This is a genomic window from Streptomyces sp. NRRL WC-3626, from assembly GCF_000718785.1.
Classification (GTDB): domain Bacteria; phylum Actinomycetota; class Actinomycetes; order Streptomycetales; family Streptomycetaceae; genus Streptomyces; species Streptomyces edwardsiae.
Map to the genome: position 1 here is coordinate 1 of NZ_JOCA01000028.1, position 57,671 is coordinate 57,671.

Below are 57,671 nucleotides of genomic sequence, written 5' to 3' on the forward strand. Positions count from 1 at the left end.
CGCCCGGTTACATTCCGAACCCGGAAGCTAAGCCTTACAGCGCCGATGGTACTGCAGGGGGGACCCTGTGGGAGAGTAGGACGCCGCCGAACAATCATTCAAAAGGGTTGGACCCCGAACTTCGGTTCCGGGTCCAACCCTTTTTTGTTTGCCGTTACTTGACGTTCACGTCGCACGACGAACATCCACCCCATGGGTACTGCTGCGCTGCTCAGGGCCGCTGGAGTCGGTGTCGGTGACGAGGTCGTCGTGCCGGCCTTCGGGAACGTGGAAGTCGCGGAAGCCGTGGCGACGGCAGGTGCGCTGCCGGTGTTCGCCGACATAGATCCGCTGACGTACTGTCTGGAGCCGGCCGCCGTGGAAGCGGCCGTAACTCCCCGGACGGCGGCCGTCGTTGTCGTCCACCGCTTCGGCCGGCCAGCCGGTGTCGGGCAGTTGCACGCGCTCGGCCGACGGCACGGACTGCTGGTGCTGGAGCACGGAGAGTCCGAGGCGCCGTACGACGAGATGGCCCAGCGGCGGCAGCGGGCGGCGTTCCTCGACGCGAAGCTGCGGGGCGTGCGGATACCCGAGGGCGGCGTCGGACACACCTACCAGCAGTACGTCGTACGAGTGCCGGGCAACGGCAGGCCCGACCGGGACGCCTTCGCACGGGCCATACGGGGCAGGGGTGTTGAGTGCAGGGTGCCGGTGAAAACCCCCGTGCACCGGTTGCCCGAGTTCCGGCGGTGCGTGTCGCTGCCGGAGACCGAGCGGGCCGCCGACGAGACCCTCGCGCTTCCCGTCGACGCGACGCTGACCAAGCGGGACATGCAGCGGATCGCGGGAGCGTGCAACGCACTGGGCGGACTGCTCCAGCCGACAGGCTGAGCGGCGGTTGGGAGCACGGGTCTGTTCGGGGTATGATCTATTCCGTTGCCGCGCGGGAAACCCCGCACAAAGCAACAGGCCCCTATAGCTCAGTCGGTAGAGCGTCTCCATGGTAAGGAGAAGGTCAACGGTTCGATTCCGTTTGGGGGCTCCGACAGAAAGGCCCCGCCCATTCGGGCGGGGCCTTTCTCATGCCCTCCGGGAGGGCATCCCGGTTATTCCGTGTGCAGGCCCGGTACGCGCATGGCGAGAATCGCCATGTCGTCGGACGGCGGCTCGGAGGCGAAGCGTTCCACGGCACGCATGATGCGGGCCGCGACCGCCCCCGCCGTCAGACCCGTACAGGTCGTCAGAACGTCGGTGAGCCCGTCGTCGCCCAGCATCCGCGGGCCCTCCCGGCGTTCGGTCACGCCATCGGTGACACAGAGGAGGACATCACCGGGATCGAGGGTGACCGTCTGCTCGTACAGCTCCAGGTCCTCGATGACGCCGAGGAGGGGCTGCGGCTCCGCCGCCGGTTCGACCGTACCGTCCTGGCGCAGCCGGAGCGGCAGGGGATGTCCCGCGCAGACCACCTTCAGTTCCGCGCTGCCGTCCTCCTGCGGGCGCATCTCGCCGTAGAGGAGGGTCAGGAAGCGGCTGCGGGCGCCCTCGTCGAGGATCGCGGAGTTGAGGCGCTCCAGTACCGCCGGGCCGCTGAGACCCTCACGGGCGAGCAGGCGCAGCGCGTGCCGGGCCAGCCCCGTGACGGCCGCCGCGTTGGGGCCGGTGCCGCAGACGTCGCCGATGGCGAAACCGTAGGCGCCGTCGCTGATCGGGAAGAGGTCGTAGAAGTCGCCGCCGACCTCGTTGCCCTCGCCGGCCGCGCGGTAGATGACCTCGACCTCGACACCGTCCACCGCGGGCAGCTCGGGTGGCAGCAGGCTGCGCTGGAGGGACTGGCTGATGGCCGTGCGCTCCGAGTACAGGCGGGCGTTGTCCAGGGCCAGGGCGGCCCGTCGGGAGAGGTCCTCGGCGAGTTCCAGGATCTCCTGGCGGAAGTGTTCGTCGGTCGGCTTGCCCAGCGTCAGCATGCCGATGACCCGGTTGCGGGCGACCAGCGGAAGGACCACCGTCTCGCCGCCGACCGCGGAAGCCGTCGCGAGCGTCGGGCCGATGCCCGGGGTGACCTGATGCGTCGGGCTGCCGCTGAGACCCAGGCTGCGCATGGAGGTGCGCAGGGCCGCCTGGTGGGCGACCTCCGCGGGGGCCGTCCAGACACGGGCTCCGGGAGTGGGGACCGGGTCGGGCGGGGTGATCTTCGACAGCAGGGACTTGATGCCGTCGATCAGCTCCTCGTCCTCGTGCAGGACGTACGACAGATAGGGCTCGGACGCCTGGTCGGCGATCGTGTAGACGGCACACCAGGTGGAGAGGGTCGGCACGGTCATCTGGGCCATCAGGGCCAGCGTCTGGTCCCGGTCCAGAGTGCCGGCCAGCAGGTCGGAGGCCTCGACGAGGAAGCTGAGCGAGCCGCGGCGCAGCCGCTCCAACTCGCCCAGGCGGGCCGACTCGACGGCCAGGGCGATACGGTCCGCCGCGAACTGCAGGCGCAGCGCCTCCTCGTTGGAGTACCTGTTGGGCGCCTCGGCGGCGACGCCGAGGGAGCCGGTGAGGCGGCCCTCGACCTTGAGCGGGACGGTGACGACGGAGCGCATGCCGGTGCTGTTGAGGAGCGGGACCGCGCCGGGGACGGCGGTCAGGTCCTCGTGAACGGCCGGCATGCGGGCGGAGCCGTACCGTCCGGGGCCGGCCTCCACGGGGACGCGGGCGAAGCGCTGGCGGGCCGAGGGCAGGCCGGTGGAGGCGCGGACCTCCAGCTCCGTCTCGTCGTCGGTCGCGAGGAGGAGGAAGGCGGAGTCGCCGTCGAGCATGTCGCGGGCGCGTTCCACCGTCCGCTGGAGCAGTCCGTCGAGGTCGTCCGGGGCGGGGGAGCCGATGAAGACCTCGAACGGGTCGGTGCTCTGGCCCTCGGAGGTGCCGGACGTGTCGGTCGCGGGGCGGCGCAGCGGGGTCTGCAGCACCGCCCGTTCGTGGTCCCTCACGAGCAGGCAGACCGTTGACGGCTCCCCGTCGGTGTCACGGACCCGCAGGTGGGAGGCGTAGACGGGGATCACGCGGCCGTGCGCGCCCCGGATGCCGTAGCTGCCCTCCCAGCGGGAGAGCTGGAGCGCGTCGGCGATGCCGGTGCCCGTGCCCGGGGTGTGCGGCCAGGCGGCGAGGTCGGTGAGCGGTTTGCCGGTGACCTGTTCCGCGGAGTAGCCGAAGAGCTCCTCGGCGTCCTCGTTCCAGGCGGAGACGGAGCCGCCGCGGTCGATCTGGACGACGGCGACGCGGACCCGGGTGTCGGCGAGGGGCAGGAGATGCGCCGGCAGGGAGGGGCCGGCGGTGCGGGTGCCGACCGGGCGCGCGGGGAGGTCGAGCTGGAACCAGACGGTCTTGTGGGTGGGGGTGTAGTCGACGCCCCAGTGGCCGGACAGGGCCGCGCACAACTGGAGGCCGCGGCCACCCTCGCGGTCGGGGCTGCCCATGTTGACGGGCGAGCCCTGGAGGGGGATCTCCCGCTCCGGATACCGGTCGGCCACCTCGATTCGTACGCCTTCGTCGCTGCGCAGACAGAGGAGGTCGGCAGCCGTGCCGGCGTGGACCACGGCGTTGGTGACCAGCTCGCTGGTGAGGACCACGGCGTCGTCGACGATGTCGGCGAAGCCCCAGCCCTGGAGGGTGTCGCGGACGAAGGAGCGGGCGGTCGCGACCGATCGCCCGACGGGCTCGAAGCTGGCGGCCGCGCGCGCGGTGATCACAGAACTCCTCGACCGGTTCTCGACGGGCATGGCTCCCTGGCCGACCGGCTCGTGCCGTTGGTGCGGCAGGCCGTCAGCCGGCCGTGGGTCCGGGGGCTGCTCCCCCGGGATCAGTCCGGTGGTCATGTGTGCGGCCGCCCTCCGATGCCCGCTCGTCTCCTGCCACCGCCCAGGCCGGACGGACCGGCGTGGCTGGACAGCCGGATGCAAGGTTACTTACCTTCGCGGTCCGTGCGGATGCCGGTCCGCCGTGTTTCCGTCCGGAGGTGTCGGCGGTCCCGCGCGTGTGCGGACGATGTGCGAAGCTGCCGAACTGTTATGGCCTGGTTCGGTGGGGGTGAAACACTGGGCAGGCTTGTCGTGAAGGTCCACGCAGGCTGTGTGTCCTCCGCGCCGGGTGGGCAGCAGCCCCTTGGTGGTGCCCAGGAACGTCGGGCAGGACATCGCAGCAGTACGGGAACAGCACGGTGGTAGCGGGTACGTCCCTGGTGGCGGGCCCGGGTACAGCGGTAACGGTCGACCCCTGCGGGAGGGACACAGTGGAGTCTGGCGCAGCGACGCGGGGCACGAAGACGACGCGCGCGAAGGGCGGACAGTCCCTGAGTAGGCCTGGACGGGCCCGGGGTGGCACCACGACGGTGGACACCGCGGCCCTGAACCGGTTGATGACGGCGCTGGTGGCGATGCGGGACGGCAACTTCCGCAAGCGGCTCACGGTGTCCGGCGACGGCGTGATGGCGGAGATCGCGGCGGTCTTCAACGAGGTGGCCGACCGCAATCTGCATCTGACGGGTGAGCTGGCACGGGTGCGCCGCATGGTCGGGCGTGAGGGAAAGCTCACGGAGCGGCTGGAGACGGGGGCCTCCGAGGGGTCCTGGGCGACCGCGATCGACCACTCGAACGCGCTGGTCGACGACCTGGTGCGGCCGGTGTCCGAGGTCAGCCGGGTGCTGTCGGCGGTGGCGGAGGGTGATCTGTCGCCGCGTATGGAGCTGCGGACGCAGGCGCCGGACGGGTCGGGGCATCCGCTGCGGGGCGAGTTCCTCAAGGTCGCGCGGACCGTGAACAATCTGGTCGACCAGCTGTCGACGTTCACCGACGAGGTCACGCGTGTGGCCAGCGAGGTGGGGACCGAGGGCAAGCTGGGCGGGCAGGCCCAGGTGCGCGGCATGTCCGGATCGTGGAAGGGCCTGACGGACTCCGTCAACACGATGGCGGAGCGGCTGACGGCACAGGTGCGTGACATCGCGCTGGTGACGACGGCCGTCGCGCGGGGTGATCTGTCGCGCAAGGTCACCGTGCACGTCGAGGGCGAGATGCTCGAGCTGAAGAACACCGTCAACACGATGGTGGACCAGCTCTCCGCGTTCTCCTCGGAGGTGACACGCGTCGCGCGGGAGGTGGGCACCGAGGGTGCCCTGGGCGGTCAGGCGCAGGTGCCCGGGGTGGACGGTGTGTGGAAGGAGCTCACCGACTCCGTCAACACCATGGCGGGGAATCTCACCGCGCAGGTGCGCGGGATCGCCGAGGTGACCACCGCGGTCGCCAACGGCGACCTCTCGCGGAAGGTGACGGTGCCGGCACGCGGCGAGGTCGCGCAGCTCGCCGAGACGATCAACCAGATGACCGAGACGCTGCGGATCTTCGCGGACGAGGTCACGCGCGTGGCGAACGAGGTCGGCGCCGAGGGGCGGCTGGGCGGCCAGGCGAACGTGCCGGGCGCGGCGGGGACGTGGAAGGACCTGACGGACTCCGTCAACACGGTGTTCCGGAACCTGACCACTCAGGTGCGGGACATCGCCGCGGTGACGACGGCGGTCGCCAACGGCGACCTGTCGCAGAAGGTCACCGTGGACGTGGCCGGCGAGATGCTGGAGCTGAAGAACACCGTCAACACGATGGTGGACCAGCTGTCCTCCTTCGGTGCCGAGGTCACGCGTGTGGCGCGCGAGATCGGTGTCGAGGGCGAGCTGGGCGGCCAGGCGCAGGTGCCGGGGGCGGCGGGGACGTGGAAGGACCTCACCGACTCCGTCAACACGGCGTTCCGCAACCTCACCGGACAGGTGAGGAACATCGCCCAGGTGACGACGGCCGTCGCCAACGGTGACCTCTCGCAGAAGGTCACCGTGGACGTCTCCGGCGAGATGCTCCAGCTGAAGAACACCGTGAACACCATGGTGGACCAGCTGTCGAGCTTCGCCGACCAGGTCACGCGGATGGCCCGGGACGTGGGCACGGAGGGCCGCCTCGGCGGTCAGGCGCGCGTGGACGGCGTGTCCGGCACCTGGAAGGAGCTCACCGACTCGGTGAACTCCATGGCGTCGAATCTGACCGGCCAGGTGCGCAACATCGCCCAGGTGACGACGGCCGTCGCGCGGGGAGACCTGTCGCAGAAGATCGACGTCGACGCGCGCGGGGAGATCCTCGAGCTGAAGAACACCATCAACACGATGGTCGACCAGCTGTCGTCGTTCGCCGACCAGGTGACGCGGGTGGCCCGCGAGGTGGGCACCGAGGGGCGTCTCGGCGGTCAGGCGCAGGTGCCCGGCGTCGCCGGTGTGTGGCGGGACCTGACGGACTCCGTGAACGGCATGGCGTCCAATCTGACGGGCCAGGTGCGCAACATCGCCCAGGTGGCGACGGCGGTGGCGCGCGGTGACCTGTCGCAGAAGATCACCGTGGACGCGCGCGGGGAGATCCTGGAACTCAAGAACACGCTGAACACGATGGTGGACCAGCTGTCGTCGTTCGCCGAAGAGGTCACACGCGTGGCCCGCGAGGTGGGTACGGAGGGCATCCTCGGCGGTCAGGCCGAGGTGCAGGGTGTCTCCGGCACCTGGAAGGACCTCACGCAGTCGGTGAACGGCATGGCGAACAACCTGACGCTCCAGGTGCGCAACATCGCCGAGGTCACCACCGCGGTCGCCAAGGGCGACCTGTCGAAGAAGATCACCGTCGACGCCAAGGGCGAGATCCTCGAGCTGGTGACCACCGTCAACACGATGGTGGACCAGCTGTCGTCGTTCGCCGAGCAGGTGACGCGGGTGGCCCGCGAGGTGGGTACCGAGGGCATCCTCGGCGGTCAGGCGAACGTGCCGGGTGTCACGGGCATCTGGAAGGACCTGAGCGACAACGTCAACCTGATGGCCAAGAACCTGACCACGCAGGTGCGCAACATCTCCCAGGTCTCCGCCGCCGTCGCCAACGGCGACCTGACGCGGCAGGTCAGCATCGAGGCGCGCGGTGAGGTGGCGCAGCTCGCCGACACCATCAACACCATGGTGAAGACGCTGAGCGCGTTCGCCGAGCAGGTCACCAAGGTGGCCCGTGAGGTGGGCACGGACGGCATCCTGGGCGGGCAGGCCCAGGTGCCGGGTGTGGCGGGCACCTGGAAGGACCTCACCGAGTCGGTGAACGGCATGGCGTCCAATCTGACCGGTCAGGTCCGCAACATCGCCATGGTGACGACGGCCATCGCCAAGGGCGACCTGACGAAGAAGATCGACATCGACGCGCGGGGGGAGATCCTCGAGCTGAAGACCACCATCAACACGATGGTGGACCAGTTGTCCTCCTTCGCCGAGGAGGTCACGCGCGTGGCCCGCGAGGTGGGTACCGAGGGCCAGCTGGGCGGCCAGGCACGCGTGCGGGACGTCGACGGCACCTGGCGGGACCTGACCGAGTCCGTGAACGAGATGGCCGGGAATCTGACCCGGCAGGTGCGTGCCATCGCGCGGGTGGCGACCGCGGTGACCCGCGGTGACCTGAACCTGAAGATCGACGTGGACGCGTCCGGGGAGATCCAGGAACTCCAGGACTACATCAACAAGATGATCGCCAATCTGCGCGACACCACGATCGCCAACAAGGAGCAGGACTGGCTCAAGGGCAACCTCGCCCGTATCTCGGCGCTGATGCAGGGACGCCGCGATCTGGAGGACGTGGCCTCGCTGATCATGAGCGAGCTGACCCCGGTGGTGTCCGCGCAGCACGGCGCGTTCTTCCTGACGATGCCGCTGGTCGACGGCGAGGACCTGAGCGCCGCCGACGACGACCAGTTCGAACTGCGGATGCTCGGCTCGTACGGCTACTCCATGGGGTCCATGCCGACGTCGTTCAGGCCCGGTGAGGGGCTCATCGGCACGGCGGCCGTGGAGAAGCGCACGATCCTCGTGCAGGACGCGCCCAGCGGCTATCTGAAGATCTCCTCGGGGCTCGGGGAGGCGCCGCCGGCGCAGGTGATCGTGCTGCCGGTGCTGTTCGAGGGGCAGGTGCTCGGAGTCATCGAGCTGGCCTCGTTCACGCCGTTCACGCACATCCAGAAGGATTTCCTCAACCAGATCGCCGAGATGATCGCGACGAGCGTCAACACCATCTCGGTCAACACCAGGACCGAGCGGCTGCTCTCGCAGTCCCAGGAGCTGACCGAGCAACTGCGCGAGCGGTCGGCGGAGTTGGAGCAGCGGCAGAAGGCGCTCCAGGCGTCCAACGCCGAACTGGAGGAGAAGGCCGAGCTGCTGGCCCGGCAGAACCGCGACATCGAGGTGAAGAACACCGAGATCGAGGAGGCGCGGCAGGTCCTGGAGGAGCGTGCCGAGCAGCTCGCGGTCTCCATGCGCTACAAGAGCGAGTTCCTCGCCAACATGTCGCACGAGCTGCGTACGCCGCTCAACTCGCTGCTGATTCTCGCGAAGTTGCTCGCCGACAACGCGGAGGGGAACCTCTCGCCGAAGCAGGTCGAGTTCGCCGAGACCATCCACGGCGCCGGGTCCGACCTGCTGCAGCTCATCAACGACATCCTCGACCTGTCGAAGGTCGACGCGGGCAAGATGGACGTGTCCCCGACGCGTATCGCTCTGGTCCAGCTGGTGGACTACGTGGAGGCGACCTTCCGGCCGCTGACCGCGGAGAAGGGGCTCGACCTGTCCGTACGGGTGTCGCCGGAGCTGCCGGCCACGCTGCACACGGACGAGCAGCGGCTGCTCCAGGTGCTGCGCAACCTGCTGTCGAACGCGGTGAAGTTCACCGACTCCGGGTCGGTGGAACTGGTCATCCGGCCCGCCCGGGACGACGTCCCGCAGCGGATCAGGGAGCAGTTGCTGGAGACCGGCTCGCTGACCGACCCGGACGCGGACATGATCGCGTTCTCGGTGAGCGACACGGGCATCGGCATCGCGGCCAGCAAGATGCGGGTGATCTTCGAGGCGTTCAAGCAGGCCGACGGCACCACCAGCCGCAAGTACGGCGGTACGGGACTGGGGCTGTCGATCTCGCGGGAGATCGCGCAGCTGCTGGGCGGCGAGATCCACGCGCAGAGCGAGCCGGGCCGCGGCTCGACGTTCACGCTGTATCTGCCGCTGCACCAGAGCGAGCTGCCGCCGCACGGCTACCAGCAGACCATGCCCGCGCTGGAGGCAGGTGACCTGGTGGCGTCGGCCGAGCTGCCCCCGGCGGAGTCCGGTGCGCCGGCCGAGGTGACGTCGTACCGGGACACACACAGCGGTCCGGCCGCGTTGTTCCGGCGGCGCCGCAGGATCACCCTGGAGGCCCGGCCCGCCCCCGAGACCGAGCAGTGGGCCGGTGTGGAGCACCAGGAGCCGGCGCCGCGCCCGCACCGCGGGATCCGCTTCGGCGGGCAGAAGGTGCTGATCGTCGACGACGACATCCGCAACGTCTTCGCGCTCACCAGCGTCCTGGAGCAGCACGGTCTGTCCGTGCTGTACGCGGAGAACGGCCGCGAGGGCATCGAGGTGCTGGAGCAGCACGACGACGTGGCGGTCGTCCTGATGGACATCATGATGCCCGAGATGGACGGGTACGCCACGACCACGGCGATCCGCCGGATGCCGCAGTTCGCCGGGCTGCCGATCATCGCGCTCACCGCGAAGGCGATGAAGGGCGACCGGGAGAAGGCGATCGAGTCGGGCGCCTCCGACTACGTGACCAAGCCGGTCGACCCGGACCACCTGCTGTCCGTGATGGAGCAGTGGATGCGAGGGGAGTGAGACCGGCCTCGGGAGGGCGCGCGAAAGTGCCGGGCAGCTTCGGTGACCGCGCCCCCTCGCGGACGCGGTGCGCGGGAAGTCGTGTAGAAGTACGGGAAACGGGGAACCTTCTGGTCTTCCGCCGCGTTTCCGCTATGTGCACAGTGACATCCCGGTGACAGGGTGTGGTGACGGGCGGGGTGCGGCTACGATGACCGGCACAAGGACGGGCGGCGCAAGGGAGTCGCCCCCTGGCGCGGTACGCATCGGTACGGCGTCAGGTCCTGCGGACAGGGGAGGCCCCAAGCCGGGGCGAGGAGGGCGGGCCATGGTGCAGAAGGCCAAGATCCTCCTGGTCGATGACCGGCCGGAGAATCTGCTCGCGCTGGAGGCCATCCTCTCGGCGCTCGATCAGACGCTGGTGCGGGCATCGTCCGGGGAAGAAGCACTCAAGGCACTGCTCACGGACGATTTCGCGGTCATTCTGCTGGACGTCCAGATGCCGGGCATGGACGGTTTCGAGACCGCCGCGCACATCAAACGGCGGGAGCGGACCCGGGACATCCCGATCATCTTTCTCACCGCGATCAACCACGGCCCGCACCACACCTTCCGCGGGTACGCGGCGGGCGCGGTCGACTACATCTCCAAACCGTTCGACCCGTGGGTGCTGCGGGCGAAGGTGTCGGTCTTCGTCGAGCTGTACATGAAGAACTGTCAGCTGCGGGAGCAGGCGGCGCTGCTGCGGCTCCAGCTGGAGGGCGGCGAGAAGGACGCGGTCGAGTCCAAGGAGTCGGCGGGGCTGCTCGCCGAGCTGTCGGCGCGGCTCGCCGCCGTCGAGGAGCAGGCCGAGGCTCTCACCAAGCAGCTCAACGACGAGTCGACCGACGCGGCCGCGGTGGCCACGGCGGCCCATCTGGAGCGCAAGCTCACGGGGTTGCGGCGGGCGCTGGACGCCCTGGAGCCCGGTACGGGCAGCGCCTCGTCGGTGCCGTCGCAGAACTGAAGCCGTATGCGCGGCTGTTGACGGGGCATCCCATCCACCGTGGACATGAGGCCGCACCCACCGCGCGTCAACTCCGCGCCTCGGCAAGTGCGACACGAACGGGTGAAGCATCCGCCGCGCGTGTCACCTGCCGTCTCCACCGGTAACCTCACACCCATGGCCTCACGTCCCTCCGCAGCCAGGAAGCCGCCCGCGAAGAAGGCGGCCGCTCCGGCGAAGAAGGCCGCTGCCAAGAAGGCCCCGGCGAAGAAGGCTCCCGCCAAGAAGGCCCCGGCGAAGAAGCCCGCGCCCGCGCCGGCCCCGAATCCGACCAACGGTGTGTACCGGCTCGTCCGCGCCCTCTGGCTGGGCCTCGCGCACGCCGTGGGCGCCGTCTTCCGCGGCATAGGACAGGGCGCCAAGAACCTCGACCCCGCGCACCGCAAGGACGGTCTGGCGCTGCTGCTGCTCGCCGTCGCCCTGATCGTCGCCGCGGGCACCTGGGCCGACCTGAAGGGCCCCGTCGGCGACCTCGTGGAGATCCTGGTCGCCGGAGCCTTCGGCCGGCTCGACCTGCTGGTGCCGATCCTGGTCGCCGTCATCGCCGTACGGTTCATCCGGCACCCGGAGAAGCCGGAGGCCAACGGACGGATCGTCATCGGCCTGTCCGCGCTCGTCATCGGCGTCCTCGGGCAGATCCACATCGCCTGCGGCTCACCCGCGCGCAGCGACGGCATGCAGGCCATAAGGGACGCCGGCGGGCTCATCGGCTGGGGCGCGGCCACGCCGCTGTCGTCCACCATGACCGACGTCCTCGCCGTACCGCTGCTGGTGCTGCTCACGGTCTTCGGGCTGCTGGTCGTCACCGCCACCCCCGTCAACGCGATTCCGCAGCGTCTGCGGCAGCTCGGGGTGCGGCTCGGCATCGTCCACGACGCCGGCCCCGAGGAGTTCGGCGAGGACGACGAGCGCTACGAGCGGCAGTGGCGCGACTCGCTGCCCGCGAGCCGCGGCAGGGGCCGTCCGGCGCCCGAGCAGTACGACCCGGACGGCGCGGAGCCGGAGGTGCCGTCCCGGCGCCGGGGCCGCCCCCGCAGGTCCGCGGTGCCCCAGCCGGCCATGGACCGGCAGATGGACGCCGTGGACGTGGCAGCCGCCGCGGCCGCCGCGCTCGACGGCGCCGTACTGCACGGCATGCCGCCCTCGCCGATCGTCGCCGACCTGACCCAGGGCGTCAGCGTCGGCGACCGCGAGCCGACCACCCCCACGCCGGTACCGGCCGCCCGCCCGCGGCAGGAGGAGCCGAAGCGGGAGAAGCCGCCCGCGGGCGTCCTGGACATGACCAAGGCGCCGCCCCGGGAACCCCGCGACCTGCCGCCCCGCGCGGAGCAGCTCCAGCTCTCCGGCGACATCACCTACTCCCTGCCCTCCCTCGACCTGCTCACCCGCGGCGGACCCGGCAAGGCGCGCAGCGCCGCCAACGACCTCATCGTCGACGCGCTGCGGAAGGTCTTCACGGAGTTCAAGGTGGACGCCGCCGTCACCGGCTTCACCCGCGGTCCGACGGTCACCCGCTACGTGGTGGAACTCGGCCCCGCCGTGAAGGTCGAGCGGGTGACCGCTCTCACCAAGAACATCGCGTACGCCGTCGCCAGCCCGGACGTGCGGATCATCAGCCCGATCCCCGGCAAGTCCGCGGTCGGCATCGAGATCCCGAACACGGACCGGGAGATGGTCAACCTCGGTGACGTACTGCGGCTCGCGGAGTCCGCCGAGGACGACGACCCGATGCTGGTCGCCTTCGGCAAGGACGTCGAGGGCGGCTACGTCATGGACTCGCTGGCGAAGATGCCGCACATGCTGGTCGCCGGCGCAACAGGGTCCGGAAAGTCGTCCTGCATCAACTGCCTGATCACCTCGGTCATGATGCGGGCGACCCCGGAGGACGTCCGGATGATCCTGGTCGACCCCAAGCGCGTGGAGCTCACCGCGTACGAGGGCATCCCGCACCTGATCACGCCGATCATCACCAATCCCAAGCGGGCCGCCGAGGCGCTGCAGTGGGTCGTGCGCGAGATGGACCTGCGCTACGACGACCTGGCCGCCTACGGCTACCGGCACATCGACGACTTCAACCGCGCGGTGCGCGAGGGCAAGGCCAAGGCGCCCGAGGGCAGCGAGCGGGTGCTGCAGCCGTATCCGTACCTGCTGGTGATCGTCGACGAGCTGGCCGACCTCATGATGGTCGCCCCGCGCGACGTCGAGGACTCCATCGTGCGGATCACGCAGCTCGCGCGGGCGGCCGGCATCCATCTGGTGCTCGCCACGCAGCGGCCGTCGGTCGACGTGGTCACCGGTCTGATCAAGGCGAACGTGCCGTCCCGGCTGGCGTTCGCCACCTCCTCGCTCGCGGACTCACGCGTCATCCTCGACCAGGCCGGCGCCGAGAAGCTGATCGGCAAGGGCGACGGGCTGTTCCTGCCGATGGGCGCGAACAAGCCCACGCGCATGCAGGGCGCGTTCGTGACCGAGGAGGAGGTCTCGGCGGTCGTACGGCACTGCAAGGAGCAGATGGCGCCCGTCTTCCGGGACGACGTCACCGTCGGGAGCAAGCAGAAGAAGGAGATCGACGAGGACATCGGCGACGACCTGGACCTGCTGTGCCAGGCGGCCGAGCTGGTCGTCTCCACCCAGTTCGGGTCGACGTCCATGCTCCAGCGCAAGCTGCGCGTCGGCTTCGCCAAGGCCGGCCGGCTGATGGACCTCATGGAGTCCCGGAACATCGTCGGACCGAGCGAGGGTTCGAAGGCTCGTGACGTTCTTGTGAAGCCTGACGACCTGGATGGCGTGCTCGGGCTGATCCGGGGGGAGTCTGAAGGGTAGGCGAACCGGAGGCGGCCGTCGCCGCCGGGATCCCGGTCGGCCGATCGTGACCTCCTCGTAAGCGATCATTGAGCAACCGTTTCCCGTCGGCGTACGTCAAGTTGAGGGAAACTGCAAACCGCAGTCCCATCATCGGGATGTCGGGCCATTCCGATGGCGTACAAGTCCGACCGCCCGGTTGCCCCACCCTCTCGTACCCCTCCTAGACTGAACCTCCAGCACAGGCGGCTACACGCTCGAAAGGCGCCCCCGTGTCCATCGGCAACTCCCCTGAAGACGAGCGTCCCTTCGAAGACGTTTCCGAGGAAGCCCGCCCCTCCGTCGGCCGAGCACTGCAGCAGGCGCGCATCGCCGCGGGGCTCACCGTCGACGACGTCAGTACCGCCACCCGCGTCCGTATCGGCATCGTGCGTGCCATCGAGGCCGACGACTTCGCGCCCTGCGGCGGCGACGTCTACGCGCGCGGGCACATCCGGACCCTGGCCAAGGCCGTGCGCCTCGACCCCGCCCCGCTCATCGAACGGTTCGAGGCCGACCACGGCGGCGGCCGTCCGGCCCCGACCCCTGCCGCCCCGCTGTTCGAGGCGGAACGCATCCGTCCGGAGCGGCGCGGACCCAACTGGACCGCCGCCATGGTCGCCGCGATCGTCGTCGTGATCGGCTTCGTCGGATTCACGATGGTCAAGGGCGGTGACGACGACGGAGCCAAGGAGAACGTCGCCGAGGGCACCCAGCCCTCCAAGTCGGCCACCCCCACCCCCAAGTCCGAGAAGACCGCCGCACCCGAGCCGGAGCCGTCGGACAGCGCCATCGCCGCCGCCCCGCAGGACAAGGTGACGGTCAAGGTCAGCGCCGCCGACGGACGCAGCTGGATCTCCGCCAAGGAACACAGCGGCCGACTGCTGTTCGACGGACTGCTCAAGCAGGGCGATTCCAAGACCTTCCAGGACAGCACCAAGATCAATCTGGTCCTCGGTGACGCCGGCGCGATCGACCTGTTCGTGAACGGCAAGAAGATCGAGGACGACTGGCAGCCGGGCGCCGTCGAGCGCCTGACCTACACCAAGGGCGACCCGCAGGCCGGATGATCCGGCCCGAAGGGCGCGTCCGCGACGGGGTTGGCCATGATCGGCCAACCCCGTCGACGTGGGGTGTCAGCCAGACGAAGTAGTCTTGAGCCCATGCCTGAACGCCGTACCGTCGCACTCGTCACCCTTGGCTGCGCCCGTAACGAGGTGGACTCGGAGGAGCTCGCAGGCCGTTTGGAGGCGGACGGCTGGCAGCTCGTGGAGGACGCCGAGGACGCGGACGTCGCCGTCGTCAACACCTGCGGCTTCGTCGAGGCCGCCAAGAAGGACTCGGTCGACGCCCTCCTGGAGGCCAACGACCTCAAGGGCCACGGGAGAACCCAGGCCGTCGTGGCCGTGGGCTGCATGGCCGAGCGATACGGCAAGGAACTCGCCGAGGCGCTCCCCGAGGCCGACGGCGTGCTCGGCTTCGACGACTACACCGACATCTCCGACCGCCTCCAGACCATCCTGAACGGCGGCATCCACGCCTCCCACACCCCGCGCGACCGGCGCAAGCTGCTGCCGATCAGCCCGGCCGAGCGGCAGGACTCCGCCGCCTCCGTCGCCCTTCCGGGCCACGGCCCGGTGGACCTCCCCGAGGGCCTCGCCCCCGCCTCCGGCCCCCGCGCGCCGCTGCGCCGCCGGCTGGACGGCTCCCCGGTCGCCTCGGTGAAGCTCGCCTCCGGCTGCGACCGGCGCTGCTCCTTCTGCGCCATCCCGTCCTTCCGCGGCTCCTTCATCTCGCGCCGCCCCAGCGACGTGCTGAACGAGACGCGCTGGCTGGCCGAACAGGGCGTCAAGGAGATCATGCTGGTCTCCGAGAACAACACCTCCTACGGCAAGGACCTGGGAGACATCCGCCTGCTGGAGTCCCTGCTGCCCGAGCTCGCCGAGGTCGACGGCCTGGAGCGGGTGCGGGTCAGCTACCTCCAGCCGGCCGAGATGCGGCCCGGCCTGATCGACGTGCTGACCTCCACCCCGAAGGTCGCCCCGTACTTCGACCTGTCCTTCCAGCACTCCGCGCCGGACGTGCTGCGCTCGATGCGCCGCTTCGGCGACACCGACCGGTTCCTGGAGCTGCTCGACACCATCCGGAGCAAGGCCCCCCAGGCCGGTGTGCGCTCCAACTTCATCGTCGGCTTCCCCGGCGAGTCCGAGGCCGACTTCGCCGAGCTGGAGCGCTTCCTGAACCACGCGCGGCTGGACGCCATCGGCGTCTTCGGCTACTCCGACGAGGAGGGCACCGAGGCCGCGACGTACGACCGCAAGCTGGACGAGGAGGTCGTCGCCGAGCGGCTGGCCCAGGTCTCCCGGCTGGCCGAGGAACTGGTCTCGCAGCGCGCCGAGGAGCGGCTCGGCGAGACCGTGCACGTGCTGGTGGAGTCCGTCGACGAGACGGAGGGCGTGTACGGCCGTGGGGCGCACCAGGCGCCCGAGACGGACGGCCAGGTGCTGCTCACGAGCGGCGAGGGGCTGACCGTCGGCCGTATGGTCGAGGCGAAGGTGGTCGGCACGGAAGGTGTCGACCTGGTGGCGGAGCCGCTGTTCCAGGGTGCGCCCGCGTGGAGCGAGGAGGCGGGCAGATGACGGGTGTCCCGGCATCGGCGGCGGGTGGCCCCTCCGCGAGGAGGGCGGCGGGTACCGCAGCCGGAGGTCTGTCGGCGTCCGGCCGTACCCTCGCGCGCGAGGCCCGGGGCACGGCCCCGGGGGCGTCCGGCGGCGGACCGGCCCGGCGCACCGCGCACGGCCCGGGAGGCGCCCCGGCGCACGGCGACGAGACGACCACCCCGGCGACCGCGCCCCTGGACGGCCTCGACACCGAGGACGGCACCAGGCCCGCACGCGGTGCGAAGGTCGTGGCGGCGGCCGTCAACCAGGCCAGCGTCTGGAACATCGCCAACCTGCTGACCATGCTGCGGCTGCTGCTGGTGCCCGCGTTCGTGATGCTGATGCTCGCCGACGGCGGCTACGACCCGGCGTGGCGGTCGTTCGCCTGGGCGGCCTTCGCCGTCGCCATGATCACCGACCTGTTCGACGGTCATCTGGCGCGCACCTACGACCTCGTCACCGACTTCGGGAAGATCGCCGACCCCATCGCCGACAAGGCGATCATGGGCGCGGCGCTGATCTGTCTCTCCTCGCTGGGTGATCTTCCGTGGTGGGTCACGGGAATCATCCTCGGCCGGGAACTCGGCATCACCCTTCTGCGTTTCCTGGTCATTCGCTACGGCGTGATCCCGGCCAGCCGAGGGGGCAAGCTCAAGACCCTCACCCAGGGCATCGCCGTCGGCATGTACGTACTGGCGCTGACGGGGTGGCTGGCCACGCTGCGGTGGTGGGTCATGGCCGCGGCGGTCGTACTGACCGTGGCGACCGGGCTCGACTATGTGAAACAGGCCATTGTGCTGCGCAGGCAGGGAATCGCCGACCGCAAGGCGGCGTTGGAGGAGAAGGAAGCGTGAGTTCCGGGGCCGCCGAGGTGGTGCGACTACTCACCGTGAACGGTGCGACGCTGGCCGTCGCGGAGTCGCTGACCGGTGGACTCGTGGCGGCGGAGATCACTTCGGTGCCGGGGGCGTCCAAGGTGTTCCGGGGCTCGGTGACGGCGTACGCCACCGCACTCAAGCGTGACCTGCTCGACGTGGACGCCACCCTGCTGGCGGAGCGCGGCGCGGTGGATCCGCAGGTGGCGGCCCAGATGGCGGCCGGCGTACGCAAGGCGCTGGGTGCCGACTGGGGTATCGCCACCACCGGCGTCGCCGGTCCGGACGCCCAGGACGGGCAGGACGTCGGCACGGTTTTCGTGGCCGTGGACGGTCCGGCCGGGCCCGGTTCGCTTTCCGCCGGCGGCGGAAAAGTGGAGCGTCTGCGGTTGAACGGCGACCGCGCGGAAATTCGTATGGAGAGTGTACGGAGCGTACTCGCACTGCTTCTGACGGAGCTTGTGGGCGAACAGACCGGAAATGAGCGGGCACAGGATACGGAACGGAACGGGGGGTTTTGATGTTTGCAGCCCTGAGTGAACACGACATCGCTCCCCGCACGGCCGCGGCGCGAGGCGGTACGGTGGGGCGAGAAGGATGCGGCTACGCGGTCCGAGGAGGGAGCCACCGATGATTCTGCTCCGTCGCCTGCTGGGTGACGTGCTGCGTCGGCAGCGCCAACGCCAGGGCCGTACTCTGCGCGAAGTCTCCTCGTCCGCCCGAGTCTCACTCGGCTATCTCTCCGAGGTGGAGCGGGGGCAGAAGGAGGCTTCCTCCGAGCTGCTCTCCGCCATCTGCGACGCGCTGGACGTACGGATGTCCGAGCTCATGCGGGAAGTGAGTGACGAGCTCGCTCTCGCCGAACTGGCCCAGTCTGCTGCAGCGACCCCCAGCGAGCCCGTACCCACGCCGGTGCGTCCGATGCTGGGTTCCGTCTCGGTGACCGGTGTGCCACCGGAACGGGTGACCATCAAGGCGCCCGCCGAGGCGGTGGACGTCGTCGCCGCGTGAGCGTGATGCTCCGCGCCTGCGCGGTATGAAGATGTGAGATGCCCCGGCAGGGGCCCTTCCGGAACATCAGGAGGGGCGCCACCGGGGTTTTCGCATGCCCGGACCCTGTCGCGGTGCGTTTGCCGGTGCGTCGCACGGCGGTCATCGTGGAGGGACGAGGCGGGGGCCGGCTACGGAGGTGCGGATGTACGTCGTGAAGAGCCCGTTGTCCGACGAGAACCTGAAGACCGTGTCCGAGGCGCTGCAGGGCGCCCTGGTCGACCTGGTGGATCTCGCCCTGGTGGCCAAACAGATCCACTGGAACGTGGTCGGGCAGCGTTTCCGGTCCGTGCACCTCCAGCTCGACGAGGTGGTGAGCCTCGCGCGTGCGCACTCCGACACCGTGGCGGAGCGTGCCGCGGCACTCGGCGTCTCACCCGACGGGCGGGCCGCGACCGTGGCCGTCGGCAGCGGCATCGGGGTGACACCGGAGGGCTGGGTCGACGACACGACCGCGGTGGGCACACTCGTGGAGGCGCTGGGCGCGGTGATCACCCGGATGCGGGAGCGGGTCGCGGCGACCGACGCACCGGACCCGGTGAGCCAGGACATCCTCATCACGATCACCGCGGATCTGGAGAAGCAGCACTGGATGTTCCAGGCCGAGAACGGGTGACGTGGTCCTCAGGAGCCGGGGTGCGCCCGTGTGCCCTCGGTGCGCCCTGTGCGCGGGGGCGAGCGGTCTCATAGCGTCGGCCCGGGGGTGGAGGAGGCCGTGACGACGGGGACCGTGGTGCGCCGGGGGATCGCTCTGGTACTGGGGGCGCTGTGGTGGTGGGCGGTGGTGCGACTGCTGCTGGTGCCCGGCGCCGGGGCGGTGGAAGGGGCGGTCGCGGCCGGCGGGTGGGGGCTCAGCGTGCTGCCGGTGCACTGTGTGCCGAAGGCGCGGGCGGAGGGGGCGCTCGCGGCGGGGCGGTGGCGTCGGGCCTGGCGCGAGGGCGACGCGCGCCGGTTCTGCGGCGGGGCGTGAGGACGGCGGGTGCGGCCGGCGGGTGGGGCTCGGCGTGCTGCCGGAGTGTGGGCGCTGTAGGGCGGTCAGTGACCGGGGTGAAGGGGTGGTCCGGCGGGGTTCGGCGCGTCGCTGGTGCGCGGGTGGCGGGAGCGGGCCCGGTGCGGGGCGACGCGGGCCGGGTCAGCGGCGGGGTGTGAACGGGGTGGGGCCCGGCTGGCAGGTGGGGCACCAGTAGGTGGGGCGCTCGCGGGAGCCGTCGCCCTGATCGGCGAGGCGGATCGGGGTGCGGCAGCGCAGACAGGGGCGGCGGGCACGGCCGTACACGAACAGGTCCTGGCCGCGGCGGCCGGTGGTGTTGCGGATCGGGCGCTCGCGGTTGAACTCCAGCAGTTTCCGGGCGAGGTCCGGCAGAGGCGCGGAGCGGTCGGCGGGCAGGTCGCCCACGGGGAGCCACGGGGTGACACCGAGGAGGAAGCACAGCTCGCTCTTGAACACATTGCCGATGCCGGCGAGGTTGCGCTGGTCCAGCAGGGCTTCCCCGAGGGCGCGGGACGGGTCCTTCAGGAGGTTGGCCAGCGCGCGGTCCGGATCCCAGTCCGGGCCGAGGAGGTCGGGGCCGAGATGGCCGACGGCGCGGTCCTCCTGGGCGGTGCGGATCAGTTCGAGGACGGGGAGCCGGTAGCCGACGGCCGTGCGGTCGGCGGTGCCGAGGACGGCGCGGATCTGGTGGGCGGGGCCGCCGTTCCAGCGCTGCCCCGGCTCGTACACCCGCCAGGAGCCGTCCATCCTCAGATGTGAGTGCAGGGTCAGGCCGCCCTCGACGCGGGTCAGCAGATGCTTGCCGCGCGGGGTGACGTCCAGGACGGTGCGGCCGGTGAGGTCGGCCGTGGCGTACTTGGGGACCCTGAGGTCGCTGCGGGTCAGTGTCCTGCCGGCCAGGGCGTCGTGCAGACGGTGTGCGGCCTGCCAGACGGTGTCTCCTTCGGGCATGGGTCAAGGGTGGCATGCCGGTGGGAGCGGCGGCTTTCGGCGAGGTGGGCGACGGGGTGTTGCCCGGGCGGGGGCCCGCCGGTCGCGGCTGACCGGTTCCAGCCGGGTCAGGCGCGTAGGCGCAGGCCTCGCGGTGTGGCCACGAAGCCGGCTGTCTCCAGGAGCGTGCCCAGGGGGGACGTCAGGGCCGAGATGCCGTTGACGCGCTCCACCGTGACCGTGCCGAGAGAGCCCGCGCGGGCGGCGGCGGCGAGGGCTTCGGCGGCGGCCGGGAGCCGGGGGTCCTCCGCGGGTTCGCCGTCGGCGTCGGCGGGCCAGGCCAGCAGCGTCTTGCCGCCGCGCTCCATGTAGAGCGTCAGCTCACCGTCCACCAGCACCACCAGGGAGCCCGCCTTGCGGCCGGGTTTGTGCCCGGCACCGGTCGGGGGCTCGGGCCAGCCCAGTGCGGCCCCGTACGCGTTCGCCGGGTCTGCGGCGGCGAGGACCACCGCGCGGGCGACCCGGTCCGCACCGGTACGGCGGCCGGCGAACGGGTCGTACGTGGGACGCCCGCCGTTCTGCCACGGCGGCGGGGACTGCGGGGCGTCGTCCGGGCCGCTCTCGAAGGCGTCGAAGGGGTCGAACACCCCGGCGGCGGGGGCGGCCGGGGCCGGGAGGCCGTCGCCCCGCTCGCGGGCGTTGGCCGCCGCGCGGAGGCGGTCCACCGCCCCGTCCATCGCGAACTGGGCGGCGCCCAGCCCTTCCACCACATAGCCGCGGCGGGCCTGCCCCGTCTCCTCGAAGGCGGCCAGCACGCGGTACACCGCCGAGAAGCCGCCCTCGACGCCCTCTGCCGCGACCGCGCCCCGGGTCACCACACCGTGCCGGTCGAGCAGGGCGCGGGACAGCGCGTGGGCGCGGACCGTGGCGTCGGACTCCTGCCCGGGCAGCAGGGACCAGCGCCCGCCGACCGTCGGCGGTCCGGTGCGGGAGGCGCCGCGGGCCGCCGCCGTGAGTGAGCCGTAGCGCCCGCGCGGGACGGAGCGTTTCGCGCGGTGGGCCGTGGCACCGGCGGTGCGGCCCGAGCCCAGCAGGGCGCGCATGGGGGAGAGCGTGTCGTTGGTCAGCCGCCCGGACCAGGCGAGGTCCCACAGGGCGTCGGCCAGCTGAGGATCGGTGGCCTCGGGATGGGTGGTGGCGCGGACCTGGTCGGCGATCTGGCGGAAGAACAGGCCGTAGCCGCCCGAGAGGGCGTTTAGGACGGACTGGTGGACGGCGGTCGGCTCCAGGGGATGCGGGGGCTGCAGCAGCAGCGGAGCCGCGTCCGCGAGGTAGAGGGAGACCCAGCCGTCCTTCCCGGGCAGCGAACCGGCGCCGGCCCACACGACCTCCCCGGCTGCCGTCAGCTCGTCCAGCATCGCCGGGGTGTAGTCCGCCACCCGGGACGGCAGGACCAGCTTCTCCAGCGCGGACGCGGGCACGGACGCGCCCTGCAACTGCTCGACGGCGCGCACCAGCCCGTCGACGCCGCGCAGGGAGTGCCCCTTGCCGATGTGCTGCCACTGGGGCAGGAACTGGGCGAGGGCGGGCGGCGGCACCGGCTCCAGTTCGTGCCGCAGCGCGGCCAGGGAGCGACGGCGCAGCCGGCGCAGTACGGCCGCGTCGCACCACTCCTGACCGATCCCGGCCGGATGGAACTCGCCCTGGACGACCCTGCCCGCCGCCGACAGCCGCTGCAGGGCACCCTCGGTGACCGCCACCCCCAGCCCGAAACGGGCCGCCGCGGTCGCCGACGTGAACGGGCCGTGCGTGCGCGCGTACCGCGCGAGGAGGTCCCCGAGGGGGTCCTTGACCGGTTCGGTGAACGCCTCGGGGACACCGACCGGCAGCGCCGTGCCCAGCGCGTCGCGCAACCGGCCCGCGTCCTCGATCGCCGCCCAGTGGTCGGCGCCGGCCACTCGCACCCGGATGGCGCGCCGCGCGGAGGCGAGCTCCCGCGCCCACTGCGGCTCGGCGCCCCGCTCGGCGAGCTCCTCGTCGGTGAGCGGGCCGAGCATCCGCAGCAGGTCGGCCACGCCCTCCGCGTCCTTGACCCGCCGGTCCTCGGTGAGCCACCGCAGCTCGCGCTCCAGCTCGGCCAGCACCTCCGCGTCGAGCAGCTCGCGCAGTTCGGCCTGGCCGAGCAGCTCGGCCAGCAGCCGGGAGTCCAGCGACAGGGCGGCGGCGCGGCGCTCGGCGAGCGGGGAGTCGCCCTCGTACAGGAACTGCGCCACGTAGCCGAAGAGGAGGGAGCGGGCGAAGGGGGAGGGCTCCGGGGTGGTGACCTCGACCAGGCGCACCTTGCGTGCCTCCAGGTCGCCCATCAGCTCGACCAGCCCGGGCACGTCGAAGACGTCCTGGAGACATTCGCGGACGGCCTCGAGGACGATCGGGAACGAGCCGAACTCCCCGGCAACCTGGAGCAGCTGGGAGGCGCGCTGGCGCTGCTGCCACAGCGGAGTGCGCCGGCCGGGGTTGCGGCGCGGCAGCAGCAGTGCGCGGGCGGCGCACTCACGGAACCGGGACGCGAACAGCGCCGAGCCGCCCACCTGGTCGGTGACGACCTGGTCGACCTCGCCCCTGTCGAAGACGACGTCGGCCGCGCCCACGGGGGCCTGGTCCGCGTCGTACGCCGTGCCGGCCTTCACCGGCTCCTGGTCGAGCAGGTCGAGGCCCATCAGATCGGCGTCCGGCAGCCGCAGCACGATGCCGTCGTCGGCGTGCATCACCTGGGCGTCCATGCCGTACCGCTCGGAGAGACGGGCGCCGAGCGCGAGCGCCCACGGGGCGTGCACCTGGGCGCCGAACGGGGAGTGCACGACGACTCGCCAGTCGCCCAGCTCGTCGCGGAAGCGCTCCACGACGATGGTGCGGTCGTCCGGGACATGGCCGCAGGCCTCGCGTTGCTCGTCGAGGTACGAGAGCACATTGTCGGCGGCCCAGGCGTCCAGCCCCGCCGTGAGCAGGCGCAGCCGGGCGTCGTCCCTGGACAGCGAGCCCACCTCGCGCAGGAAGGCGCCCACCGCGCGGCCGAGCTCCAGCGGGCGGCCCAGCTGGTCGCCCTTCCAGAAGGGCAGCCGGCCCGGCACGCCCGGCGCCGGGGAGACCAGGACGCGGTCACGCGTGATGTCCTCGATACGCCAGGAACTGGTGCCGAGCGTGAAGACGTCGCCCACACGGGACTCGTAGACCATCTCCTCGTCCAGCTCGCCGACCCGGCCGCCGCCCTTCTTCGGGTCGGCGCCCGCGAGGAACACCCCGAACAGGCCCCGGTCGGGGATGGTGCCCCCGGACGTGACGGCCAGACGCTGGGCGCCCGGACGGCCGGTGATCTCACCCGTGACCCGGTCCCACACCACGCGCGGGCGCAGCTCCGCGAACGCGTCCGACGGATAGCGTCCGGCCAGCATGTCCAGAACGCCCGTGAACGCGGACTCGGGAAGGGACGCGAACGGCGCCGCGCGGCGGACCGTCGCGAGCAGGTCGTCGAGCTGCCACGTGTCCATGGCCGTCATGGCGACGATCTGCTGGGCCAGGACGTCGAGCGGGTTCGCGGGGACCCGCAGGGACTCGATGGAGCCCGTGCGCATCCGCTCGGTGACCACGGCCGCCTGCACCAGGTCGCCGCGGTACTTGGGGAACACCACGCCCGTGGAGACCGCGCCCACCTGGTGCCCCGCGCGGCCGACGCGCTGCAGCCCGGAGGCGACGGACGGCGGCGACTCGACCTGGACCACCAGGTCGACGGCGCCCATGTCGATGCCCAGCTCCAGGCTGGAGGTGGCGACCACCGCGGGCAGCCGGCCCGCCTTGAGGTCCTCCTCGACCAGGGCGCGCTGCTCCTTGGACACCGAGCCGTGATGGGCACGCGCGATGACCGCGGGCGCGCCCTGGGCGGCCCCGGAGCCGCCCATGAGCTCGGCGGGGGAGTGGTGCTCGTCCAGGGGCTCGCCGGTCGCCCGCTCGTACGCGATCTCGTTGAGCCGGTTGCACAGCCGCTCGGCGAGGCGGCGGGAGTTCGCGAACACGATGGTCGAGCGGTGTGCCTGCACCAGGTCGGTGATCCGCTCCTCGACATGCGGCCAGATCGACGGCCGCTCGGCCCCCTCCGAGCCGTCGGCGACCGGGGAGCCGCCCAGCTCGCCCAGGTCCTCCACCGGGACCACCACGGACAGGTCGAACTCCTTGCCCGACTCCGGCTGGACGATCTCCGCCCTGCGCTGCGGGGAGAGGAACCTGGCGACCTCGTCGACCGGGCGCACGGTCGCCGAGAGGCCGATACGGCGGGCCGGGCGGGGCAGCAGCTCGTCCAGCCGCTCCAGGGTGAGCGCCAGATGCGCGCCGCGCTTGGTGCCCGCGACCGCGTGCACCTCGTCCAGGATCACCGTCTCCACGCCCGTGAGCGCGTCGCGCGTGGCGGACGTCAGCATCAGGAACAGGGACTCGGGCGTGGTGATCAGGATGTCCGGCGGACGGGTGGCCAGGGCACGGCGCTCGGCGGGCGGGGTGTCGCCGGAGCGGATGCCCACCTTCACCTCGGGCTCCGGCAGCCCCAGGCGCACCGCCTCCTGACGGATGCCGGTCAGTGGGCTGCGCAGGTTGCGCTCGACGTCGACCGCCAGGGCCTTCAGCGGCGACACGTACAGCACACGGCAGCGCTTCTTCGGGTCGGCGGGCGGCGGGGCCGAGGCCAGCTGGTCCAGGGCGGCGAGGAAGGCGGCCAGCGTCTTCCCGGAACCGGTGGGGGCGACCACCAGCACGTCCGAGCCCGCGCCGATGGCACCCCACGCCCCGGCCTGGGCGGCGGTGGGCGCGGAGAACGCCCCCGTGAACCAGCCGCGGGTCGCGGGGGAGAAGCCGTCGAGGGCTCGGTGCGGATCGCTGACCATGCGTCCATCGTGCACCCGGCCACTGACAATCGGGCCGGGACGGGGGCCGGGCGAGGTCCGGCCGGGGCCGCGTGACAATAGCCCTATGGCGGAATCCCGGAAGGAGCGGGCGCGGCACTGGCAGTACGACGAACTGCCCGGTGTCGATCTGCTGCGTGCCCGGTACATCCGGAAGACGTTCGTCCGGCACACCCACGAGAACTTCGTGATCGCCGCCATCGCCGACGGGGTGGAGGTCTTCCACCACGGCGGGAGCGATGTGTCCGCGGGCGCCGGGGCGCTCGCCCTGGTGAACCCCGACACGCCGCACACCGGCCGCGCCGGTGTTCCCGAGGGATGGCGGTACGGGGCGGTGTACCCGCCGCCCGAGGTGGTGGCCGCGATCGCCGCCGAGACCACCACACTTCGCGGCACACCGGGGTTCGCGACGCCGGTGCTCGACGACCCGTACACCGTCCATCTGGTGCACCAGGTGCTGCGGGCCACCGACGAGGGCAACGCGCTCGCCGCCGACACCCTGCTCCGGGTCGCGGTGACCCGGCTGCTGCGGCTGAACGGCGGCACCCTGCCGCGACGTGAGGTGCGCACGGCGGGCGCCAGGACTGCCGCACGCGCCCGTGCCGTGCTCGAGGAGCGGATGGCCGACCCGCCGGCCCTGGAGCGGCTCGCCGCTGAGCTGGGCACCAGCCCGTTCGCGCTGCTGCGTGCCTTCCGGGACACCTACGGGATGCCCCCGCACACCTGGCTCACGGACGCGCGCGTGCGGCGGGCACGGCGGCTGCTGGACACGGGGACCGCGCCGTCGGAGGCGGCCTTCGCGGTCGGCTTCACCGACCAGCCGCATCTGAACCGGCACTTCAGCCGCATCGTGGGCGTGCCGCCGGGCGCGTACCAGCGCGAGCGCAAGAACGTACAAGACGCGCGGGGCGGTCCGTCCGTACCGTCCGGGGTGTGGCAATGGAACGGACAGAAGCACTCACGGACATACGCGACGGCGGAGGAGAGAAGCCGGACGGCGCCGTCGTACGGGATGCCCTCGGCGTCGGGGTCGCCGTCGGACTCTCCGGGTTCGCCTTCGGCGTGACCTCGGCGGGCAGTGGGCTCACCCTGCTCCAGACCTGTGCGCTCAGCCTGCTGGTGTTCACCGGCGCGTCCCAGTTCGCGCTGGTGGGGGCGCTGGCGGCGGGCGGGGGGCCCTTCACGGCCGCTGCGGGCGCGTTCTTCCTCGGCGTGCGCAACGCGTTCTACGGGCTGCGGCTGTCGCAGCTGCTGGCGCTGCCCCGCGCGGTACGGCCGTTCGCCGCGCAGTGGGTGATCGACGAGACGACCGCCGTCTCGCTCGCCCAGCCCGGGCGGCGCTCCGCACGCCTCGGGTTCGTGGTGACGGGGCTGAGCCTGTACGTCCTGTGGAACGTCACCACGCTGCTCGGCGCGCTGGGGGCGGAGGCCATCGGCGACACCGCCGCGTGGGGACTGGACGCGGCGGGACCCGCGGTCTTCCTCGCGCTTCTCGCCCCGATGCTGCGGAGCGGGACCGAACGGATGGTGGCCGGGCTGGCCGTGCTGCTGGGGCTGGGGCTGCTGCCTGTGCTGCCGGCGGGGGTGCCGGTGCTGGTGGCCGCGCTCGCGGCGCCGGTCGTGTTGTGGGCGCGCGGGCGTCGTCGTGCCTCGCGCGGTGACGCGGGGGAGGGGGAGCTGTGAACATCTGGATCGCGATCCTGGTGACCGCGGTGGGGTGCTACGCCGTCAAGCTCGCGGGGCTGCTGGTGCCGGCGGGGGTTCTCGAGCGGCCGCTCGTTCGGCGGCTCGCCGCGTTGCTTCCGGTGGCGTTGCTGGCCGCGCTGACGGCTCAGCAGACGTTCGCGGACGGGCGGGTGCTGGTGCTCGACGCTCGCGCGGTGGGGGTGGCGGCCGCGGCGGTGGCCCTGGTGCTGCGGGCGCCGTTTCTGGTGGTCGTGGGGGCGGCTGTGGTGGTGACGGCGGGGGTGCGGGCGTTGGGTGGGTGAGGCGGGACGGGCGTCGGCCGGGGGCGGGTGGGCCGGCAGGCTGCGGCTGCCTCAGGTGAGTGGGCGGTCGTACGCCTGGAGGGTGTGCAGGGCGTTGATGGTGACCAGCGGGCGGGCTTCCAAGGCCGGGGCCGGAGACCACTGGTGCCAGGGGATGGGCCAGCCGCCGTCCTCCTGTTGGTCTGCCGCGAGGTGGTTCAGGGAACGGGTCGTCTCCTCGTCCGTGAACCACGTGCGGGCCAAGGAGTGCGGCGTCTGCGCGTAGTCGTGCGGGAAGTGGTGCTCGCCCGGGGCGTAGCCGGGGGCGACCGGGTAGGCGTCCAGGTCGTCCGGGTCGAGGACGGCCAGACGCTGTTCGCGCACCAGGCGGCCCAGCCGTTCGGCTGCCGCCTCCGCGCGGGGGCGGTCGGGGGCGTGGTCCAGGAAGGTGACGGCGGCCTGGACCTCGTAGGGATGGGTCGTCTCCAGCGACTCCACGGTCCGCCAGCAGAAGTCGGTCGCACGGAACAGCCACGCGTGCCACACCCCGTTGCGGTGCAGCAGCCCCACCACGGGCCCGGTGGCCAGCAGTTCGCCGGGCGGGTCGTCCACGACCGGCACGAAGGGCGCCGCGGGGTAGCCGCGCTGACTGGGACGGACACCCGGAAGTGCGCCGTCCGGCGTGGAGACGGACGTCAGATAGCGGCACACGTCCTCCGCGCGGCGGCCGCCGCAACGTCCCACCCCGTCCAGCACCCGCAGCGCGCGGGCGGTGTGCAGCGGCTGGCTGACCGGGCCGCGCAGATCGGGTTCGAGCGCGTGGCCGTACCCGCCGTCCTCGTTGCGGTAGGCGTCCAGTGCCGCCTCCACCGGGCCGGCGGCGCCGCCCCGGAAGTGGTGGGCGAAGAGATGCTGCTCGAGCACACGCGCGGTGAGCCAGACGAACCGCTCGGCCCGCGCGAGCGAACCCTGCGGCCGGGGCGTCGGGGACAGGGGGTCGGATTCCGTGTCGGCCATGCACCGACCGTAGGCGCAAAGCGGGACCGGCGGGCGGCCCGGCCCGGAGCCGTCCCCGGAGGCGGGATACTGGGGGCATGCGGTTGACGGTTTTCTGGGAGCGGATGGCGGAGCACTTCGGCGCGGGCCATGCCGAGAACTTCGCGCGGGACCATGTCATGTCCGAGCTCGGCGGGCGCACCGTGCACGAGGCGCTGGCGGCCGGCTGGGACGCCAAGAGCGTCTGGCAGGTGGTCTGCGCGGTGATGGACGTCCCCGCGGAAAGGCGCTGATCGTCACAGAGACCGCCGATGGCGCATGGCCGCCCCCGGCGTGGGTGAGACTTGGTCCGTGGCACCCACTGACGAAACCGGGCAGGCGGCCCGACACCCCACCACGCCCGGCGCGCCGCCGCCCGCCGGGCCCCCGACGCCCCCCATATCCGGGCCGGGCGCCCGTATGCCGCGCTGGCTGCCGCGCGCCATGGTGCTCGCCCTCACGCTGTACGCCGTGTTCCAGCTGGGCAACTGGGCCTTCCACCAGGTCATCGGCCTGCTGATCAACGTCCTCATCGCGTTCTTCCTGGCACTCGCCGTCGAGCCCGCGGTGAGCTGGATGGCCGCGCGCGGCGTCCGCCGGGGCCTGGGCACCTTCCTGGTCTTCCTCGGTGTGCTGATCGCGGCGGCCGGCTTCGTGACGCTGCTGGGGTCCATGCTGGCGGGACAGATCATCAAGATCGTCGAGGACTTCCCGGAGTATCTCGACTCCGTGATCAACTGGATCAACACGCACTTCCACACCGAGCTGCGGCGCGTGGACATCCAGGAGGGCCTGCTGCGCTCCGACTGGCTGCGCAACTATGTGCAGAACAGCGCCACCGGTGTTCTGGACGTGTCCGCGCAGGTCCTCGGCGGCCTCTTCCAACTGCTGACCATCGGTCTGTTCTCGTTCTACTTCGCCGCCGACGGTCCGCGGCTGCGGCGCACGGTCTGCTCCCTGCTGCCGCCGGCCCGGCAGGCCGAGGTGCTGCGCGCGTGGGAGATCGCCGTGAACAAGACGGGCGGCTACCTCTACTCGCGCGGGCTGATGGCACTGGCCTCCGGTCTGGCGCACTACGTCCTGCTGGAGTTCCTCGAGGTGCCCTACGCGCCCGTCCTCGCGGTGTGGGTGGGACTGGTGTCGCAGTTCATCCCCACCATCGGCACCTATCTCGCGGGCGCCCTGCCGATGCTGATCGCCTTCACGGTCGACCCCTGGTACGCGCTGTGGGTACTGATCTTCGTGGTGATCTACCAGCAGTTCGAGAACTACGTGCTGCAGCCCAAGCTGACCTCCAAGACCGTCGACATCCACCCGGCGGTCGCCTTCGGCTCGGTCGTCGCGGGCACCGCCCTGCTCGGTGCCGTCGGCGCGCTGATCGCCATCCCCGCCGTCGCCACCCTCCAGGCGTTCCTCGGCGCGTACGTGCGGCGGTACGACGTCACGGACGACCCCCGTGTACTCGGCCACCGCGGGGGCCCCGGCGGTGGGCCGGGCGCCCTCGCGCGCGTCCGCGGGCTGTGGGACCGCAGGCCCGGCGCGACCCGGCCCCGGGACGGGGGCACCGGGACCTCCTGAGGGCGGGCGCCCCGCGCGGCACACGGGACCGTGGTGCCGCGTGGTGCGCTTGACACGAAAATCGAACATCCATTCTCATGGAAGCGCCGGTGAGGCTCGACGGCAGGCGCTCTGCCCGGTTATCGGTAGATATGCACCCAGGTTATCCACAGGCTGGAGGTGCGTCGGGGCGCGTTGTCAGTGGCAGGCGTTAGCGTCTTTGACGTGAAGCGATCGACTCAAGCAAATCGGGTGGAACCCATGGCAGGAACCGACCGCGAGAAGGCGCTCGACGCCGCGCTCGCACAAATTGAACGGCAATTCGGCAAGGGCGCGGTCATGCGCATGGGCGACCGGTCGAAGGAGCCCATCGAGGTCATCCCGACCGGGTCGACCGCGCTCGACGTGGCCCTCGGCGTCGGCGGCCTGCCGCGCGGCCGTGTCATCGAGGTCTACGGCCCCGAGTCCTCCGGCAAGACGACCCTGACCCTGCACGCGGTGGCGAACGCGCAGAAGGCCGGCGGCCAGGTCGCGTTCGTGGACGCGGAGCACGCCCTCGACCCCGAGTACGCGCAGAAGCTCGGCGTCGACATCGACAACCTGATCCTGTCCCAGCCGGACAACGGCGAGCAGGCCCTGGAGATCGTGGACATGCTGGTCCGCTCCGGCGCCCTCGACCTCATCGTCATCGACTCCGTCGCCGCGCTCGTCCCGCGTGCGGAGATCGAGGGCGAGATGGGTGACAGCCACGTGGGTCTGCAGGCCCGCCTGATGAGCCAGGCCCTGCGGAAGATCACCAGCGCGCTCAACCAGTCCAAGACCACCGCGATCTTCATCAACCAGCTCCGCGAGAAGATCGGCGTGATGTTCGGCTCCCCGGAGACCACGACCGGCGGCCGGGCGCTGAAGTTCTACGCCTCGGTGCGACTCGACATCCGACGCATCGAGACGCTGAAGGACGGCACCGACGCGGTCGGCAACCGCACCCGTGTCAAGGTCGTCAAGAACAAGGTCGCGCCGCCCTTCAAGCAGGCCGAGTTCGACATCCTCTACGGCCAGGGCATCAGCCGCGAGGGCGGCCTGATCGACATGGGCGTGGAGCACGGCTTCGTCCGCAAGGCCGGCGCCTGGTACACGTACGAGGGCGACCAGCTCGGCCAGGGCAAGGAGAACGCGCGCAACTTCCTGAAGGACAACCCCGACCTCGCCAACGAGATCGAGAAGAAGATCAAGGAGAAGCTGGGCGTCGGCGTACGGCCGCAGGAGCCCGCCGCCGAGCAGGGAGCGGACGCCACGGGCACCGCCGCGGCCGAGCCGGCCGCCGTACCGGCCCCGGCGGCCAAGGCGACCAAGTCCAAGGCCGCGGCGGCCAAGAGCTGACCCGTGACGCGACGAACCGACTGGGCCGAGTACGAGTTCGCCGCCTCCGGTGCACCACGGGGGAGGGGCATCGAGGGCGGCGACGGCCCGGCCGTGGACGGTGACACGGCGTACGACGGCATCACCGGCGGGGACGGCGGCCCCCGCGCCGGAGGTGGCGCACGGACGGGCGGCTCGCGTGACGGCGGGCCGCGCGGTGGACGCGGACGCAGACGCCGGAACTTCGGCGAGGCGGCCGCGGAGGACGGGGGAGCCTCCTCCTCGTCGAGGGCCGAGCGGGAGGAACCTCCGGCGGACCCGGTCGAGCGGGCGCGGGCGATCTGTCTGCGCCTGCTCACCGGGACCCCGCGCACCCGGAAACAGCTCGCCGACGCCCTCCGTAAGCGGGAGATCCCGGACGAGGCCGCCGAGGAGGTGCTGTCCCGGTTCGAGGAGGTCGGACTGATCAACGACGGTGCCTTCGCCGACGCCTGGGTGGAGTCCCGGCACCACGGCCGCGGTCTCGCCCGGCGCGCGCTCGCGCGGGAGCTGCGCACCAAGGGCGTCGACTCCACGCTGATCGACGCCGCCGTCTCCCAGCTCGACTCCGAGCAGGAGGAGGAGACCGCGCGCGAACTGGTCGCCCGTAAGCTCCGCGCCACCCGCGGCCTCGACCGCGACAAACGCCTGCGCCGCCTCGCCGGCATGCTCGCCCGCAAGGGCTACCCCGAGGGCCTCGCCCTGCGCGTCGTCCGACAGGCCCTGGAAGAGGAGGGCGAGGACACGGAGTCCCTCGACGAGGGCTTCTGACCCGAGAAAGCCTCGCCCCGACTGCTTCCAGCACCCACGCCCCACGCGGGCGCCGGTGTCATCGGCATTCCTGGCCCTCCGCAGCCCCGCAACCCGCTCGCCCGCATCCGCGCCCCGGCAGGTCCCGGCACCAGACAGGCCCTGGCGGGCGCCGGCGCCCGCGGCAGTCCCGGTCTTCCGCAAGCGCGGAACACCCGGTCCGCAGGCCGGCGGGCATGGGAACCGCCGTCAGCGCGGGCGCGGACCCGTCCCCGGCGCGTGTCTAGACGGGCGCGGCTACGACCGGCAGCCCTGCCGCCCGCCAGGCCTGGAAGCCGTCCACCAGATCTGTGGCGCGGTGCAGACCCAGGCGGTGGAGGGATTCCGCCGCCAGGGTGGAGGCGTAGCCCTCGTTGCAGATCACGATCGCGCGCAGGTCATGACCCGTGGCTTCCGGGAGGCGGTGGCTGCCCCGTGGGTCCAGGCGCCACTCCAGTTCGTTGCGTTCGACCACGAGCGCGCCGGGAATGAGCCCGTCCCGCTCCCGCAGGGCGGCGTACCGGATGTCCACCAGCACCGCCTCACCGGCGCGGCCGGCCTCGTACGCCTCCCGGGCTCCCACACGCTCGTAACCCGCGCGCACCCGCTCCAGCAACTCGTCGATGCCGATGCTCACTGCCAGTCCTCCGGGCGTTCGACCTGTTCCAGGCGGAGAGTGTGGCCGCTGCGACTGTAGCGGCGGATCCGTGGCAGTGGCGGGTAGTAGGCGTGCACGGAGACCGCGTGTCGGTCCGGGGACTCGTTGAGGACCTCGTGGACGTGGTGCCGCCCGAAGGCGCGGCCCTGTCCGGCGCCCAGCCGGCGTTGCCGGTCCACGTCGTCCGTGAGTTCCAGGGTCTTCCAGCCGTCGGTGGGCAGCCGTGCGGCGAGCGAGTTCTCCTTCAGCTCGCCCGACGCGGTCATGAAGGCACCGAGGCTGTCGGCGTGGTCGTGCCAGCCGGTACCGGTGCCGGGCGGCCAGCCGATCAGCCAGGCCTCGCTGCCACCGGGCCCGTCGAGCCGCACCCAGGTGCGCCCCTCGGGGTCGAGCGGAAGGGACGCGATCAGTTCGGCGTCGGCGACGGTACGCCGGACGAAGTCGAGGAGTTCCGTCTGCGTGGGTGCGGAGGCGGAAGCCGGAACAGGGGAGGAGACAGACACGTGCACCGTCCTGGAGAGGGTTCGCGAAACGCGCGCGCGGCGGCGCGCGGAGAAGGGAGAGGAACGCGAATCAGCAGGACGGGCGACACACGCAGCCCGCATAGCGGACGAGGTCCATATGGACCCTCCGCCACAGGTGCACGCAGGTGTCGGTCACGAGGCGGAGTACACCACGGGGCCGCACACCGATTCAACTCAACGTCACCATATGGACGGCGTGGTGACGCTCAGCGCGATCCGGCCCCCGCGTCGGCCGTGGCCTCCGCCGTCGCGGGACCGCCCAGGGCCGCCTCCGCCGCCGTGTACAGATCCGCCGGGCGGACCCCGCTCAGCGCCGTCACCAGGTGACCGTCGGGGCGTACCAGGAGCACGGTGTGGGCGGCCGCGCCCGGATAGCTCTCGGCGACCAGCAGTTCCGCCCGGTGCGGCAGCGCCGAGACGGCCGCCGCCAGCCGGGGCATGATCCCGGCGGACACCCAGTGCCGGCGCTCCCACACACCCGTCCCGGGCGCGATCAGCACCGCCAGCAGCGCGCCCCGGCCGAGCCGGTCCCGCAGCCGGACGAAGGTGCCGTCCTCCGCCGTGACCCGGACGTCCGTCACCGCCGAACCGGGAGCCGTCCCGATGGAGACCTGGCCCTCCAGCCCGTCCGGGGTGAGCGGCGAGGAGGCGTACGTCCCCGGAGCGCCCAGCGCGCCCCGCCCCAGATGGCCGTCCGTCAGCAGGGTGTCGTTCCCGCGCGCGGAGCCGGGAACGTAGGAGCGCAGCCCTCCGCCGCCGCGCACCAGCGGCAGCGCCTGGTCGGCGGCGCGCAGCCGGGCGGAGACGATCGCGCGGCGCTCGGTCTGGTAGCTGTCGAGCAGCGCCTCGTGCGGGCCGTGGTGCCAGGCCAGCGCCAGCTTCCAGGCGAGGTTGTCGGCGTCACGGAGCCCCTCCTCCAGCCCGTGCGTGCCCAGCGCGCCGAGCAGATGGGCGGCGTCCCCGGCGAGGAACACCCGGTCGGCCCGCCAGCGCCGGGCGAGCCGGTGGTGGACCGTGTGCACACCGGTGTCCAGCAGTTCGTACGGCGGTGTCTGGCCGCCCGTCCAGCCGGCCAGGGTCTCGCGGACCCGGCCCAGCAGCAGTTCGGGCGTGACCAGGTCCTTGCCCGGCGGCAGCAGCCAGTCCAGCCGCCACACCCCGTCCGGCAGCGGACGCGCGCTGATCTCGCCGGCCGAGGGGCCGGACGTACGCCACGGCGGCGAGCGGTGCAGCAGTGCCTCGTCGTACCAGGGAAGGTCGGTGCGCAGGGCGGCCACGGCGTGACGTTCCACCGCGGTGCGGCCGGGGAAGCGGATGTCCTGGAGTTTGCGCACGGTCGAGCGCGGGCCGTCGCAGCCGACCAGGTAGCTGCCGCGCCACCAGGTGCCGGTGGCGCCCCGGGTGTGGGCGGTGACGCCCGACGGTTCCTGTTCCATGCTGTCCAGCCTGCTGTCCACGGCGATCCTGACGAGCCGTTCACCGGCCAGGGCCGCGCGCAGCGCATCCGTCAGCACGTGCTGGGCGATGTGCAGGGGAGCGGGATCGGCGTCGCCGAAGACGGCCTCGGACGTCACCTGCTTGCGCCGCATCGACCGCCATCCGGCCCAGCGGACCCCGGCGTACGCGAGCGGCACACCGGTCAGCCGCTCCATGAGCGCGGCGGTCTCCTCGCGCAGGACGACGGTCCGCGCCGGGCGGGGTTCGTCCTTGCCCGGCCCTTCGTCGAGGACCACGCTCGGTACTTCCTGGCGTGCCAGGGCCAGTGCGAGCGTGAGTCCGACGGGCCCCGCTCCGACGATGATCACCGGGTCCACGGCGCGTCGCCCCCTGCTCGAAGTGACGCCTGAAGGGACGTGGAGGAACAGGAAGATGGAGCAGGGTGCACGATCACAGAACGTATGCAACCTATTGCCGGTGCTTGCGTCAAGTGACCGTAGGCCACTGGTGATCATGAAGTGGGGCGAAGCCGTCCCAGCACATGACTGTTCATCACATGAGCCCGGCGCGCACCGCTCCTCCGTACCGCCGGGGCCGTCCGGCGACTCGACATGACTGTGGCCCGCCGGGACACGGCGGGCCACAGTCATGTCGTACGTCGGAGGGGCGCTACTTCTCCGCACCGGTGGCGAACGTGCCGCCGACCTCGCCCGCGTTGAGCTCGTCGACGTCGTCCACGCCGAGCACCGCACCCGTGCTGCGCTTGCTGCGGCGCAGGCGTCCCTCGAGCCAGGAGGCGAACGAGGTGAGGAGGAAGTTGAGGACGATGTAGATGATCGCCACCACGATGAAGCTCTGGACGACGTTGGCGTAGTTGGCCGCCAGCGTGCCGCGCGAGTTCAGCAGCTCGGTGAAGCCGAGCATGACGCCGCCGAGCGCGGTGTCCTTCACGATGACGACCAGCTGGCTGACGATCGCCGGGAGCATCACCGTGACGGCCTGCGGCAGCAGGATGCTGCCCATCACCTGGCTCTTGCGCAGACCGATGGCCTGGGCCGCCTCGGACTGGCCCTTGGGGAGGGAGAGGATGCCGGCCCGGACCACCTCGGCGAGGACCGAGGCGTTGTAGAGCACCAGGCCGGTGACGACCGCGTACAGCGGACGGTCCGCGCTGGAGACGTCCGTGGACCGGGCGAAGAACTCGTTGGCGAACAGCATCAGCAGCAGGACCGGGATGGCTCGGAAGAACTCCACCACCACGGCGGCCGGTCCCCGCACCCACCGGTGGTCCGACATCCGGGCGATGCCGAGCACCGCACCCAGCGGGAGGGCGATGACCATGGCCAGCGCCGCCGCCTTCAGCGTGTCCGCGAGGCCGGGCAGCAGATAGGTCGTCCACGCCTCGGACTGGGTGAACGGCTTCCACAGGGACCACTCGAGCTGGCCCTTGTCGTCCATCGTCTTGTAGACCCACCACAGGACGAGGGCCAGGACGGCGACGAAGACGACCGAGAGGATGACATTGCGCCGCTTGGCCCGGGGGCCGGGGGCGTCGTACAGAACGGAGGTCACCGCTTCACCGCCAGTCGCTTGCTCAGCCAGTTGAGGAACAGGCCGGTGGGCAGGGTCAGTACCACGAACCCGAAGGCGAAGACCGCGCCGATGAGCAGCGTCTGTGCCTCGTTCTCGATCATTTCCTTCATCAGCAGCGCGGCCTCCGCCACACCGATGGTGGCCGCCACCGTCGTGTTCTTGGTCAGCGCGATCAGTACGTTCGCCAGCGGACCGATCACCGAGCGGAACGCCTGCGGCAGCACGATCAGGCTGAGGACCTGCGTGAAGTTCAGCCCGAGCGCGCGGGCCGCCTCGGCCTGCCCGACGGGCACGGTGTTGATGCCGGAGCGCAGCGCCTCGCAGACGAAGGCCGCCGTGTAGGCGATCAGACCGAGCACCGCGAGACGGAAGCCCTGGAGCGCGAAGTCGTCCGGCGCTCCCATGGTGACGCCGAAGATGTCGGCGAGACCGAGCGAGGTGAAGACGATGATCACGGTCAGCGGGATGTTCCGGACGATGTTCACGTAGACGGTGCCGAACCACCGCATCAGCGGAACGGGGCTGACCCGCATCGCCGCGAGCAGGGTGCCCCAGATCAGGGAGCCGACGCCCGAGAACACGGTGAGCTTCACCGTCATCCAGAACGCGCCCAACAGCGTTGGGTCGTCATAGTCAGAAATAAAGTCGAACACGATCTCCCGCGCTTCCGGGTGTGTGGCCTACGTGGCGGACGCGGCGCGCCGCCGTCCTGATCGCGACGGACGGCGGCACGCCTTCAAGACCCCGCGTTACCGGGCGGTCCTGGGTTACTTGACGATGTTGCCGATCTGCGGAGCCGGCTCGTTCTTGTACTCGGCGGGGCCGAAGTTGGCCTCGACCGCCTTCTCCCAGGACTTGTCGCTGACCATCTTCTCCAGCGCGTCGTTGATCTTGTTCACGGTCTCGGTGTCGCCCTTCTTGACACCGACGCCGTAGTTCTCGTTGCTCAGCTTCAGGCCGGCGAGCTCGAACTTGCCCTTGTACTGTTCCTGCGAGGCGAAACCGGCGAGGATCGAGTCGTCGGTGGTCAGGGCGTCGACGGACCCGCTCTGCAGACCCGCGATGCACTCCGAGTACGTGCCGTACTCGCGCAGCTGGGCATCCGGCGCGAAGTCCTTCTTGACGTTCTGCGCCGAGGTCGAACCGGTCACCGAGCAGAGCTTCTTGTCGTTCAGGTCGGTGGCCTCGGAGATGCCCGAGCCCTTCTTCACCAGCAGGTCCTGGTGGGCCAGCAGGTACGGGCCGGCGAAGTCGACCTTCTCCTTGCGCTCGTCCGTGATGGAGTAGGTCGCCGCGATGAACTTGACGTCCCCGCGCGCGAGGGCGTTCTCGCGGTCGGCGCTCTTGGTCTCGACCCACTCGATCTGGTCGGGCTTGTAGCCGAGCTCCTTGGCGACGTACGTCGCCACGTCCACGTCGAAGCCGGTGAAGGAGCCGTCGGGCGTCTTCAGGCCGAGACCGGGCTGGTCGTACTTGATGCCGATCTTGATCTTGTCGCCGCCGCCCCCGGAGGACGAGTTGTTGTCACCGCCGTCGTCGCCGCCACAGGCGGTCGCGGTCAGGGCGAGAGCGAACACGGTGGCCGTGGCGGCGGTGACCTTGCGGAGCTTCATGGTGCACATCCTTTGACTCTGGTGAAGTGATGCGGCCCGGTCGGTGTCCGGTCACGCAAGTCGTCAGGGCGCGAGGCGCCTCAGTGGTGAAGGATCTTCGACAGGAAGTCCTTGGCGCGGTCGCTCCGCGGATTGCTGAAGAACTGGTCCGGCGCAGCCTCTTCGACGATTCGGCCGTCCGCCATGAACACCACGCGATTTGCGGCCGAACGGGCGAATCCCATCTCGTGGGTGACGACGATCATCGTCATGCCGTCCCGGGCGAGCTGCTGCATGACCTCCAGCACCTCGTTGATCATCTCGGGGTCGAGAGCCGACGTCGGCTCGTCGAACAGCATGACCTTGGGGTCCATCGCCAGGGCCCGCGCGATGGCGACACGCTGCTGCTGGCCACCGGACAGCTGTGCGGGGTACTTCTCCGCCTGCGCGCCCACGCCGACCCGGTCGAGCAGGGCACGGGCCCGCTCCTCGGCCGCCTTCTTGTCCTTCTTGCGAACCTTGATCTGGCCCAGCATCACGTTCTCGAGCACGGTCTTGTGCGCGAAGAGGTTGAAGGACTGGAAGACCATCCCCACGTCGGCCCGCAGCCGGGCGAGCTCCTTGCCCTCGTGGGGCAGGGGCTTGCCGTCGATCGAGATCGACCCGGAGTCGATCGTCTCCAGGCGGTTGATGGTGCGGCACAGGGTGGACTTCCCGGACCCGGAGGGTCCGATGACCACGACGACTTCGCCACGGGCGATCGTCAGGTCGATGTCCTGGAGTACGTGCAACGCGCCGAAGTGCTTGTTGACGCTCTTCAGGACGACCAGATCGCCGGTCGCGGCCACATCTTCCTTGGCCACCGATACTTCGGTCATCGCTCTCAGGCTCCGTCCTCCTCGGTTTCGGAGGACAGTAGTAATCCATCAGACCCGCGTCATTACATCTGAGGGGAATCTGAGCATCACGATCCGATAGCAATCGGACACCTGTCGTAGCACTTGTGAGCAGGGGTGATTTCGGCCGGGTAACGGTACGAAAGAGCAACCGGAACCCCCTTGACGCCGTCCTCCTCCATCGGCGTCACTGCAAGGTGCACGCGAGCGTGCACGCGTTTTTGTACACAAGGAGAGCGTACGGCCGATGAACCGAAGGGGGCCCTGGTGAGACTGCTGCTCGTCGAGGACGACAACCACGTCGCCGCAGCCCTGTCGGCGGTGCTGGCGCGGCACGGATTCGACGTCACCCACGCGCGCAGCGGCGAGGAGGCGCTCCAGGCGCTCGTCCCCGAGCCGGAGGGCTTCGGCGTGGTCCTGCTGGACCTGGGGCTGCCCGACCAGGACGGCTACGAGGTCTGCGGCAAGATCCGCAAGCGCACCGGCACGCCGGTGATCATGGTCACCGCGCGGTCCGACGTGCGCTCCCGCATCCACGGCCTCAACCTCGGCGCCGACGACTACGTGGTCAAGCCGTACGACACGGGAGAGCTGCTCGCGCGGATCCACGCCGTCAGCCGGCGCAGCGTCCACGAGGAGGCCACGGGCGGTACGGAGACCGAGCTGCGGCTCGGCCCGGTCCGTATCGAGCTGCCGACCCGACAGGTCAGCGTCAACGGCACGGTCGTCCAGCTCACCCGAAAGGAGTTCGATCTGCTCGCCCTGCTCGCCCAGCGGCCGGGGGTCGTCTTCCGCCGGGAACAGATCATCAGCGAGGTGTGGCGCACCAGCTGGGAGGGCACCGGACGGACCCTGGAGGTGCACGTCGCCTCCCTGCGCGCCAAGCTCCGCATGCCCGCCCTCATCGAGACCGTACGCGGAGTCGGCTACCGGCTCGTCGCGCCCACGGCGTAGCGGGCCCGGGTGCACACGCGGCTGCTTCCGCTGCTCATCGTCCTGATGGCGGCCGTCCTGCTGGCCCTCGGCGTTCCGCTGGCCGTCAGCCTGGCCGGCGCGGAGCAGCAGCGGGTGGTCGTCGACCGGATCGACGACACCGCGCGCTTCGCCGCCCTCGCCCAGTTCGTCACCGAGCCGACCAGCCCGTCCGGCGCGGACATCAACGAGCGCCGCGAGACGCTCAGCAGCGAGCTGCGCAGCTATTACACGGTGTACGGCATCCGCGCGGGCGTCTTCTACCGCAACGACTCACCCATGGCGCACGCCCCGGACGACTGGTACCTGCCCCGCACGGGTGAGGTGCGCGACGCCTTCGAGGAGGCGCTGCTCAGCCGCCGCAGCCATGACCCCGAGCAGGTGTGGCCCTGGCAGCGGCGCAGTCTGGTCGTGGCCTCGCCGGTCATCCGGGACGGCGATGTCGTCGCCGTCGTGGTCACCGACTCACCGACCGGGCAGATGCGCTCCCGCATCCTGCGGGGCTGGCTGGTCATCGCGGCCGGGGAGGCGGCGGCGATGCTGCTGGCCGTCGGCGCCGCGCTGCGGCTGACCGGCTGGGTGCTCAAGCCCGTACGGGTCCTGGACGCCACCACCCACGACATCGCCACCGGACGGCTGAAGTCACGGGTGGCGGCGGCCGGCGGGCCGCCGGAACTGAGACGGCTCGCCCGGTCGTTCAACGAGATGGCCGACAACGTGGAGAGCGTGCTGGAGCAGCAGCGCGCCTTCGTCGCCGACGCCTCGCACCAGCTGCGCAACCCGCTGTCGGCGCTGCTGCTGCGCATCGAGCTGCTCGCCCTGGAGCTGCCCGAGGGCAACGAGGAGATCGCCTCCGTGCAGGCCGAGGGCAAGCGACTGGCGCAGGTCCTGGACGACCTGCTCGACCTGGCGCTCGCCGAGCACAGCGAGGCCAGCCTCCAGGTCACCGACATCGGTGCGCTGGCCGCCGAGCGCGTCGCGGCCTGGGCTCCCACCGCCGACGCCAAGGGCGTCAGCCTCACCGGGACCTGCCCCGCGACCACCGCGTGGGCCGATCCCGTGGCGCTGTCCAGCGCGCTGGACGCGGTCATCGACAACGCGGTGAAGTTCACGCCGGAGGGCGAGACCGTCGAGGTCGCCGTGGCGTCCAACGGAGGCACGTGCACCGTCGTCGTCACCGACAACGGCCCCGGACTGACCGAGGAGGAGCTGGCCCGCGTCGGCGACCGCTTCTGGCGCAGCGGCCGGCACCAGAACATCAAGGGCTCCGGACTGGGCCTGTCCATCACACGGGCGCTGCTCGCCGCGGGCGGCGGCTCGATCGCGTACGAGCGTCATGAGCCGCACGGGCTACGGGTGACCGTGACCGTGCCGAGGAACGCCCCCGCGGGCGCCGCTCAGGGCTTGACGGACCGGTAGTACCGGCGGGCGCCCTCGTGCAGCAGGAGCGGATCGGTGTAGATCGCCGTGCGTACGTCGACGAGCTGCGCGGAGTGGACGTGGGCGCCGATGCCGTCCCTGCTCTTGAGCACGATGCGGGTGAGCCACTCGGTGAGGCGGGGGTCGGCGTCCGTGCGGGTGATCAGGAGGTTGGACACCGCCATCGTGGGCACGGGCGCGCCGAGCTGGCTGCCGGGGTAGGCCGACGCCGGCATGTTGGTGGCGCGGTAGTAGCGGGTGGCGCCGCCCTGCTTGTGCAGCTCGGCGACCAGGTCGGCGCGGATCGGCACGAACCGCAGCGCGTTCCGCTCGGCGAGCGTCTTCAGGCCGTCCGTGGGCAGGCCGCCCGACCAGAAGAAGGCGTCCAGACCGTGGCCGAGCCGCTCCGGGCCCTTGTCGATGCCGTCGGAGGACGGCCTGATGTCCGTCTCCGGGTCGATGCCGGCCGCGCGGAGCACCCGGTTGGCGATGAGCCGTACGCCCGACTTGGGCGGCCCTATGGCGACGTGCTTGCCGCGCAGGTCGTCGACGGTGTGGATACCGGAGTCGCGGGCGACCGCGAGCTGTACGTAGTCGTCGTACAGGCGTGCCACGCCGCGCAGGCCGTCGGCGCCGGGACGGTCCTCGAGCCGGTACGTCTCCACCGCGTCGGCCGCGGCGATCGCGAAGTCGGCCTCGCCGGTCGCCACGCGCCGTACGTTCTCCTGCGAGCCGTCGCTCGTCTCCAGGCGTACGTCGAGGTCGGGCATGTGCTTGCCCAGTGAGCTGCGCAGGAGTTCGCCGTACTTCTGGTAGACGCCCGCGCGGGTGCCCGTGCTGACGGTGATCGTGCCGCCCGGGGGTTCCTCGTCCCAGGGGGCCAGCCACCACACGAGGATTCCGAGCAGCACGAGGCCGGCGGTCGTGGCCCGCAGGGCCCGGCGCCTGCCGATGCGGGACAGCGAGTGGGGCATGTGCGCGATCCTGCCAGGTGAGGTGGGTGCTGACCAGGTCGGTACAGTCGCGGGATGAGTTCTTCGCCTGCCGAACTGGTCCGTGAGTTTCATCGTGCGTTCGGGCTGGATGTCCGGGATGTGCCGTCCGAGGTCGCCCCGGAGCTCGCGGCGCACAGGGGCGAGCTGCTCGCCGAGGAGGCGGAGGAGGTCGCCGAGGTGTCCGTGGCGGGGCCGCTCGACCGGCTGGCGCACGAGTTGGCCGATGTGGTGTATGTCGCTTACGGGACAGCGCTGGTGCACGGGATCGATCTCGACGCGGTGATCGCCGAGATCCATCGGTCCAACATGAGCAAGCTGGGGCCCGACGGGTCGGTCAGCCGGCGGGCCGACGGCAAGGTGCTCAAGGGCGAGCACTACGCGGCGCCGGATGTGGCGGGGGTACTGCGGGGGCAGGGGTGGACGCCGGACGCGTGACGGCTGGACGGGGCTGTGATTCGCTTGCCGGCGCTTGCGGGGACGTACGGGAATTGAATTCGGGAATGTGCTCCACAATAATGGCGGCCGGAAAGCGGAGCCGAAGGGTGAAGGGGAATGGCGGCTTATATGTGTCACGCATCTCGTGGCATCTGTGCGCCGCTTTTCCACGGGATTCCCAGTGGCGAGATGTCGGAATGGTCAATTCCGTTTGAGCAGAAGGGGCGGAACGGCCGAAAAACATCTGGCAGTCGCCATGATCGTTGTACTCTCCGCCAATGACGCCTACTCCCCCCACCACTCCGCCCACCCCGTCCCCGACGGACGCCGAGTGCCTGGAACTCACCCGGAAACTGCGGCGCAGGGGCACCCTCGTGCTCTCCTTCTTCGCCCTGGTGTGGGCCTTCGCCGCCGCTTCCGGGACGGGTTCGGCCACGGACGTCGTGCCGGCGTCCATAGAAGCCGCGGCCCTCGCGGTCACCGCGGCGGCGATCTATCTGGGCCACCGCAAGGAGGCCGCCCCCTCGCCCCGGATGGTGAGCCTCCCGGCCAACTGGGCGCGCGGCGTGGGTGTCGTCAACACCGTCGAACTGGTGGCCGTCTTCGCGGTCGTCGCGGCGTCCAACGCCGCCGGCCGGCCCGAACTCATCCCGGTCGGCATCGCCCTCGTCGTGGGGCTCCACTTCTTCCCGCTCGCCCGCCTGTACGACCAGTGGCAGTACCGGTGGACGGCCGCGCTGCTGACCGCCGTCGCGGTCGCCGGTGTCGTCCTCGTCGTGGCAGGCCTGTCGGACGAGAACGTACGGCTCGTGGTGGGCCTGGCCTGCGCCGCGGTGCTCTGGGGCTCCGCGTACCACGTGGCCGTACGGGGCTGACGGACCGCCGGGCCGTGGGGGCGGGCGCGTCGCCCCGTGAGCGAACGCGGAATTCTTCCGACGGCTTGCCGGAATGTTTTCCTTTTCCGCCGAGCTGTGAGGTCCATATTGCCCGGGATTCCCCTCGGGCGTCAGACCGTGCGGACGCCGACTGGCATTTATCGCCGCCCGGATGATGTTTTTCCGGCGCCCGGCCTTTCCTTGTCGTCCACAGGGATCGCCCATTCAGGGCTGTTCACCATGTCATTCCGCGCCGGATCATGCTGGTCTCCATCCCGTGCGTACGTCAGTGCGTCGTGAACCGCGCATGGAGCCGGCGGTGCCCTCAGCTCCCCCTGGCCGGCTAGCCGCATCCGGCCAGGCCAGGAACCTGCCCGGCGGGGAGTTGGCCACCCGACCGGGGCGGTCCGCGGCAGCGCCTACCCTTGTGGGCATGAGCAGCATCGACCGGAGCCAGTCAGTGGGCGGCACACGCACCTACGAAGTACGCACCTACGGGTGCCAGATGAACGTCCACGACTCCGAGCGATTGTCCGGACTGCTCGAGGACGCGGGCTACGTCCGCGCCCCCGAGGGCTCCGACGGCGACGCCGACGTCGTCGTCTTCAACACCTGCGCCGTCCGGGAGAACGCCGACAACAAGCTCTACGGCAATCTCGGCCACCTCGCTCCGAAGAAGGCGAGCCGCCCCGGCATGCAGATCGCGGTCGGCGGCTGCCTCGCGCAGAAGGACCGCGACACCATCGTCAAGCGGGCGCCCTGGGTCGACGTCGTCTTCGGCACGCACAACATCGGCAAGCTGCCTGTCCTGCTGGAGCGCGCCCGCGTGCAGGAGGAGGCGCAGGTCGAGATCGCCGAATCCCTCGAGGCGTTCCCCTCCACGCTGCCGACCCGGCGCGAGAGCGCCTACGCGGCCTGGGTGTCGATCTCCGTCGGCTGCAACAACACCTGCACCTTCTGCATCGTTCCGGCGCTGCGCGGCAAGGAGAAGGACCGCCGCCCGGGCGACATCCTCGCCGAGATCGAGGCCCTGGTCGGCGAGGGCGTATCCGAGATCACCCTGCTCGGTCAGAACGTCAACGCGTACGGCTCCGACATCGGCGACCGCGAGGCGTTCAGCAAGCTGCTGCGGGCCTGCGGCACGATCGACGGCCTGGAGCGCGTCCGCTTCACCTCGCCGCACCCGCGCGACTTCACCGACGACGTCATCGCCGCCATGGCCGAGACGCCCAACGTCATGCCGCAGCTCCACATGCCCCTGCAGTCCGGCTCCGACCCGGTGCTGAAGGCGATGCGCCGCTCCTACCGGCAGGAGCGCTACCTCGGCATCATCGAGAAGGTCCGCGCCGCCATCCCGCACGCGGCGATCAGCACCGACATCATCGTGGGCTTCCCCGGCGAGACCGAGGAGGACTTCCAGCAGACCCTGCACGTGGTGCGCGAGGCCCGCTTCGCGCAGGCGTTCACCTTCCAGTACTCCAAGCGTCCCGGCACCCCGGCCGCCGAGATGGACGGCCAGATCCCCAAGAAGGTCGTCCAGGAGCGCTACGAGCGCCTCGTCGCCCTCCAGGAGGAGATCTCCTGGGAGGAGAACAAGAAGCAGGTCGGCCGCACCGTGGAACTGATGGTCGCCGAGGGCGAGGGCCGCAAGGACGGCGCCACCCACCGCCTCTCGGGCCGCGCCCCCGACAGCCGCCTGGTGCACTTCACCAAGCCGGAGCAGGAGGTGCGCCCCGGCGACGTCGTCACCGTCGAGATCACGTACGCCGCCCCGCACCACCTCCTCGCCGAGGGCGCGGTGCTCGATGTGCGCCGCACCCGCGCGGGCGACGCCTGGGAGAAGCGGAACACCGAGAAGGCCGCCCGGCCCGCCGGTGTGCTGCTCGGTCTGCCCAAGGTGGGCGTGCCCGAGCCGCTGCCCGCGGTCGCCGGCGGCTGCGCCGTCGACTGACCCAGGTGGCGGGAGTGCCGCCGGGGGCCGCCGCAGTAGGCTGCTGATCATGCTTGTCGCCGCCGCAGTCTGCCCGTGCCCGCCGTTGCTCGTGCCCGAGGTCGCCGCAGGCGCCGCCCCCGAGCTGGACACCGCGCGGGCCGCCTGCACGGACGCCCTGGGCGTGCTCGCCGCCTCCCGGCCCGATCTGCTCGTGGTGGTCGGACCGGGCGACGGCGCGGGCCCCGAGAGCTACCCGGAAGGCACCCCGGGGACCTTCAAGGGCTTCGGCGTCGACATGGACGTACGGCTGGGACGGGCCCGGGACGACGGGCCGGCCGGGCGGGAACTCCCGTACGGGCCGGCCATCGGCGCCTGGCTGCTGAGCCGCACCGGATGGGCGGACGCCCCCGTCGAGGCACTGGCCGTGGGAGAGGACCTCACGCCCGAGCGGTGCACCGAGGCGGGCGAGGCCCTGGCCCGACGGGCGGAGCGGGTGGCGCTGCTGGTGATGGGTGATGCCAGTGCGTGCCGCACGCTCAAGGCGCCCGGCTATCTCGACGAGCGCGCGGCCCCCTACGACGCGGAACTCGCGCGCGCCCTGGGCGCGGCCGACACCGGGGCCCTGCGGGCACTGGACGCCGGACCGGCCCGCGAGCTGAAGGTGTCCGGCCGGGCACCCTGGCAGGTGCTCGCCGGCGCGGCGGCCGGCAATCCCCGGCTGTCCGGCACACTGCTCTACGACGACGCCCCCTACGGGGTCGGCTACCTCGTGGCCACCTGGTCGTAGCCGCCCGCCGTGGGCCGGGCGCGGCGGACGGCCGGAAGCGCTCGACGTGCTCCGCGGCCGTCCGACGGTGAGCCGCTCAGGGCGTGGGCGGCGGAGTGCTCGTGCCGCCCCCCTCCGCGCCGGGATCGTTCTTGTGCGCGAGCCGGTCCACGGCGCCCTTGGCCTTGCCCGTGCCCGACTGGATCTTGTCGCTGTACTTGCCCTTGGTCCGCTCGTCGACGGTCCGGGCGGCCTTGTCCAGGCCCTGCTGGATCTTGCCCTCGTGCTGCTGCGCGAGGCCGGAGACCTTGTCCTTGGCGGGGCCGAGTCTGGCCTTCAGGTTGTCCAGGAGACCCATGTTCTACCTTCCCTCGCGGCGATCTGTGTGCGGGCTGTGCGACCGGTTCCGAACGGCTGTGTCCGGGCGTGTGCCCGGGTTCGCCCGGCTGATGCCGACCGGTGTGCGGCTGGTGCCCGGCCGGTGCCCGGACCATGTGCGGGCTATGTACGGGCGCCCTCACCGGCCTCGCTGTCGGCGGCCTCGGCGGACTGCTGCTTCGGGATCTCGACGGTGTCGGTACCGGGGACCTCCTTGGCCCTGTGCTCCGCCGGCCCGGTGGACTCCGGCGCCCCGGCCGACTCCTTCGGCTCCGCGGCCCCGGTCGAGTCCTCCGTACCGGTGCCGGCCGCCGCTTCGTCGGCCCGGGCCTCCGCGGCCCGCGTCTCCTCCGTGGCCTTCGACCTACGGAAAATCCGTGCGAAAACTCCCATATCCACTCCATACGTTACTCGTGCGGGTGGCATCCCGCGTAGCCCGGTGTGTCCGTTCGTGTGACCCGGGCCGCCGCGACCGCGATCGGGGCGGCAGGGATCCCGCCACGGGCAACGACCGGGCGGCGGCCGTGTCACGTAACCCGATCGAGGATGGGGTGCGAGGTTTGCGAGACTGGATCAGTGAGCAGCGCACCCCATGCCCCCCGCGTCATCGCCGTCGTCGGCCCCACCGCGGCCGGAAAGTCCGATCTGGGCGTTTTCCTGGCCCGGCGGCTCGGCGGTGAAGTCGTCAACGCCGACTCCATGCAGCTCTACCGGGGGATGGACATCGGCACCGCCAAACTGACGCCCGAGGAGCGCGGTGGCGTCCCGCACCACCTGCTCGACATCTGGGACGTCACCGTCGCCGCGTCCGTCGCCGAGTACCAGCGGCTGGCCCGGGAGCGGATCGACGCGCTGCTCGCCGAGGGACGCTGGCCCGTCCTCGTCGGCGGCTCCGGCCTCTACGTCCGCGGCGCCGTCGACAACCTGGAGTTCCCCGGCACCGACCCCGAGGTCAGGGCCCGGCTGGAGGAGGAGCTCACCCTGCGCGGTCCGGGAGCGCTGCACGCCCGCCTCGCCGTGGCGGACCCCGAGGCCGCGAGGGTGATCCTGCCGGGCAACGGCCGCCGTATCGTCCGCGCGCTCGAGGTCATCGAGATCACCGGACGACCCTTCACGGCGAACCTCCCCGGCCACGACTCGGTCTACGACACCGTCCAGATCGGCGTCGACGTGCCCCGCCCCGAGCTGGACGAGCGCATCGCCCGCCGGGTCGACCGGATGTGGGAGGCCGGTCTCGTGGAGGAAGTGCGCGCACTGGAGGCGCGGGGGTTGCGCGAGGGGCGTACGGCGTCGCGCGCACTCGGCTACCAGCAGGTGCTCGCCGCGCTCGCCGGGGAATGCACCCTCGAGGAGGCCCGGAACGAGACCGTCCGTGCCACCAAGCGCTTCGCGCGCCGTCAGGATTCATGGTTCAGGCGCGATCCCCGGGTGCACTGGTTGAGTGGGGCCGCGGCGGACCTGACGGAACTTCCGCAGCTCGCGTCGTCGTTGGTCGAACGACCGGTTACAGCCTGATCACGTCCTGGCATCGGGACGCCCAGGCCGTCATCGGGGCCTGTGACGCCGTGCCATCATCGAGCTTCGATCGACCAAGTGGAGTCCTAGTTGGGAGGGCGCGTGGCGATGGAGGCCGGCCCTCGCGACACCGCACACGGCACCGAACACCTCACCACCGAGCGGGGTGCGGCGGAGCAGGAGACGACCGACCGTCTCAGTCCGGACGGACCGGACGAGACGCAGGGCGGTGTGACCGACGACGGCCCCGAGCCGGACGAGATGTTCGCGGGCGGGGACGAGGTCGAGGTCGAGCTGCGCCCGCAGCGCAGACTCCGCATCTGGCAGCTCGCGCCCATCGTCGGACTGGCCGCGCTCGGCTCTCTGATGTTCGCCTTCCCGCTCGCCTTCGACTTCGGCGACAGCGGCGCCGTGATCGCCATGCTGGGCCTGCTGATCTGCTCCTGCGCGGCCGGCTGGGGCATGATGGCCGCCCGCAGGGTCGGCTCCACCTGGCCGGGCCTCCCGCCCCGCGGCGCGGGCCGCAGACCCGACTGGCGCGTAGTGGCCGCGTACGCGGTGATGGTCGCGGCGGCGGTGGCCCTGGCGGTATGGCGGGTGGCCCGCCTCCGCTGAGCAACGCTTCTGGGGGCGCGGGACTACGACGCGACACCCGACCGGCGCGGAGCCACTGATCAGCACGTGGCCGTGTCGATGCGTGTGCGCGACAAGCCCCCACCGGCCCGCACGGAGCCACAGCCTCGCGGCGCCGCCATTCCCGCGTTCTCGTAGGATCGGAAGATGCTCCCCTTCCTCAAGGGCCACGGCACGGAGAACGACTTCGTGATCGTCCCGGACCCCGAGAACGCCCTCGACCTGCCCCCGGCCGCCGTCGCCGCACTGTGCGACCGCCGCGCCGGCATCGGCGGCGACGGACTGCTGCACGTGGTGCGCTCCGAGGCCCACCCCGAGGCACGGTCGATGGCGGCCGAGGCCGAGTGGTTCATGGACTACCGCAACGGCGACGGCTCCGTCGCGGAGATGTGCGGCAACGGAGTGCGCGTGTTCGCGCGCTACCTCCAGCGCGCCGGACACGTCGGTGAAGGAGACATCGCCGTCGCCACGCGCGGGGGAGTGAAGACCGTGCACATCGCCAAGGACGGTGACATCACCGTCGGCATGGGCCGCGCACTGCTCCCCGACGGCGACGTCACCGTGCGCGTCGGCGAGCGCAGCTGGCCCGCGCGGAACGTGAACATGGGCAACCCGCACGCCGTGGCCTTCGTGGACGACCTCGCCCACGCGGGCGACCTCTTCACCCCGCCGCCGTTCACCCCGGCCGCCGCCTACCCGGACGGGGTGAACGTGGAGTTCGTCGTCGACCGCGGCCCCCGGCACGTGGCACTGCGGGTGCACGAGCGCGGATCCGGCGAGACCCGCTCCTGCGGCACGGGCGCGTGCGCGGTCGCCGTGGCCACCGCCCGCCGCGACGGCGCCGACCCGGCCGTCACCGGCACCCCGGCGACGTACACCGTGGATGTGCCCGGCGGCACCCTCGTGATCACCGAACGGCCCGACGGCGAGATCGAGATGACCGGCCCGGCGGTGATCGTCGCCGAGGGCGTCATCGAATCCGAGTGGCTGGAGAACGCCCTGCGCTGACCGGAGCGCAGACTCGGTATCGCAGCCTCCCAACCGGCCAGTGGTCGCATCCGCAGGGTCGGGAAGGATTCCGCCTTCAAGATCATGGCGTGACCGCCGTCCGGTGGCGTGAAAGGGGCCCGCGAAGGCCATCGCTCGAAGGGGTGATCCGTTTCACGCTCGGCCGGAGGCGGTCGGTCCGAGGGGGTCCGGGTCGGTAGCATCAAGCACCGGCCCGGACGGGGGACGAACGCCGTCCCCTGAGCCCGAGTCCGCCCTGGGGCACGCCGTCCGCCGGTCCACGCAGCCGGAGGTGCCCATGAACGCGGAGGCCGCGAATCCTGCGACCCCAGGCTCTGTGACAGCTGGTCACGTCACACCGAGCGGATCGCGCAGGAAGTCCCGCCCCCGGCTCGACCTGCGCCGGCTGGGCCGTGCCGCGCTGCTCGGCTCCACCGGCCGCGACCGGCTACCCGACGCCATCGGGCACGTGGCCGACGCCCATCGCGCCCACTACCCCGACGCCGACCTCGAACCCCTGCGCCGGGCCTATGTGTTGGCCGAGTCGTCCCACCGCGGCCAGATGCGCAAGAGCGGCGAGCCGTACATCACGCACCCCCTCGCCGTGACCCTGATCCTCGCCGAACTCGGCGCCGAGACGACCACGTTGACCGCCTCCCTGCTCCACGACACCGTCGAGGACACGGATGTGACGCTCAATCAGGTGAGAGAGCAGTTCGGCGAGGAGGTCCGCTACCTCGTCGACGGCGTCACCAAGCTGGAGAAGGTCGACTACGGCGCCGCCGCCGAGCCGGAGACCTTCCGCAAGATGCTCGTCGCCACCGGCAACGACGTACGCGTGATGTCGATCAAACTCGCCGACCGGCTGCACAACATGCGCACCCTCGGGGTGATGCGCCCCGAGAAGCAGGAACGCATCGCCAAGGTGACACGTGACGTACTCATCCCGCTCGCCGAACGGCTCGGCGTCCAGGCGCTCAAGACGGAACTGGAAGACCTGGTCTTCGCCATCCTGCACCCCGACGAGTACGCGCACACACGGGAGTTGATCGTCCGCAACGCCGCCCGTGCGGACGACCCGCTCGCCGAGGTCGCGGACGACGTGCGCAAGGTGCTCCGCGAGTCCGACATCACCGCCGAAGTCCTCATCCGGCCGCGTCACTTCGTCTCCGTGCACCGTGTGTCCCGCAAACGCGGCCCGCTGAGCGGCGCCGACTTCGGCCGCCTCCTCGTTCTGGTCAACGAGGACGCCGACTGCTACGGCGTCCTGGGCGAGCTGCACACCTGTCTGACGCCGGTGGTCTCGGAGTTCAAGGACTTCATCGCCGTACCGAAGTTCAACCTGTACCAGTCGCTGCACACCGCGGTGGCCGGCGAGGACGGCCAGGTCGTCGAGGTCCTGATCCGCACCCACCAGATGCACAAGGTCGCCGAGGCCGGAGTCGTCGCCCTCGGCAACCCCTACGCAGGGTCCCCCGAGGAGCAGTCCGCCGGCGACGGCGAACGTGTCGATCCCACCCGGCCCGGCTGGCTCTCCCGGCTCCTGGACTGGCAGCGGGCCGCGCCCGACCCCGACACCTTCTGGTCGACCCTGCGCGAGGACCTCGCCCAGGACCGCGAGATCACCGTCTTCCGGCCCGACGGGGGCACGCTGGGCCTGCCCGAGGGGGCGACCTGCGTGGACGCCGCCTACGCGCAGTACGGCGAGGACGCCCACGCGTGCATCGGCGCCAGGGTCAACGGCCGGCTGGCGACACTGAGCACCGTCCTCAAGGACGGTGACACCGTCCAGTTGCTCATGGGCCAGGACGCGGCCTCCGAGCCCTCCAGGGAGTGGCTGGAGCACGCCCACACCCCCGCCGCGCGGATCGCCATCCAGCGGTGGCTGTCCGCCCACCCCGCACCGGACGAGGCTCCCGAGACCGAACCGGAGGAACTCGCCCGGCCGCTCGCCGGCGACCCCGCCCCGGCACCGGCCCCCGGCCGGCCCCCGGCCGCGCAGGTTCTGTCCGACCGGGCAGGCGCGACCGTACGTCTCGCCGGCTGCTGTACGCCCGTACCGCCCGACGAGGTGACCGGCTTCGCCGTGCGCGGGGGAGCGGTCACCGTGCACCGGGCCGGGTGCCCTGCGGTGGCGCGTATGAGGAGCGCGGGGCGCGCCGAGGTCGGCGTGCGCTGGGGAGAGGGCGCCGAGTGCCGGGTCACGCTGGTCGCGGAGTCGTTCGTCCGCCCGCATCTGCTCGCGGACCTCACCGAGGCCATGGCCCTCGAAGGCGCCGAGATCGTCTCCGCGACCGTCGAACCCCCGGACCGGCAGCAGGTACGCCACACCTACACCGTGCAGCTCCCGGACGCCGCCCGGCTGCCCGCCCTCATGCGCGCGATGCGTGATGTGGCGGGCGTCTACGACGTGAGCCGGGCCCAGCGACAGGCCTCGGGCGCGTGACGGTGGGGCGGAGCCTCCAAGCGGCGGTGTGATTACCCGATCGAGTGTTCCGGGAGCGCGCCGTTTTTATGGTGCTTCCGCGCGCTGATAGCCGTGGTGGATGCCCACCCCCCACACTCCTGACCCGCACGACCGCGCCGTCCCGCCCCCGGTCCCCGGAAGCGACGCGTCACAGGCCCGTCCGGCACCCGGCCGTGTCCCGCCCAGCCAGCCGCCACCGGGCAGCACCGGCTCCTTCGACGGCCCTCTCTCCGCCGGCCGGTTTTCAGCAACCCAGGACCGGCCGGACGAGCCCTTCGACCACGACCCCCGGGACCGGGCGGACGCCCCTGACGGCCGGCCACCGGTCAGCCACGCTCTTCGAGCCCTGGTGCCCGACGTCCGCGCACCCCACGACCGGACGCGCGCCGGCCACCCCGCCCACGTCCCCTCACCGGATCACCCGGCCGCCGAGTCCCGGGCACGCCGCAGTCGGGCGGCCCGGGGCCGGGGTGTTCGTGCCGTGGGCGGTCAGGCGCGGCGGCGACGGGCGGCCGCGGCGCTGACCGCCTCCGCCGTCTCCGTCTGCCTCGTCGCCGCGAGCGCTCCGGCCGTTCCGCTCGGCATCGGCGACCGGCTCTTCCCGTACCTGGGCAACCCCGGCTACGACGTCCTGTCGTACGACATCGCCCTCACCTACTCCGGGCGCAACGACCGGCCGCTCGAAGCCGTCACCACGATCGACGCCCGGATCACCGCCGACCTGGACCGGATTAACCTCGACTTCGCTCACGGCACGGTCCGCTCGGTCGAGGCCGACGGCGACCCGGCCGGCTTCGCCCGTGCCGGAGAGGATCTGGTGATCACGCCGGAGGACGTTCCGGACGAGGGCGAACGGACCAGGATCACCGTCCGGCACACCAGCGACCCCGTCGCCGCCGAGGACCGCGAGGGCGGCTGGGTGCGCACCGCGGACGGGCTCGCCATGGCCAACCAGGCCGACGCCGCCCACCTGGTCTTCCCGTGCAACGACCATCCCTCCGACAAGGCGATGTTCACCTTCCGGATCACCGCCCCCGACAGCCGGACAGTCGTCGCGGGCGGCATGCCGGCCGGGGTCGACCGCACGCGCGGGACCGCCACATGGACGTACCGGACCGGCCACCCCATGGCCACCGAACTCGCCCAGGTCTCCATCGGCCGCTCCACGGTCCTGCGCCGCACCGGCCCGCACGGGCTGCCCCTGCGGGACGTCGTCCCCACCGCCCACCGTGCCGACCTCGAACAGTGGCCGGCGAAGACCCCCGCCCAGATCTCCTGGATGGAGGAGAGAGTCGGCCGCTACCCGTTCGAGACCTACGGTCTGCTCCTCGCAGACGCCTCCACCGGTTTCGCCCTGGAGACCCAGACCCTCTCCCTCTTCGAACGGGAGCTGTTCACCGACCCCGCCCTCCCCGCCTGGTACGTCGAATCGATCATGGTGCATGAACTGGCCCACCAGTGGTTCGGCAACAGCGTCAGTCCCCGCACCTGGTCCGACCTGTGGCTAGGCGAGGGCCACGCCACCTGGTACGAGGCGCTGTACGCCGAGGAACGGGGCGGCAGAACCCTGGACGACCGCATGAAGGCCGCCTACGAGGCGTCCGACGGCTGGCGCGCGGACGGCGGACCTCCGGCCGCGCCCCGTCCCCCGGAACCCGGCCGGAAGATCGGCATCTTCCGGCCGAACGTCTACGACGGCGCCGCCCTCGTGCTGTACGCCCTGCGCGAGACGATCGGCCGCCGGGCCTTCGAACGCCTGGAGCGCGACTGGACCACCCGCCACCGGAACGGCACGGCCGGCACCTCCGACTTCGTCCGCCTGGCCTCCCGCGTCGCCGGACGCGACCTGACCGGCTTCCTGCACCCGTGGCTGTACGGCACCACGACCCCGCCGATGCCCGGCCACCCCGAATGGACGTCGGACGCCCGTTCCACGACACCCGCCCTGCGGCCGGTCACCCCCGGGCATCGACCGGACGGGAGCGGGGAATAACACGATGACGAGACGGGCCGTACCGTGCGACCATCGTCAGGTCCGCACGGCACGGGACCGGGAATCTCCCGGGCGCCCCGGACGTTGAGGACAGTGACGGAGTGTCCCCCGGACCGGCTCCGTCGCCGACGGACCACCGACGACGTAAGGACCCAATGACCTCCTCTTCTTCCCCTTCCCAGGACACCAAGCGCCTCGCGCACACCCACCCCGAGGGTCTTCGGGCCGATGCCCTGATGGAAGAGGACGTCGCCTGGAGCCTCGATGTCGACGGAGAGCGGGACGGCGACCAGTTCGACCGCTCCGAGCGCGCGGCCCTGCGCCGTGTCGCGGGCCTCTCCACCGAGCTCGAGGACGTCACCGAGGTCGAGTACCGGCAGCTCCGCCTGGAGCGCGTCGTACTCGTCGGAGTGTGGACCTCGGGAACCGTGCAGGACGCGGAGAACTCCCTGGCAGAGCTCGCCGCCCTCGCGGAGACGGCCGGCGCCCTCGTCCTCGACGGTGTGATCCAGCGCCGCGACAAGCCCGACGCCGCCACCTACATCGGCTCCGGCAAGGCGCAGGAACTGCGCGACGTCGTGCTGGATACGGGCGCGGACACCGTCATCTGTGACGGTGAGCTCAGCCCCGGCCAGCTGATCCACCTCGAGGACGTCGTCAAGGTCAAGGTCATCGACCGTACGGCCCTGATCCTCGACATCTTCGCCCAGCACGCCAAGTCCCGAGAGGGCAAGGCGCAGGTGGCGCTCGCGCAGATGCAGTACATGCTGCCGCGACTGCGCGGCTGGGGTCAGTCGCTGTCCCGGCAGATGGGCGGCGGCAAGGGCGGCGGCCTCGCCACCCGTGGTCCCGGTGAGACCAAGATCGAGACGGACCGGCGGCGGATCCGCGAGAAGATGGCGAAGATGCGCCGGGAGATCGCGGAGATGAAGACCGGCCGCGAGATCAAGCGCCAGGAGCGCAAGCGCCACAAGGTGCCGTCCGTCGCCATCGCGGGCTACACCAACGCCGGCAAGTCCTCGCTGCTCAACCGCCTCACGGGCGCGGGCGTGCTGGTCGAGAACGCCCTGTTCGCGACCCTCGACCCGACCGTGCGCCGGGCCGAGACCCCGAGCGGACGGCTGTACACGCTGGCCGACACGGTCGGCTTCGTCCGGCACCTGCCGCACCACCTGGTCGAGGCGTTCCGCTCCACCATGGAGGAGGTCGGCGACGCCGACCTGATCCTGCACGTGGTGGACGGTTCACACCCGGTCCCGGAGGAGCAGCTGGCCGCCGTGCGCGAGGTGATCAGGGACGTCGGCGCCACCGGCGTACCCGAGATCGTCGTGATCAACAAGGCCGACGCGGCCGACCCGCTGACCCTGCAGCGGCTGCTGCGGGTGGAGAAGCGCTCCATCGCGGTCTCGGCCCGCACCGGCCGGGGCATCACGGAACTGCTGGCACTGATCGACGACGAACTGCCCCGCCCGTCCGTGGAGATCGAGGCACTCGTGCCCTACACCCACGGCAAGCTGGTCGCCCGCGCCCACGACGAGGGCGAGGTGATCTCCGAGGAGCACACCACGGAGGGCACCCTGCTCAAGGTGCGGGTGCACGAGGAACTGGCGGCGGAACTCACGCCGTACGTCCCGACCCCGGCCGGCTGAACCACGCACGGCAGAGCGAAGGCCCGCCCCCTGCTCAACACAGGGAGGCGGGCCTTCCTCATGCGCGGATCACTGACCGCCGTACGTCTTGCTCATGTTCTGGTACAGCGCTTCGGCGTCCTCACCGAGCTGCGGGCCCGCCAGCCAGGTGTTGTCCGTCGGGCCGATGGAGGTGTTGGAGACCAGCACCGTCTCACCGTTCAGCACCCGGAACCAGCCGCCGCCGGACGAACCGCCGGTCATGGAGCAGCCGATCCGGTACATCGTCGGCAGGCCCGAACCGAGCGAGAACCGGCCCGGGGCGTCGAGGCACTTGAACATCTGCAGGCCGTTGTAGGGAGGCGCCGCCGGGTAGCCCCAGGCACCCATCCGGCCCGCCTGCGCCGCGGACGGCGCGGAGAAGTCCACGTCCAGCGCGGCGCCGACCGTCTCCTCCAGCGACTTCGAGCCCTGCTCCGGCTTCACATGCAACACGGCGTAGTCGTACGCCGCCCCGTCGCCGCCGGACGACGAACCGCCCTGGATCCAACCGTTGGACGTCGAGGCCCAGTCCGCCCACCAGTTGCCGTAGGGGGCCATCTCGGCCGGGCTCGCGTTGCTCAGCTCCGCCTCGGACTTGCCGAGGTCGTTGTAGGCCGGGACGAAGGCGAGGTTGCGGTACCAGCCGCCGTTGCCACCCGCGTGCACACAGTGGCCGGCCGTCCAGACGAGGTTGGACCTGCCCGGATGGTTGACGTCCTTGATGACCGTGCCGGAACACACGGCCGGGCCGTCCGGGGAGTCGAAGAACACCTTGCCGACCGGTGCCGCGTTGTCGTGGTACGGCGTCTTCTCGGCCGCCGCCCGGACGGGAGCGGGCTCCGGGTCACTGACCCCCTGGGCCGCCTGGGCGTCCTTGACCGTGACGGTCTTGTCGGCCTCCTCGGCGGAGCGCATCCGCTCCGGCTTCCACAGGCCCTCGATCACCGGGTTGACGAAGTCCTCGGCCTCTCTGAGCCACTTGTCCTTGTCCCAGTCCTCCCAGCCGCCGTCCTTCCACTTGTCGACGTCGATCCCGTGCTCCTTGAGCTTGTCCGCGATGTCGGACGGGATCGTCACCTTGCCGCCGTCGCCGTCGGCTGCCTGGGACGCGGTGGCGTCGGGCTTGTCGTCGGCCTTGTTCTCCTCCGAACCGCCGCACGCGGTCGCCGTGAGCGCCAGCGAGGCGACGAGCCCCACTGCGCCGAGGACGGTGCGACGGCCACGCCCGACCGGCGCGGACGTACGTATGGAACGCATGGTGCGATGACCCCCCGTTTAAGCGAATGACTGCCCTGCCGCGCGGACGCCCGGCACCGCTGCCGGGACCCCGCCCGGTCCCGTGCGCCTGACGGCACGGGACCGGGCACACCGGTCACTGACCGGCGAACTTCCCGCTGACCGCGTCGTACACGCCCTTGGCCTCGTCGCCCAGTCGCGGACCGGCCAGCCAGCCCGACGTGACCGGGCCGATGGAGGTGTTGGACACCAGCGCCGGCTTTCCGTCCGAGGACGTCGTGACCCAGCCGCCACCGGACGAACCGGCGGTCATGCTGCACCCGATGCGGTACATCGTCGGGTCCGACTGGTTGAGCGACAGCCGTCCCGGCTTGTCCTGGCAGCGGTAGAGCGTCTGTCCCTCGTACGGCGGGGCGGCCGGGTAGCCGATCGCCGTCAAGTCCTTCACCTTCGGCACAGCGGGAGCGTTGAAGTCCACCGGAAGCGCCGAACCGACGGTCTCCTCCAGCGACTTGCCGTCGCCGCCCTTCTCCGGCGTCACATGGATGACCGCGAAGTCGTACGAGGCTCCGTCACCGCCCGTCGAGCCGCCCTGCTCGATCCACTGGTCCGAGGTCTGCGCCCAGTCGCCCCACCAGACACCGTAGGGAGCGACCTCCTCCTTGGTGGCAGTCTCCAGCTCCTTCGCCGACTTGCCGCCGTCGTTGTACGACGGCACGAACGCGATGTTGCGGTACCAGCCGCCCTTCTTGCCCGCGTGCACGCAGTGCCCCGCCGTCCACACCATGTTGGACTTGCCCGGGTTGGCCGGGTCCTGCACGACCGTCGCCGAGCACACCATCGTGCCCTCGGGGGAGTCGAAGAACACCTTGCCCGCCGTGGGCGCGTTGGCGTG

General features: G+C 71.4%; 47 protein-coding genes, 1 tRNA gene and 1 rRNA gene (1 of these 49 running past the window's edge). 32 read left to right on the top strand and 17 right to left on the bottom strand.

Annotation, left to right across the window (positions count from 1 at the left end; translation table 11 throughout):
- The 3 genes from rrf to IF28_RS0131650 form a co-directional block, all read left to right on the top strand.
- A 5S ribosomal RNA gene (rrf, locus tag IF28_RS37190) occupies positions 1-92 on the top strand; the annotation flags it as partial.
- A gap of 115 nt (positions 93-207) precedes the next feature.
- A complete protein-coding gene (locus IF28_RS0131645) occupies positions 208-870 on the top strand; it encodes a DegT/DnrJ/EryC1/StrS family aminotransferase (RefSeq protein ID WP_037894448.1) in 663 nt (220 codons plus the stop codon).
- Positions 871-948: 78 nt separating this feature from the next.
- Positions 949-1,021 (top strand) — tRNA-Thr (locus IF28_RS0131650).
- 64 nt (positions 1,022-1,085) lie between these two features.
- On the opposite strand, the gene IF28_RS0131655 is transcribed toward IF28_RS0131650, so the two are convergent.
- On the bottom strand, positions 1,086-3,839 hold the full coding sequence (locus IF28_RS0131655) for a SpoIIE family protein phosphatase (RefSeq protein WP_030227609.1): 2,754 nt from the start codon (positions 3,837-3,839) through the stop codon (positions 1,086-1,088).
- Positions 3,840-4,252: 413 nt separating this feature from the next.
- Between IF28_RS0131655 and IF28_RS0131660 the strand changes: the two genes are divergently transcribed.
- The 10 genes from IF28_RS0131660 to IF28_RS0131705 all read left to right on the top strand — a co-directional run bounded on the left by IF28_RS0131660 (position 4,253) and on the right by IF28_RS0131705 (position 19,138).
- Complete coding sequence (locus IF28_RS0131660) at positions 4,253-9,718, top strand: HAMP domain-containing protein (RefSeq protein ID WP_030227612.1); 5,466 nt, start codon at positions 4,253-4,255, stop codon at positions 9,716-9,718.
- A gap of 307 nt (positions 9,719-10,025) precedes the next feature.
- Entirely contained in the window at positions 10,026-10,703 is a 678-nt protein-coding gene (locus tag IF28_RS0131665; RefSeq protein ID WP_030227614.1) for a response regulator, read from the top strand.
- A 156-nt stretch (positions 10,704-10,859) separates the two neighbouring features.
- Positions 10,860-13,565 (top strand): DNA translocase FtsK, encoded by a 2,706-nt coding sequence (locus IF28_RS0131670; RefSeq protein ID WP_030227618.1) that lies wholly within the window; start codon positions 10,860-10,862, stop codon positions 13,563-13,565.
- Between the two features lie 251 nt (positions 13,566-13,816).
- Positions 13,817-14,653 carry a helix-turn-helix domain-containing protein gene (locus IF28_RS0131675; RefSeq protein ID WP_030227621.1) on the top strand — a complete coding sequence of 279 codons (837 nt, stop codon included), beginning with the start codon at positions 13,817-13,819 and terminating at the stop codon, positions 14,651-14,653.
- Positions 14,654-14,746: 93 nt separating this feature from the next.
- Entirely contained in the window at positions 14,747-16,222 is a 1,476-nt protein-coding gene (gene rimO, locus IF28_RS0131680) for a 30S ribosomal protein S12 methylthiotransferase RimO (RefSeq protein ID WP_078621566.1), read from the top strand.
- Entirely contained in the window at positions 16,219-17,097 is an 879-nt protein-coding gene (gene pgsA, locus IF28_RS0131685; protein WP_030227623.1) for a CDP-diacylglycerol--glycerol-3-phosphate 3-phosphatidyltransferase, read from the top strand. Before rimO ends, pgsA begins: the two co-directional genes overlap by 4 nt.
- Positions 17,094-17,639, top strand: a complete 546-nt coding sequence (locus IF28_RS0131690) for a CinA family protein (RefSeq protein ID WP_030227624.1) — start codon at positions 17,094-17,096, stop codon at positions 17,637-17,639. The genes pgsA and IF28_RS0131690 overlap by 4 nt, the downstream gene beginning before the upstream one ends.
- A 109-nt stretch (positions 17,640-17,748) precedes the next feature.
- Entirely contained in the window at positions 17,749-18,129 is a 381-nt protein-coding gene (locus IF28_RS0131695; protein ID WP_003993396.1) for a helix-turn-helix domain-containing protein, read from the top strand.
- Between the two features lie 184 nt (positions 18,130-18,313).
- Positions 18,314-18,784, top strand: coding sequence for a Dps family protein (locus IF28_RS0131700; protein WP_030227626.1), 471 nt, complete (start codon positions 18,314-18,316; stop codon positions 18,782-18,784).
- Between the two features lie 99 nt (positions 18,785-18,883).
- Positions 18,884-19,138 carry a hypothetical protein gene (locus IF28_RS0131705; RefSeq protein WP_037894453.1) on the top strand — a complete coding sequence of 85 codons (255 nt, stop codon included), beginning with the start codon at positions 18,884-18,886 and terminating at the stop codon, positions 19,136-19,138.
- 162 nt (positions 19,139-19,300) lie between these two features.
- On the opposite strand, the gene IF28_RS0131710 is transcribed toward IF28_RS0131705, so the two are convergent.
- Both IF28_RS0131710 and IF28_RS0131715 read right to left on the bottom strand, forming a co-directional pair.
- Positions 19,301-20,110 carry an Fpg/Nei family DNA glycosylase gene (locus IF28_RS0131710; protein ID WP_030227629.1) on the bottom strand — a complete coding sequence of 270 codons (810 nt, stop codon included), beginning with the start codon at positions 20,108-20,110 and terminating at the stop codon, positions 19,301-19,303.
- Between the two features lie 107 nt (positions 20,111-20,217).
- Positions 20,218-25,017: an ATP-dependent helicase gene (locus IF28_RS0131715; RefSeq protein WP_030227631.1), complete on the bottom strand. Its 4,800-nt coding sequence runs from the start codon at positions 25,015-25,017 to the stop codon at positions 20,218-20,220.
- Between the two features lie 85 nt (positions 25,018-25,102).
- Here IF28_RS0131715 and IF28_RS0131720 point away from each other — a divergent pair, with 85 nt between their 5' ends.
- Genes IF28_RS0131720 through IF28_RS0131730 form a run of 3 tightly spaced genes read left to right on the top strand, consistent with a single transcriptional unit; the run spans position 25,103 to position 27,023 of the window.
- Positions 25,103-26,101, top strand: a complete 999-nt coding sequence (locus IF28_RS0131720; protein ID WP_030227633.1) for an AraC family transcriptional regulator — start codon at positions 25,103-25,105, stop codon at positions 26,099-26,101.
- Positions 26,098-26,718 carry an AzlC family ABC transporter permease gene (locus IF28_RS0131725; RefSeq protein ID WP_037894434.1) on the top strand — a complete coding sequence of 207 codons (621 nt, stop codon included), beginning with the start codon at positions 26,098-26,100 and terminating at the stop codon, positions 26,716-26,718. The genes IF28_RS0131720 and IF28_RS0131725 overlap by 4 nt, the downstream gene beginning before the upstream one ends.
- Positions 26,715-27,023, top strand: coding sequence for an AzlD domain-containing protein (locus tag IF28_RS0131730; protein WP_030227639.1), 309 nt, complete (start codon positions 26,715-26,717; stop codon positions 27,021-27,023). The genes IF28_RS0131725 and IF28_RS0131730 overlap by 4 nt, the downstream gene beginning before the upstream one ends.
- A gap of 51 nt (positions 27,024-27,074) precedes the next feature.
- Here IF28_RS0131730 and IF28_RS0131735 read toward each other — a convergent pair whose 3' ends face one another.
- Complete coding sequence (locus IF28_RS0131735) at positions 27,075-28,019, bottom strand: hypothetical protein (RefSeq protein WP_030227642.1); 945 nt, start codon at positions 28,017-28,019, stop codon at positions 27,075-27,077.
- 77 nt (positions 28,020-28,096) lie between these two features.
- On the opposite strand from IF28_RS0131735, the gene IF28_RS0131740 reads away from it, so the two are divergent.
- From IF28_RS0131740 to recX, 4 genes are all read left to right on the top strand, one after another.
- A complete protein-coding gene (locus tag IF28_RS0131740; RefSeq protein ID WP_030227645.1) occupies positions 28,097-28,291 on the top strand; it encodes a DUF3046 domain-containing protein in 195 nt (64 codons plus the stop codon).
- A 58-nt stretch (positions 28,292-28,349) separates the two neighbouring features.
- Positions 28,350-29,615, top strand: a complete 1,266-nt coding sequence (locus tag IF28_RS0131745) for an AI-2E family transporter (RefSeq protein ID WP_199809065.1) — start codon at positions 28,350-28,352, stop codon at positions 29,613-29,615.
- Between the two features lie 240 nt (positions 29,616-29,855).
- Entirely contained in the window at positions 29,856-30,974 is a 1,119-nt protein-coding gene (gene recA, locus IF28_RS0131750) for a recombinase RecA (RefSeq protein WP_030227652.1), read from the top strand.
- A gap of 3 nt (positions 30,975-30,977) precedes the next feature.
- Entirely contained in the window at positions 30,978-31,763 is a 786-nt protein-coding gene (recX, locus tag IF28_RS0131755) for a recombination regulator RecX (RefSeq protein ID WP_030227654.1), read from the top strand.
- A 262-nt stretch (positions 31,764-32,025) separates the two neighbouring features.
- On the opposite strand, the gene IF28_RS0131760 is transcribed toward recX, so the two are convergent.
- The 8 genes from IF28_RS0131760 to IF28_RS0131790 all read right to left on the bottom strand — a co-directional run bounded on the left by IF28_RS0131760 (position 32,026) and on the right by IF28_RS0131790 (position 38,463).
- Positions 32,026-32,424, bottom strand: coding sequence for a rhodanese-like domain-containing protein (locus tag IF28_RS0131760; protein ID WP_030227656.1), 399 nt, complete (start codon positions 32,422-32,424; stop codon positions 32,026-32,028).
- Entirely contained in the window at positions 32,415-32,948 is a 534-nt protein-coding gene (locus IF28_RS0131765) for a cysteine dioxygenase (protein WP_030227659.1), read from the bottom strand. The genes IF28_RS0131760 and IF28_RS0131765 overlap by 10 nt, the downstream gene beginning before the upstream one ends.
- A gap of 64 nt (positions 32,949-33,012) precedes the next feature.
- A complete protein-coding gene (locus tag IF28_RS40410) occupies positions 33,013-33,126 on the bottom strand; it encodes a putative leader peptide (RefSeq protein ID WP_420713801.1) in 114 nt (37 codons plus the stop codon).
- Positions 33,127-33,169: 43 nt separating this feature from the next.
- Entirely contained in the window at positions 33,170-34,777 is a 1,608-nt protein-coding gene (locus IF28_RS0131770) for an FAD-dependent monooxygenase (protein WP_030227663.1), read from the bottom strand.
- Positions 34,778-35,069: 292 nt separating this feature from the next.
- On the bottom strand, positions 35,070-35,972 hold the full coding sequence (locus tag IF28_RS0131775; protein ID WP_030227666.1) for an amino acid ABC transporter permease: 903 nt from the start codon (positions 35,970-35,972) through the stop codon (positions 35,070-35,072).
- Positions 35,969-36,646 (bottom strand): amino acid ABC transporter permease, encoded by a 678-nt coding sequence (locus IF28_RS0131780; RefSeq protein WP_030227668.1) that lies wholly within the window; start codon positions 36,644-36,646, stop codon positions 35,969-35,971. The genes IF28_RS0131775 and IF28_RS0131780 overlap by 4 nt, the downstream gene beginning before the upstream one ends.
- Positions 36,647-36,760: 114 nt before the next feature.
- Positions 36,761-37,606 (bottom strand): glutamate ABC transporter substrate-binding protein, encoded by an 846-nt coding sequence (locus tag IF28_RS0131785; RefSeq protein WP_030227670.1) that lies wholly within the window; start codon positions 37,604-37,606, stop codon positions 36,761-36,763.
- Positions 37,607-37,686: 80 nt separating this feature from the next.
- A complete protein-coding gene (locus tag IF28_RS0131790) occupies positions 37,687-38,463 on the bottom strand; it encodes an amino acid ABC transporter ATP-binding protein (protein ID WP_030227672.1) in 777 nt (258 codons plus the stop codon).
- Between the two features lie 285 nt (positions 38,464-38,748).
- On the opposite strand from IF28_RS0131790, the gene IF28_RS0131795 reads away from it, so the two are divergent.
- Both IF28_RS0131795 and IF28_RS0131800 read left to right on the top strand, forming a co-directional pair.
- The gene (locus IF28_RS0131795) at positions 38,749-39,435 is read left to right on the top strand and encodes a response regulator transcription factor (protein ID WP_030227674.1); all 687 of its coding nucleotides are present in this window, start codon (positions 38,749-38,751) and stop codon (positions 39,433-39,435) included.
- A gap of 9 nt (positions 39,436-39,444) precedes the next feature.
- The gene (locus IF28_RS0131800) at positions 39,445-40,872 is read left to right on the top strand and encodes a sensor histidine kinase (RefSeq protein ID WP_030227677.1); all 1,428 of its coding nucleotides are present in this window, start codon (positions 39,445-39,447) and stop codon (positions 40,870-40,872) included.
- Here IF28_RS0131800 and IF28_RS0131805 read toward each other — a convergent pair.
- Positions 40,851-41,846, bottom strand: coding sequence for a TAXI family TRAP transporter solute-binding subunit (locus IF28_RS0131805; RefSeq protein ID WP_030227679.1), 996 nt, complete (start codon positions 41,844-41,846; stop codon positions 40,851-40,853). The two genes, IF28_RS0131800 and IF28_RS0131805, sit on opposite strands and share 22 nt — an antisense overlap.
- Before the next feature lie 54 nt (positions 41,847-41,900).
- On the opposite strand from IF28_RS0131805, the gene IF28_RS0131810 reads away from it, so the two are divergent.
- The 4 genes from IF28_RS0131810 to IF28_RS0131825 all read left to right on the top strand — a co-directional run bounded on the left by IF28_RS0131810 (position 41,901) and on the right by IF28_RS0131825 (position 45,897).
- Positions 41,901-42,302, top strand: coding sequence for a MazG nucleotide pyrophosphohydrolase domain-containing protein (locus IF28_RS0131810; RefSeq protein ID WP_030227682.1), 402 nt, complete (start codon positions 41,901-41,903; stop codon positions 42,300-42,302).
- A gap of 278 nt (positions 42,303-42,580) precedes the next feature.
- A complete protein-coding gene (locus tag IF28_RS0131815; RefSeq protein ID WP_030227684.1) occupies positions 42,581-43,177 on the top strand; it encodes a hypothetical protein in 597 nt (198 codons plus the stop codon).
- A gap of 433 nt (positions 43,178-43,610) precedes the next feature.
- Positions 43,611-45,128 (top strand): tRNA (N6-isopentenyl adenosine(37)-C2)-methylthiotransferase MiaB, encoded by a 1,518-nt coding sequence (gene miaB / locus IF28_RS0131820; protein WP_030227687.1) that lies wholly within the window; start codon positions 43,611-43,613, stop codon positions 45,126-45,128.
- Between the two features lie 49 nt (positions 45,129-45,177).
- Positions 45,178-45,897: a class III extradiol dioxygenase subunit B-like domain-containing protein gene (locus IF28_RS0131825; RefSeq protein WP_030227689.1), complete on the top strand. Its 720-nt coding sequence runs from the start codon at positions 45,178-45,180 to the stop codon at positions 45,895-45,897.
- Positions 45,898-45,973: 76 nt separating this feature from the next.
- Here the strand turns inward: IF28_RS0131825 and IF28_RS0131830 are convergent, their stop codons facing one another.
- Together IF28_RS0131830 and IF28_RS0131835 are read right to left on the bottom strand one after the other, a co-directional pair.
- Positions 45,974-46,234 (bottom strand): antitoxin, encoded by a 261-nt coding sequence (locus IF28_RS0131830; RefSeq protein WP_030227692.1) that lies wholly within the window; start codon positions 46,232-46,234, stop codon positions 45,974-45,976.
- A gap of 143 nt (positions 46,235-46,377) precedes the next feature.
- Positions 46,378-46,647, bottom strand: a complete 270-nt coding sequence (locus IF28_RS0131835) for a hypothetical protein (protein WP_030227694.1) — start codon at positions 46,645-46,647, stop codon at positions 46,378-46,380.
- A 183-nt stretch (positions 46,648-46,830) separates the two neighbouring features.
- Between IF28_RS0131835 and miaA the strand changes: the two genes are divergently transcribed.
- The 6 genes from miaA (at position 46,831) to hflX (ending at position 55,519) form a co-directional block, all read left to right on the top strand.
- The gene (gene miaA, locus IF28_RS0131840; RefSeq protein ID WP_030227695.1) at positions 46,831-47,769 is read left to right on the top strand and encodes a tRNA (adenosine(37)-N6)-dimethylallyltransferase MiaA; all 939 of its coding nucleotides are present in this window, start codon (positions 46,831-46,833) and stop codon (positions 47,767-47,769) included.
- A gap of 108 nt (positions 47,770-47,877) precedes the next feature.
- Positions 47,878-48,384 carry a hypothetical protein gene (locus IF28_RS0131845; RefSeq protein WP_030227696.1) on the top strand — a complete coding sequence of 169 codons (507 nt, stop codon included), beginning with the start codon at positions 47,878-47,880 and terminating at the stop codon, positions 48,382-48,384.
- Positions 48,385-48,549: 165 nt separating this feature from the next.
- Positions 48,550-49,410, top strand: a complete 861-nt coding sequence (gene dapF, locus IF28_RS0131850; protein ID WP_030227698.1) for a diaminopimelate epimerase — start codon at positions 48,550-48,552, stop codon at positions 49,408-49,410.
- Positions 49,411-49,708: 298 nt separating this feature from the next.
- The gene (locus IF28_RS0131855; protein WP_030227701.1) at positions 49,709-51,856 is read left to right on the top strand and encodes a RelA/SpoT family protein; all 2,148 of its coding nucleotides are present in this window, start codon (positions 49,709-49,711) and stop codon (positions 51,854-51,856) included.
- Positions 51,857-52,358: 502 nt separating this feature from the next.
- On the top strand, positions 52,359-53,870 hold the full coding sequence (locus tag IF28_RS0131860) for a M1 family metallopeptidase (RefSeq protein ID WP_037894441.1): 1,512 nt from the start codon (positions 52,359-52,361) through the stop codon (positions 53,868-53,870).
- A 155-nt stretch (positions 53,871-54,025) separates the two neighbouring features.
- Positions 54,026-55,519 carry a GTPase HflX gene (hflX, locus tag IF28_RS0131865; protein WP_030227707.1) on the top strand — a complete coding sequence of 498 codons (1,494 nt, stop codon included), beginning with the start codon at positions 54,026-54,028 and terminating at the stop codon, positions 55,517-55,519.
- Between the two features lie 69 nt (positions 55,520-55,588).
- Here hflX and IF28_RS0131870 read toward each other — a convergent pair whose 3' ends face one another.
- Together IF28_RS0131870 and IF28_RS0131875 are read right to left on the bottom strand one after the other, a co-directional pair.
- A complete protein-coding gene (locus IF28_RS0131870) occupies positions 55,589-56,797 on the bottom strand; it encodes a trypsin-like serine peptidase (protein WP_030227709.1) in 1,209 nt (402 codons plus the stop codon).
- A 115-nt stretch (positions 56,798-56,912) separates the two neighbouring features.
- Positions 56,913-57,671: the 3' portion of a trypsin-like serine peptidase gene (locus IF28_RS0131875; protein WP_030227711.1), read on the bottom strand. 459 nt of this gene lie beyond the right edge of the window; 759 of the gene's 1,218 nt are visible here — the last part of the coding sequence; its start codon lies beyond the right edge, outside the window; it ends in the stop codon at positions 56,913-56,915.

What these genes read in the sequence shown, in the direction of transcription:
- IF28_RS0131655 (WP_030227609.1), bottom strand. Translation starts at nt 3,839, where the DNA reads ATGACCACCGGACTGATCCCGGGGGAGCAGCCCCCGGACCCACGGCCG.
- IF28_RS0131665 (WP_030227614.1), top strand. Translation starts at nt 10,026, where the DNA reads ATGGTGCAGAAGGCCAAGATCCTCCTGGTCGATGACCGGCCGGAGAAT.
- IF28_RS0131670 (WP_030227618.1), top strand. Translation starts at nt 10,860, where the DNA reads ATGGCCTCACGTCCCTCCGCAGCCAGGAAGCCGCCCGCGAAGAAGGCG.
- rimO (WP_078621566.1), top strand. Translation starts at nt 14,747, where the DNA reads ATGCCTGAACGCCGTACCGTCGCACTCGTCACCCTTGGCTGCGCCCGT.
- pgsA (WP_030227623.1), top strand. Translation starts at nt 16,219, where the DNA reads ATGACGGGTGTCCCGGCATCGGCGGCGGGTGGCCCCTCCGCGAGGAGG.
- IF28_RS0131695 (WP_003993396.1), top strand. Translation starts at nt 17,749, where the DNA reads ATGATTCTGCTCCGTCGCCTGCTGGGTGACGTGCTGCGTCGGCAGCGC.
- IF28_RS0131700 (WP_030227626.1), top strand. Translation starts at nt 18,314, where the DNA reads ATGTACGTCGTGAAGAGCCCGTTGTCCGACGAGAACCTGAAGACCGTG.
- IF28_RS0131710 (WP_030227629.1), bottom strand. Translation starts at nt 20,110, where the DNA reads ATGCCCGAAGGAGACACCGTCTGGCAGGCCGCACACCGTCTGCACGAC.
- IF28_RS0131715 (WP_030227631.1), bottom strand. Translation starts at nt 25,017, where the DNA reads ATGGTCAGCGATCCGCACCGAGCCCTCGACGGCTTCTCCCCCGCGACC.
- IF28_RS0131720 (WP_030227633.1), top strand. Translation starts at nt 25,103, where the DNA reads ATGGCGGAATCCCGGAAGGAGCGGGCGCGGCACTGGCAGTACGACGAA.
- IF28_RS0131735 (WP_030227642.1), bottom strand. Translation starts at nt 28,019, where the DNA reads ATGGCCGACACGGAATCCGACCCCCTGTCCCCGACGCCCCGGCCGCAG.
- IF28_RS0131740 (WP_030227645.1), top strand. Translation starts at nt 28,097, where the DNA reads ATGCGGTTGACGGTTTTCTGGGAGCGGATGGCGGAGCACTTCGGCGCG.
- recA (WP_030227652.1), top strand. Translation starts at nt 29,856, where the DNA reads ATGGCAGGAACCGACCGCGAGAAGGCGCTCGACGCCGCGCTCGCACAA.
- IF28_RS0131785 (WP_030227670.1), bottom strand. Translation starts at nt 37,606, where the DNA reads ATGAAGCTCCGCAAGGTCACCGCCGCCACGGCCACCGTGTTCGCTCTC.
- IF28_RS0131790 (WP_030227672.1), bottom strand. Translation starts at nt 38,463, where the DNA reads ATGACCGAAGTATCGGTGGCCAAGGAAGATGTGGCCGCGACCGGCGAT.
- IF28_RS0131805 (WP_030227679.1), bottom strand. Translation starts at nt 41,846, where the DNA reads ATGCCCCACTCGCTGTCCCGCATCGGCAGGCGCCGGGCCCTGCGGGCC.
- IF28_RS0131810 (WP_030227682.1), top strand. Translation starts at nt 41,901, where the DNA reads ATGAGTTCTTCGCCTGCCGAACTGGTCCGTGAGTTTCATCGTGCGTTC.
- IF28_RS0131815 (WP_030227684.1), top strand. Translation starts at nt 42,581, where the DNA reads ATGACGCCTACTCCCCCCACCACTCCGCCCACCCCGTCCCCGACGGAC.
- miaB (WP_030227687.1), top strand. Translation starts at nt 43,611, where the DNA reads ATGAGCAGCATCGACCGGAGCCAGTCAGTGGGCGGCACACGCACCTAC.
- IF28_RS0131825 (WP_030227689.1), top strand. Translation starts at nt 45,178, where the DNA reads ATGCTTGTCGCCGCCGCAGTCTGCCCGTGCCCGCCGTTGCTCGTGCCC.
- IF28_RS0131830 (WP_030227692.1), bottom strand. Translation starts at nt 46,234, where the DNA reads ATGGGTCTCCTGGACAACCTGAAGGCCAGACTCGGCCCCGCCAAGGAC.
- IF28_RS0131835 (WP_030227694.1), bottom strand. Translation starts at nt 46,647, where the DNA reads ATGGGAGTTTTCGCACGGATTTTCCGTAGGTCGAAGGCCACGGAGGAG.
- IF28_RS0131845 (WP_030227696.1), top strand. Translation starts at nt 47,878, where the DNA reads ATGGAGGCCGGCCCTCGCGACACCGCACACGGCACCGAACACCTCACC.
- dapF (WP_030227698.1), top strand. Translation starts at nt 48,550, where the DNA reads ATGCTCCCCTTCCTCAAGGGCCACGGCACGGAGAACGACTTCGTGATC.
- IF28_RS0131855 (WP_030227701.1), top strand. Translation starts at nt 49,709, where the DNA reads ATGAACGCGGAGGCCGCGAATCCTGCGACCCCAGGCTCTGTGACAGCT.
- hflX (WP_030227707.1), top strand. Translation starts at nt 54,026, where the DNA reads ATGACCTCCTCTTCTTCCCCTTCCCAGGACACCAAGCGCCTCGCGCAC.
- IF28_RS0131870 (WP_030227709.1), bottom strand. Translation starts at nt 56,797, where the DNA reads ATGCGTTCCATACGTACGTCCGCGCCGGTCGGGCGTGGCCGTCGCACC.